The organism is Streptomyces griseus (assembly GCF_900460065.1).
GTDB classification, from domain to species: Bacteria; Actinomycetota; Actinomycetes; order Streptomycetales; family Streptomycetaceae; genus Streptomyces; species Streptomyces griseus.
The window spans coordinates 1-57,671 of the sequence record NZ_UAVD01000026.1; the positions used below are offsets into that span (position 1 = coordinate 1).

General features: G+C 71.6%; 49 protein-coding genes and 1 tRNA gene. 16 read left to right on the plus strand and 34 right to left on the minus strand.

From position 1 onward, the window contains the following. Positions 1-184: 184 nt before the first annotated feature. From DTB53_RS13950 to DTB53_RS13970, 5 genes are all read right to left on the minus strand, one after another. Positions 185-4,756, minus strand: a complete 4,572-nt coding sequence (locus DTB53_RS13950) for an nSTAND1 domain-containing NTPase (RefSeq protein WP_012379867.1) — start codon at positions 4,754-4,756, stop codon at positions 185-187. Between the two features lie 4 nt (positions 4,757-4,760). Continuing rightward, a complete protein-coding gene (locus DTB53_RS13955) occupies positions 4,761-5,120 on the minus strand; it encodes a CU044_2847 family protein (RefSeq protein ID WP_042496617.1) in 360 nt (119 codons plus the stop codon). Positions 5,121-5,458: 338 nt separating this feature from the next. Next, on the minus strand, positions 5,459-6,343 hold the full coding sequence (locus DTB53_RS13960) for a glycoside hydrolase family 19 protein (RefSeq protein WP_003967541.1): 885 nt from the start codon (positions 6,341-6,343) through the stop codon (positions 5,459-5,461). Between the two features lie 300 nt (positions 6,344-6,643). Further along, positions 6,644-7,528 carry a glycoside hydrolase family 19 protein gene (locus DTB53_RS13965; RefSeq protein WP_275655712.1) on the minus strand — a complete coding sequence of 295 codons (885 nt, stop codon included), beginning with the start codon at positions 7,526-7,528 and terminating at the stop codon, positions 6,644-6,646. Between the two features lie 205 nt (positions 7,529-7,733). Next, positions 7,734-8,504, minus strand: coding sequence for a TetR/AcrR family transcriptional regulator (locus tag DTB53_RS13970; RefSeq protein WP_012379869.1), 771 nt, complete (start codon positions 8,502-8,504; stop codon positions 7,734-7,736). 601 nt (positions 8,505-9,105) lie between these two features. On the opposite strand from DTB53_RS13970, the gene DTB53_RS13975 reads away from it, so the two are divergent. Beyond that, a complete protein-coding gene (locus DTB53_RS13975; protein WP_012379870.1) occupies positions 9,106-10,575 on the plus strand; it encodes an MFS transporter in 1,470 nt (489 codons plus the stop codon). Positions 10,576-10,670: 95 nt separating this feature from the next. Here the strand turns inward: DTB53_RS13975 and DTB53_RS13980 are convergent, their stop codons facing one another. Then, positions 10,671-11,954 (minus strand): adenylosuccinate synthase, encoded by a 1,284-nt coding sequence (locus DTB53_RS13980; RefSeq protein ID WP_003967545.1) that lies wholly within the window; start codon positions 11,952-11,954, stop codon positions 10,671-10,673. Between the two features lie 186 nt (positions 11,955-12,140). Here DTB53_RS13980 and DTB53_RS13985 point away from each other — a divergent pair, with 186 nt between their 5' ends. The 3 genes from DTB53_RS13985 (at position 12,141) to DTB53_RS13995 (ending at position 13,826) form a co-directional block, all read left to right on the plus strand. Then, entirely contained in the window at positions 12,141-13,022 is an 882-nt protein-coding gene (locus tag DTB53_RS13985; protein WP_003967546.1) for a diacylglycerol kinase family protein, read from the plus strand. Between the two features lie 33 nt (positions 13,023-13,055). Next, positions 13,056-13,328 carry a DUF1876 domain-containing protein gene (locus DTB53_RS13990; protein WP_003967547.1) on the plus strand — a complete coding sequence of 91 codons (273 nt, stop codon included), beginning with the start codon at positions 13,056-13,058 and terminating at the stop codon, positions 13,326-13,328. Positions 13,329-13,484: 156 nt separating this feature from the next. Then, positions 13,485-13,826 carry a hypothetical protein gene (locus DTB53_RS13995; protein WP_012379871.1) on the plus strand — a complete coding sequence of 114 codons (342 nt, stop codon included), beginning with the start codon at positions 13,485-13,487 and terminating at the stop codon, positions 13,824-13,826. 30 nt (positions 13,827-13,856) lie between these two features. On the opposite strand, the gene DTB53_RS14000 is transcribed toward DTB53_RS13995, so the two are convergent. The 17 genes from DTB53_RS14000 to DTB53_RS14080 all read right to left on the minus strand — a co-directional run bounded on the left by DTB53_RS14000 (position 13,857) and on the right by DTB53_RS14080 (position 31,447). Next, the gene (locus DTB53_RS14000) at positions 13,857-15,062 is read right to left on the minus strand and encodes a cytochrome P450 (protein ID WP_012379872.1); all 1,206 of its coding nucleotides are present in this window, start codon (positions 15,060-15,062) and stop codon (positions 13,857-13,859) included. Positions 15,063-15,215: 153 nt separating this feature from the next. Further along, entirely contained in the window at positions 15,216-15,884 is a 669-nt protein-coding gene (locus tag DTB53_RS14005; protein WP_003967550.1) for a response regulator, read from the minus strand. After that, entirely contained in the window at positions 15,881-17,221 is a 1,341-nt protein-coding gene (locus DTB53_RS14010) for a sensor histidine kinase (RefSeq protein WP_012379873.1), read from the minus strand. Before DTB53_RS14010 ends, DTB53_RS14005 begins: the two co-directional genes overlap by 4 nt. A 153-nt stretch (positions 17,222-17,374) precedes the next feature. Further along, a complete protein-coding gene (locus DTB53_RS14015) occupies positions 17,375-18,202 on the minus strand; it encodes an NmrA family NAD(P)-binding protein (protein ID WP_012379874.1) in 828 nt (275 codons plus the stop codon). Positions 18,203-18,307: 105 nt separating this feature from the next. Then, on the minus strand, positions 18,308-19,204 hold the full coding sequence (locus DTB53_RS14020; protein ID WP_012379875.1) for an alpha/beta hydrolase: 897 nt from the start codon (positions 19,202-19,204) through the stop codon (positions 18,308-18,310). A gap of 122 nt (positions 19,205-19,326) precedes the next feature. After that, positions 19,327-20,559 (minus strand): kynureninase, encoded by a 1,233-nt coding sequence (gene kynU, locus DTB53_RS14025; RefSeq protein ID WP_012379876.1) that lies wholly within the window; start codon positions 20,557-20,559, stop codon positions 19,327-19,329. After that, complete coding sequence (locus DTB53_RS14030; RefSeq protein WP_012379877.1) at positions 20,552-21,400, minus strand: tryptophan 2,3-dioxygenase family protein; 849 nt, start codon at positions 21,398-21,400, stop codon at positions 20,552-20,554. Before DTB53_RS14030 ends, kynU begins: the two co-directional genes overlap by 8 nt. Positions 21,401-21,544: 144 nt before the next feature. After that, positions 21,545-21,958: a DUF3151 domain-containing protein gene (locus tag DTB53_RS14035; RefSeq protein ID WP_003967556.1), complete on the minus strand. Its 414-nt coding sequence runs from the start codon at positions 21,956-21,958 to the stop codon at positions 21,545-21,547. Positions 21,959-22,114: 156 nt separating this feature from the next. Further along, complete coding sequence (locus DTB53_RS14040) at positions 22,115-23,623, minus strand: DHA2 family efflux MFS transporter permease subunit (RefSeq protein WP_012379878.1); 1,509 nt, start codon at positions 23,621-23,623, stop codon at positions 22,115-22,117. Between the two features lie 123 nt (positions 23,624-23,746). Beyond that, positions 23,747-24,928, minus strand: coding sequence for a MalY/PatB family protein (locus DTB53_RS14045; RefSeq protein WP_012379879.1), 1,182 nt, complete (start codon positions 24,926-24,928; stop codon positions 23,747-23,749). A gap of 91 nt (positions 24,929-25,019) precedes the next feature. Further along, positions 25,020-26,051 carry a class II fructose-bisphosphate aldolase gene (fbaA, locus tag DTB53_RS14050; protein WP_003967560.1) on the minus strand — a complete coding sequence of 344 codons (1,032 nt, stop codon included), beginning with the start codon at positions 26,049-26,051 and terminating at the stop codon, positions 25,020-25,022. 157 nt (positions 26,052-26,208) lie between these two features. Continuing rightward, positions 26,209-26,748, minus strand: a complete 540-nt coding sequence (gene pyrE / locus DTB53_RS14055; protein WP_012379880.1) for an orotate phosphoribosyltransferase — start codon at positions 26,746-26,748, stop codon at positions 26,209-26,211. Positions 26,749-26,796: 48 nt separating this feature from the next. Further along, positions 26,797-27,603, minus strand: a complete 807-nt coding sequence (locus DTB53_RS14060; protein WP_012379881.1) for an aldose epimerase family protein — start codon at positions 27,601-27,603, stop codon at positions 26,797-26,799. 71 nt (positions 27,604-27,674) lie between these two features. Then, positions 27,675-28,559, minus strand: coding sequence for an SRPBCC domain-containing protein (locus DTB53_RS14065; RefSeq protein WP_012379882.1), 885 nt, complete (start codon positions 28,557-28,559; stop codon positions 27,675-27,677). A gap of 113 nt (positions 28,560-28,672) precedes the next feature. Further along, entirely contained in the window at positions 28,673-30,271 is a 1,599-nt protein-coding gene (locus tag DTB53_RS14070; RefSeq protein WP_012379883.1) for a polyamine aminopropyltransferase, read from the minus strand. Positions 30,272-30,338: 67 nt separating this feature from the next. Beyond that, positions 30,339-30,860, minus strand: coding sequence for a DUF2617 family protein (locus DTB53_RS14075; RefSeq protein ID WP_003967565.1), 522 nt, complete (start codon positions 30,858-30,860; stop codon positions 30,339-30,341). Positions 30,861-31,180: 320 nt separating this feature from the next. Further along, a complete protein-coding gene (locus tag DTB53_RS14080) occupies positions 31,181-31,447 on the minus strand; it encodes a hypothetical protein (protein ID WP_003967566.1) in 267 nt (88 codons plus the stop codon). A 138-nt stretch (positions 31,448-31,585) separates the two neighbouring features. On the opposite strand from DTB53_RS14080, the gene DTB53_RS14085 reads away from it, so the two are divergent. Next, positions 31,586-32,782 carry a pyridoxal phosphate-dependent aminotransferase gene (locus tag DTB53_RS14085; protein ID WP_042496624.1) on the plus strand — a complete coding sequence of 399 codons (1,197 nt, stop codon included), beginning with the start codon at positions 31,586-31,588 and terminating at the stop codon, positions 32,780-32,782. A 65-nt stretch (positions 32,783-32,847) separates the two neighbouring features. On the opposite strand, the gene DTB53_RS14090 is transcribed toward DTB53_RS14085, so the two are convergent. Beyond that, entirely contained in the window at positions 32,848-33,393 is a 546-nt protein-coding gene (locus DTB53_RS14090) for a YbjN domain-containing protein (protein WP_003967568.1), read from the minus strand. A 169-nt stretch (positions 33,394-33,562) separates the two neighbouring features. Continuing rightward, on the minus strand, positions 33,563-36,148 hold the full coding sequence (gene clpB, locus DTB53_RS14095; RefSeq protein WP_003967569.1) for an ATP-dependent chaperone ClpB: 2,586 nt from the start codon (positions 36,146-36,148) through the stop codon (positions 33,563-33,565). 248 nt (positions 36,149-36,396) lie between these two features. Between clpB and DTB53_RS14100 the strand changes: the two genes are divergently transcribed. Then, positions 36,397-36,798, plus strand: a complete 402-nt coding sequence (locus DTB53_RS14100; RefSeq protein WP_003967570.1) for a pyridoxamine 5'-phosphate oxidase family protein — start codon at positions 36,397-36,399, stop codon at positions 36,796-36,798. Between the two features lie 127 nt (positions 36,799-36,925). On the opposite strand, the gene DTB53_RS14105 is transcribed toward DTB53_RS14100, so the two are convergent. Next, positions 36,926-37,246, minus strand: coding sequence for a Rieske (2Fe-2S) protein (locus tag DTB53_RS14105; protein ID WP_003967571.1), 321 nt, complete (start codon positions 37,244-37,246; stop codon positions 36,926-36,928). Between the two features lie 349 nt (positions 37,247-37,595). Between DTB53_RS14105 and DTB53_RS14115 the strand changes: the two genes are divergently transcribed. After that, positions 37,596-38,630 carry a helix-turn-helix transcriptional regulator gene (locus DTB53_RS14115; protein WP_172595257.1) on the plus strand — a complete coding sequence of 345 codons (1,035 nt, stop codon included), beginning with the start codon at positions 37,596-37,598 and terminating at the stop codon, positions 38,628-38,630. 183 nt (positions 38,631-38,813) lie between these two features. Further along, on the plus strand, positions 38,814-39,338 hold the full coding sequence (locus tag DTB53_RS14120; RefSeq protein WP_172595258.1) for a hypothetical protein: 525 nt from the start codon (positions 38,814-38,816) through the stop codon (positions 39,336-39,338). A gap of 93 nt (positions 39,339-39,431) precedes the next feature. Here the strand turns inward: DTB53_RS14120 and DTB53_RS14125 are convergent, their stop codons facing one another. The 4 genes from DTB53_RS14125 to dnaK all read right to left on the minus strand — a co-directional run bounded on the left by DTB53_RS14125 (position 39,432) and on the right by dnaK (position 43,673). Beyond that, entirely contained in the window at positions 39,432-39,884 is a 453-nt protein-coding gene (locus DTB53_RS14125) for a heat shock protein transcriptional repressor HspR (protein WP_003967575.1), read from the minus strand. A gap of 1 nt (position 39,885) precedes the next feature. Further along, the gene (dnaJ, locus tag DTB53_RS14130) at positions 39,886-41,076 is read right to left on the minus strand and encodes a molecular chaperone DnaJ (protein ID WP_003967576.1); all 1,191 of its coding nucleotides are present in this window, start codon (positions 41,074-41,076) and stop codon (positions 39,886-39,888) included. Positions 41,077-41,172: 96 nt separating this feature from the next. Further along, entirely contained in the window at positions 41,173-41,823 is a 651-nt protein-coding gene (gene grpE, locus DTB53_RS14135; protein WP_003967577.1) for a nucleotide exchange factor GrpE, read from the minus strand. Beyond that, on the minus strand, positions 41,820-43,673 hold the full coding sequence (gene dnaK / locus DTB53_RS14140) for a molecular chaperone DnaK (RefSeq protein WP_003967578.1): 1,854 nt from the start codon (positions 43,671-43,673) through the stop codon (positions 41,820-41,822). The genes grpE and dnaK overlap by 4 nt, the downstream gene beginning before the upstream one ends. 781 nt (positions 43,674-44,454) lie before the next feature. Here dnaK and DTB53_RS14150 point away from each other — a divergent pair. The 4 genes from DTB53_RS14150 to DTB53_RS14165 all read left to right on the plus strand — a co-directional run bounded on the left by DTB53_RS14150 (position 44,455) and on the right by DTB53_RS14165 (position 50,153). Continuing rightward, on the plus strand, positions 44,455-45,069 hold the full coding sequence (locus DTB53_RS14150) for a sugar transferase (protein WP_042496635.1): 615 nt from the start codon (positions 44,455-44,457) through the stop codon (positions 45,067-45,069). 95 nt (positions 45,070-45,164) lie between these two features. Further along, entirely contained in the window at positions 45,165-47,432 is a 2,268-nt protein-coding gene (locus tag DTB53_RS14155; protein ID WP_012379888.1) for a (Fe-S)-binding protein, read from the plus strand. 446 nt (positions 47,433-47,878) lie between these two features. After that, a complete protein-coding gene (locus DTB53_RS14160; RefSeq protein WP_012379889.1) occupies positions 47,879-49,057 on the plus strand; it encodes an FG-GAP repeat domain-containing protein in 1,179 nt (392 codons plus the stop codon). Between the two features lie 118 nt (positions 49,058-49,175). Beyond that, positions 49,176-50,153: a Yip1 family protein gene (locus tag DTB53_RS14165; protein ID WP_012379890.1), complete on the plus strand. Its 978-nt coding sequence runs from the start codon at positions 49,176-49,178 to the stop codon at positions 50,151-50,153. Between the two features lie 147 nt (positions 50,154-50,300). Here the strand turns inward: DTB53_RS14165 and DTB53_RS14170 are convergent, their stop codons facing one another. Together DTB53_RS14170 and dcd are read right to left on the minus strand one after the other, a co-directional pair. Further along, positions 50,301-50,801 carry a phosphoribosyltransferase gene (locus tag DTB53_RS14170; RefSeq protein ID WP_012379891.1) on the minus strand — a complete coding sequence of 167 codons (501 nt, stop codon included), beginning with the start codon at positions 50,799-50,801 and terminating at the stop codon, positions 50,301-50,303. A 6-nt stretch (positions 50,802-50,807) separates the two neighbouring features. Continuing rightward, on the minus strand, positions 50,808-51,383 hold the full coding sequence (gene dcd / locus DTB53_RS14175) for a dCTP deaminase (RefSeq protein ID WP_003967584.1): 576 nt from the start codon (positions 51,381-51,383) through the stop codon (positions 50,808-50,810). 614 nt (positions 51,384-51,997) lie between these two features. Here dcd and DTB53_RS14180 point away from each other — a divergent pair. Further along, positions 51,998-52,068, plus strand: a tRNA-Gly gene (locus DTB53_RS14180). 55 nt (positions 52,069-52,123) lie between these two features. On the opposite strand, the gene DTB53_RS14185 is transcribed toward DTB53_RS14180, so the two are convergent. Continuing rightward, positions 52,124-54,733, minus strand: a complete 2,610-nt coding sequence (locus tag DTB53_RS14185; RefSeq protein ID WP_141727041.1) for a tetratricopeptide repeat protein — start codon at positions 54,731-54,733, stop codon at positions 52,124-52,126. A 751-nt stretch (positions 54,734-55,484) separates the two neighbouring features. On the opposite strand from DTB53_RS14185, the gene DTB53_RS14190 reads away from it, so the two are divergent. The 3 genes from DTB53_RS14190 (at position 55,485) to DTB53_RS14200 (ending at position 56,978) form a co-directional block, all read left to right on the plus strand. Further along, positions 55,485-55,904, plus strand: a complete 420-nt coding sequence (locus tag DTB53_RS14190) for a hypothetical protein (RefSeq protein WP_042496640.1) — start codon at positions 55,485-55,487, stop codon at positions 55,902-55,904. 427 nt (positions 55,905-56,331) lie between these two features. Then, a complete protein-coding gene (locus DTB53_RS14195; RefSeq protein ID WP_042496643.1) occupies positions 56,332-56,580 on the plus strand; it encodes a type II toxin-antitoxin system CcdA family antitoxin in 249 nt (82 codons plus the stop codon). Further along, positions 56,577-56,978 carry a hypothetical protein gene (locus DTB53_RS14200; RefSeq protein ID WP_012379895.1) on the plus strand — a complete coding sequence of 134 codons (402 nt, stop codon included), beginning with the start codon at positions 56,577-56,579 and terminating at the stop codon, positions 56,976-56,978. Before DTB53_RS14195 ends, DTB53_RS14200 begins: the two co-directional genes overlap by 4 nt. Positions 56,979-57,148: 170 nt before the next feature. On the opposite strand, the gene DTB53_RS14205 is transcribed toward DTB53_RS14200, so the two are convergent. Further along, complete coding sequence (locus DTB53_RS14205; protein ID WP_012379896.1) at positions 57,149-57,448, minus strand: DUF1932 domain-containing protein; 300 nt, start codon at positions 57,446-57,448, stop codon at positions 57,149-57,151. Positions 57,449-57,671 lie beyond the last annotated feature (223 nt).

The window sequence follows — 57,671 nt, forward strand, 5'->3', positions numbered from 1 at the left end:
GGCTCGGTACTGGGTCCTGTCGTCACACTGCCGTCGTCGCCCGAAGGGCGGCCCTGCGGGGTCAGGTGCGTGCTCCCGGTGTGCCGGGGGCGGGTCCTCGTACGGGACGTACCCGGGCCGGTGCCCGGTCCGGCGAGAGCACGTGCACGGCCGCGCGGGGCAGGCGGCAGTTCGACGACAGGGCCTAGCGGATTTCGGGGTCTCCCGGGCAGGCGGTCAGATCGGGTGGGAGGCTTCCCTCCTCCTTGCGGGTGAGGTCGCGGGCGACGGTGCCGCAGAGGGCGCTGATCGCGGTGGCCGGGGCGATGTGGTGCCACAGCCGTACGTTGGCGCTGACGGTGGCGAGGGAGTCTCCGTCGGGACTGAACACCAGGGAATGCACGGCCCCGTCATGGCCGGTGATGGTAGCCGTGCTCCTGGCGGTTGCCACATCCCACAACCGGACGGTCCCTTCGGCGCCGGCGGTGGCGAGGGTCTCCCCGCTGGGGCTGAACGCCACCAGGTCCACGCTGGAGGTGTGACCGGTGAGGGTGGCGGTGTGCCCGCCCGTGCGTACGTCCCACAGCCGGACGGTCCTGTCGGTGAGGGCGGTGGTGGCGAGGGTGCCTCCGTCCGGGCTGAACACCACCGCGTCCACGGACGCGGGGGCCGGGCCGGAGTCTTCCCGGTCGCCCTCGTAGTGGCCGACGTGACCGGTGAGGGTGGCCGTGTTCCTGCCGGTGTCCGCGTCCCACAACCGGGCGGTGCCGTCCTCCCCGGCGCTGGCAAGCGTGTCACCTCCCGGACTGAACACCACCGAGGCCACGGGCGCGGTGTGCCCGGTGAGGGTGGCGGTGTTCCTGCCCGTGCCTACGTCCCACAGGCGAACGGTCCCGTGGTTCCCAGCGGTGGCGAGAGTCTCACCGTCGGGGCTGAACACCACCGCGTTCACGAACTGCGGGTCGCCGGTCAGGGAGGCGGTCTTCCTGCCGGTGTCCGCCTCCCACAGGTGAACACCGGACTCGGACTCGGCCGCAGTGGCGAGAACCTCTCCGTCCGGGCTGAACACCATCTCGTCCACGGGCCCGGTCAGGGAGGCAATCATCCTGCCGGTGTCCGCCTCCCACAGGTGAACACCGGACTCGGACTCGGACTCGGCCGCAGTGGCGAGAACCTCCCCGTCCGGGCTGAACACCATCTCGTCCACGGGCCCGGTCAGGGAGGCGATCATCCTGCCGGTGTCCGCCTCCCACAAGCGGGCGGTCCGGTCTTTCCCCCTGGTGGCGAGAGTCTCCCCGTCCGGGCTGAACACCACCGCGTCCACCGCCCCGTCATGGCCGGTGAGGGTAGCGGTGTTCGTGCTGGTGTCCGCCTCCCACAGCCGTGCGGTCCCGTCCTCGCTGCCGGTAGCGACAGCGGCTCCGTCAGGGCTGAACGCCACCGAGCCCACCGATCCCAGGTGAGCGGCGAAGGCGGCGGCGCTCACGTCCCAGACCTGGACGGTCGCGTCGTTGCCGGCGGTGGCGAGAGTCTCCCCGTCAGGACTGAACACCACCGCGTTCACCCACGCGCTGTGCCCGGTGAGGGTGGCGGTGACTTCACGGGTGCTCACGTCCCACAACCGGGCGGTGCTGTCGCTGCCGGCGGTGGCGAGAGTCTCCCCGTCAGGACTGAACACGACCGATGTCAGCCGGTCGCTGTGGCCGGCGAAGGTGGCCGTGATCCTACCGGTGTCCGCGTCCCACAACCGGGCGGTCCTGTCGCTGCCGGCGGTGGCGAGAGTCTCCCCGTCAGGACTGAACACCACCGCGTCGCCGTCGCCGCCGGAGAGGGTGGCCTTGTTCCTGCCGGTGTCCGTGTCCCACAACCGTACGAGCCCGGCGGTAGCGGTGGCGAGGGTGTCCCCGTCGGGACTGAACACCGGCGCACGGCTGGGGACGGGGAGAGTGGCGGCGCTCTCGCCGGTGGCCACATCCCACAGGCGGACGCTCCCGACGGAATTCCCGGGGCCGCCTCCCGTCTCGGGCACGGAGGCGGAGCCGGCGGTCGCGAGAGCGTCTCCGTCGGGACTGAACACCACCGCGTCCACGCCCTCGGTATGGCCGGTGAGCGTAGCGGTGTCCCTGCCGGTGGCCACATCCCACAACCGGACGGTCCCGTCCTCCCCACCGGTGGCGAGGGTGTCTCCGTCAGGGCTGAACGCCACCGCGTTCACGGGCTTCGTGTGGCCGGCAAAAGTGGCGACGTCCCGGCCGACGGTCACGTCCCACAGCCGGACGGTCCCATGGCCGCCCCCCATGGCCAGGACGGCGCTGTCGGGACTGAACGCCACCGACGTCACGGGCGCGGCGAAAGTCGCGGTCTTCCTGCCCGTGGCCATGTCCCACAACCCGACGCCGTCGAAAGCGCCTGCGGCGAGGGTGCGGCCGTCGGGGCTGAACACCACCGACTTCACGGGCCTTGAGTCGTTGATGCTGCGCCGCAGGGGAACGGCGGCAGCGGCTCTGAGGGCGTCGGCGGCCTCAGAGGTCGGGCTGGTGCGGTAGGCCGCGATCGCGAGGCGCGAGGCGAGGTTCGGTTCGGTGCCGAGCAAGGATGTGGATTCAGCGCTGAACTGCCTTGACCGGGACATCAGTTGCTGTTCCTGAACGGCCTGCTTGGCCTCGACGGCGGCCCGCCACTGGAAGATCGCCACGCCCGACGCGATCAGGGCGAGAGCGAGCATGGTCGCCAGCACGGTGTTGAGCCGCCTGCTCCGCCGCATGGCGGCCTGCTCGCGGTGCCGGCCCGCGTCGAGGAATCGCGCCAGCTCGGTCGGCAGACGGCGGTGTCGCTCCCAGTCCGTACCCTCGGCGAGGAGTGTTCCGGCGGGCAGGTCCTCCAGTTCCCGGTGCTTCTGCCAGCGGGCGTGCGACGTGCGGGCGCGGTGCAGCCAGCCGTGGAACCGGGCGTCCTGCTCGGCCCAGCGGCGCAGCTCGGGCCAGTCACGGATCAGCGTGTCGTGGATCAGTTCGGCCATCGGTGTCCCGACCGATCCGTCGGCGGCCCTCGGCTCGTGCACCCGGTCGGTGGTGATGATGCGATGCCGGGAGAGAACCTCCAGCACCGCGTCGACGGCTTCCAGTGCCTCGGGCGTACCGTCGGCGGCTGAGAGTTCCCGCAGTTCGAGAAGCGGAAACCGCTGGCGTGCCGCGGGGATGTTCAGAGCCTCGTCAGCGGGGCGCACCAGCGCTGTGAGGGCGCGTTGGGCGATGAGCCGCTGTGGGTCGTCCAGTTCGCGCAGAGCGGCCCCGCACCAGTCGGCGAGGGCCCCGGTCACGGCGCCGATACGGCGGTAGGCGTCGTGGGTGAGCATGCCGTCGTGGTCCAGGCGGCGATCCCACAGCTGGCTGAGCGCGACTTCGAGCATCGGCAGCACGGTGACCGGCGCCTCGCGGGCCCCCGCGGTGCGCGGGTTGAGTGCCAGGACGTCGGAAACGATCTGCGGTGCCAGACCCGCCTCGAAGGCGACCTTCAAGTCGGCGGCCGGTCCGGTGACGATCGCGTTGAGGTCCGCGCTGGTGAGCGTGGCGGGCACATTGAGCACACCGCGTGTTTTCAGCGCCGCCCGCAGCAGTTCGGGAGCCAGGGCGGACAGCCGCGGATAGAAGTCGTCGCGCATGACGATGACGAGCACCACATCGGCGGCCTCAAGGGACCGGATCGCGCCGGTGATCGTGGCGAGGGCCGCCGTCAGGGGTTCGGTGGAGGGTGCGAGGATCTCTTCGAACTGGTCGATGACCAGCACCGTGCGCACGGGGTCCGGGCCGTCCCCCGGTGAACCGGTCGCTGCCGGCCGGACTCCCGAGGGGGCGGTCGCGGGCAGACCCGCTTGTTCGAGGACGGCCGGCAGGTCCGGGCCGGGCCGCGCGACCACCTGACGCCAGCGGTCGCTGCCCGGCACTTCCCCGCGCGCCAGCGCGGGCAGGAGACCGGCCTGAACCAGCGAGGACTTTCCCGCTCCGGAGGGTCCGAGCAACAGCACGGTCCGCTCCCCGCCCGCGAGTGCGTCCACGAGCCGGCGCACCGCGTCCTCGCGGCCGTGGAACCAGCGGGCCTGCTCGCTCGTGAACGGCGCCAACGCCTGGTAGGGCGAGACGTCGAGCACCCGGAGCGCGGGCCAGGCATCGCGCAGAACCTCGGCCGGCGTGGCGTAGGCGATGCCGTGTCCCCGGTCGTGACCGTCGGGGGCCGTGATGGCGCTGACCATGCCGACCACCCGGCCGGCCACCTCGTCGAGCACGGGTCCGCCGCTGAACCCGGTGGTCAGATCGTTGGCGCCGGTCAGCTGCAGCATGTCGTCGGCGCTGTCCGGGGCCGGTAGCAGTCCGAGAACCTCGGCGGAACCGAAGTGCCCGTCCGGCGGTGCCTGGACGGGGAAGCCGAGCGAGCGCACCTGGCGTCCGGCGCAGCCCGCCGACGATCCCAGCGACAGCGGGACCACGCCCGCCGGCACCTCGTCCAGCAGGACCAGCGCGATGTCCTGCTCGTCCGGGGCGCGCCATCCTTCCTCCAGCACCCGTCCCCGGGGCGACGGGACGCCGGACACGCGCGGGAAGACCAACTGCACCGCGTCCCCGGGCCCGTAACCGCCGTCGGCCAGGACGTGTGCGCAACTGATCAGCAGGTTCTCGCCGATCAGGAAGCCCGTCCCCAGCACGGATCCGTCCCCGTCGCGGACCTGGGCGACCGCGGCAGTCAGCACATCGGCCGTGCGCGCGTCCCGGGTGGTTCCCACGAGGTCACTCCGCCGCGGCGTCCGGCGCTTGCGCGGTACCGGAGCCGGCGTCTTCCCTGTTCCAGGTCATCTTCACGGTCAGATGGCAGTTGACAGCCGTCTTGGTGATCACCACACCGGCCTCGGTACCGAGGTCGACCCCGAACTCGACCTCCAGCTCCGTCGGCCCCGCGTCGCGCAACCGGGTCAGCACGCTGCGGGCCATGTCCGTGACCGGCTCCAAGGCCGCGCTCAGTCCCGTCGGCAGCTCCCGGATCGCCTCACCGACCCGGCCCGCCTTCACCGGCCCGGCCGCACCGTCCGCGGCCTCGACCAGGATCGAGCCTCCGCCGTCCAGTTGCACCCGTGCCAACTGCTGGCCCATCAGATTCCCCTCGCTCCCGCCCGAACGCGACCACACGACAAGCTACGCGCGCCCGGGCGGCGGGGAGGAGAAACAGGACAACTCGGAGAGGGGGTTCTGTGCTGGACTCAGCGGGACCATCCGGCCGCGGAGGGGGACGTACGGTTCCTGGGCCCGCCGTAGAGGCGCCCCCGACGCCCGCGCGGAACCCGGTCCACGTCGGACGGTCGTGCCGCGCCGCCCGGGCCTCGACGCCGAAACGGGGGTGCGCCCGGCGTGAGCCGGACACACCCCCGTTTCGGGTGGGGTCCTCGGGGATCCTCAGCGGCCCTCGCGGGCCGGTGAGGGGCGGTACGACATCAGCAGCTCAGGTTCGGACCCGTGGTGGTGCCGAGGATCTGGGTGAACTGCGTGAACTTGTTGATGCGGCTCTGGACCTGCGCCGGGTTGCCGCCGTTGCACTCCAGAGCGCCGTTGATCGAGCGGATCGTCTCGCCGAAGCCGGCGTTGTTGACGATGGCGTTGTGCGGGGTCATGGTGCCGGGGCCGTTCTGGGAGTTCCAGTACCAGAGGCCGGTCTTCCACGCCACGGCCGGGTCCTGCTCCACCAGGTAGGGGTTGGCGAGCAGGTTGATGCCCAGGGCGTCACCGGCCGCCTTGTAGTTGAAGTTCCAGCTCAGCTGGATCGGGCCGCGGCCGTAGTAGGCGGCCTGGCCGGCCGGGCAGCCGTACGACTGCGTGGTGTCGCAGTAGTGCGGGTAGTTCGCCTCGTTGACTTCCTTGATGTAGAACAGTCCGCCGGTCTCGTGGCTGACGTTGGCGAGGAAGGCCGCGGCCTCGCGCTTCTTCACCTCGTCGCTGCCGGTCTTGGCGAAGGCCGGGTAGGCGCTCAGGGCGTCGGTGAGGCCCTTGTAGGTGTAGAAGGCGTTCCGGTTCGGGAACATCTGGTTGAACTGGGCCTCGCTGACGACGAAGCCGTTGTTGCCGCCCGGGCCCTCACCGCCGGTGCCACACGCACCCTTGTCGGCCCAGACGTCCGACGTGCCGGGACGCTCGTTCTGGGTCCACCACTTGGCGGTGTAGTTACGGCCGTTGTACGAGACCGTGCCGCCGTTCGTGTAGACGGAGGAGGAGCTCCAGGCCGTGGCGCAGGTGGCCGCCTGCGCGGTGGTGGCGGGAAGAACGATGAGCGCCGCGACGATCGCGCCGAGCGCGACCAGCAGACTCATGACACGTCGATACACGTGATCACACTCCTTGGACGCGGCGCGACGTCCGGCCTGCGCCGCCGGTGGGGGTGCCGATACTCAAGCGAGGATGGTCTGGACCTGTCAAGGTCTAGACCATCCTCGAAGAAGGTGCCGGTGCCACCAGTTTCGGCCATCGCGGCCCGGGAGGATCACGTCAAGAGGGCCCTCAACAGCGCCTATTCCGGAGGGAGTCCATCCGGATCGCCCGCGAACGGAGGGGGAACCGAAGGTAAAATCTTCCGGCCCGCCCAGCATGCGGACGACCCCGGCGACCCGGCGACCCGGGGGCGCCGCTCAGCAGGTGAGCCCGGCTCCCGGGGCCACCCCGACGATGCCGGTGATGCGCTCGTACCGCTCCACCCGCGCGGTCACCGAGCCCGGGTTGCCGCCGTCGCACTCCAGGGCCCCGTTGAGCGAACGGATCGTCTCGCCGAAGCCGGCGCCGCCCACCATCGCGTCGTGGGACGTCATGGTGCCGGGGCCGTTCTGGGTGTTCCAGTACCAGAGGGCCGTGGCCCAGGCGACGGACGGATCCCGCTCGACCAGCCAGGGATCGTTGAGCAGGTCGAGCCCGAGGGCGTCCCCGGCCGCCTTGTAGTTGAAGTTCCAGCTGAACATGATCGGGCCGCGCCCGTAGTACGCCTCGCGCCCCGCCGGGCAGCCGAAGGGCTGGGTGTCGTCGCACTTGCGCCAGTAGTTGGCCTCGTTGATCTCCTTGACGTACTTCAGCCCCACCGACTCGAAGTCCGCGTGCGTCAGGAACGCCGCCGCCTCGCGGGCCCGCGTCTGCGGCGTACCGACGTTGGCGAAGCGCGGGTAGGCGTGCAGCGCGTCGATCAGGCCCTGGTACGTGTAGAAGGGGTCGCGGTCCGGGAAGATCGCGTCGAACTCCTCCTCGCCGATGACGAAGTCGGAGACCCCTCCCGTACAGGCGCCCCGGTCCGACCACGCGGAGCCGGCGCCCGGATTCTCGCCCCGCGTCCACCACTTGGCGCTCCAGTTGCGCCCGTGGTGGGAGACCGTGTCCCCGGCCCGGTAGTCGGCCGAGGCGCTGTGGAGCGGCGCGCAGGGCCCGGCGGCGGGGGCGGCGGCCGTCGCGGCCGGGGCCGCCGTCACGAGGGCGGCGGCGAGGACGGCGAGGGCCGCCGGGACGGTCAGGAACCTCTTGGCACGAGCGATGCGATCGATGCGGTTCAGGGCTGCTCACTCCTTCGGCACGGCACACCGAGCACCCCGGCAGGCCGACATGACGGGCCACCAGCCAAGCCCGCATGGTCTGAACCTGTCAAGGTCTAGACCAGACGACCAGACGACCAGACGGCCGGGCTGCCGGGCGGTCCGGGCGGTCCGGGCCGACGCCGCGCGGTGGCGACCGGGGGCCGGCTCAGCGACGGCGGCCGGCGACCCCGTCCAGGAAGAGGCCGAGCTTGCGCTCGAACCAGGCCGCGGGCGAGCCCGCGACGGCGTCGGCCAGCACCCCGCGCAGCCGCGGGTCGAAGGTGTGCATCCACGGGCCGATCAGCTCACGACGGCGCCTGCGGGCCGCCTCGATCGCCGCGCCGGCCCCGCCGTCGGAGCCGTCGTCCGGCCCGGACTCACCGCCCGGCCCGGAGCCGCCGCTCGAACCGGGGTCGCCACCGGGCTCACCGTCGTCGCTCCCCTGCGGAAGGACGGCGAGGAACGCCTGGGTGACCAACTCCGCCAGCATGTCCATGATGAGCACCGAGTCCTCGGCGGAGAACCCGTAGCCGAGGAGCGCGACCCCCGTCCGGTTCTCCCGCCCCACCAGCCCGGGGCCGGTGAGCCGGAGCGCGGTGACCTCCTGCGCCAGCCCGGGGTGGGCGGCGAACAACCGCCAGTGCGCCCACGCGGTCGCCGTGAGGAAGGCGCGCCAGTCGTCGTCGGGTTCCGGCCACTCGATGGCGTCCACGGCACGGTCGGCCGCGGCGGCGGCGAGCGCGTCACGGCTGGGGAAGTACCGGTAGAGCGTCGAGTGGGAGATGCCCAGCCGTTCGGCGACGGCCGGCATCGTCAGCCGGGCGAACCCGATGCCGAGCGCCGCGGCGATGATCGCCTCCCGGTCGGCCATGGGCGGCCGGCCCATGCGCCGCGGACGTGAGCTCCTGGTGCTTGCCCCGGTGTCCCGCGCGCTCATGGCCGGAGATCCCTTCTGTCGAGTCCGCACCCATAGTAGGAACACCCCCGCGGGGGGCCCTCGCGCCGACGGGCTTCCCCGCACCGCCGCGAGGGCGCGGAGGCCGGGCCCGCCGGGCACCGACTGGCCGAAAACGATGGCCGGCGGCGGTCGGCCACCCGGCCCGGCCGGCCCGTCGACCGCGCCGCCCCCTCCGCACCAACGTGTGGCCGCGCGCGGCCACACCTCCGCGACGCCCTCCGCAGCCGCTCCCTCCCCTCGGGGCCGGATACCCACCCCCGGTATATTGGCCGGGGAGCGTATTGCGGCCGATGACAGCCCCTCCCTAGCGTCAACGGGTGATGACCACTCAGCTCCACCGCAGGCGCCCCGACCGCACGAGAACCCCCACCACCACGAGCAGCGACCAGGACCACGGCCCCCGGGCCTCCGGTCTTCGACCCCCCGGCCACCGGCCCCCCGGCCGCCGGAGCCCAGGCCGCCGGACCCCGGGCCGCCAGGCGTCCGATCGCCAGGTGTCCGTTCGTCAGGTGTCCGGTCGTCAGGTATGCGGTCGTCAGGTATCCAGTCGTCAGATACGCGGCCGGCGGGGCCATACCGCATGACGGCCGCCCCCACCCCCGCGGGCCCCGCGCTCCCCGGCCGCCGACAGGCCACCCTCGTCGTCCTGTGCTTCGTCCAGTTCATGCTGGTTCTGGACGACACGGTGGTCAACGTCGCTCTCTCCAGCATCAGGAGCGACCTCGGCTTCAGTACCACGGACCTGACCTGGGTCGCCAACGCCTACTTCCTCGCCTTCGGCGGACTGCTGCTCCTCTTCGGCCGCCTCGGCGACCTGATCGGCCGCCGCCGGGTCTTCCTCTGGGGCGTGAGCCTGTTCGGCGCCGCGAGCCTGCTCTGCGGGCTCGCCCAGGAGCCCTGGCAGCTCGTGGCCGGACGGTTTGCCCAGGGGGCGGGCGCGGCCATGGCCAGCCCGGCGGCCCTGGCACTGATCACCCTGATCTTCCCCGGCCGCGCGGAACGCGCCAAGGCGCTCGGCATCTGGGGCGCCATCGCCGGTCTGGGCGGCACCACCGGGGTGGTGATCTCCGGTGCGCTCACCGGGCTGGCGTCCTGGCGCTGGATCTTCCTGATCAATCTGCCGGTCGCCGTCCTCGCCCTGGTGCTCCTGCCGCGCCTGGTCGGCGAGAGCCGCACCGACCGCCCCGCCCGGCCGGACGTCCCGGGCGCGCTGCTGGGCACCGGCGCCGTCGTCTCCCTGGTCTACGCCCTGCTCCGGACGGAGAAGGCGGACTGGGGCGAGGTGTCGGTCCTGGCGCCCCTGCTGCTCGGCGTCGCCCTGGGGGCCCTCTTCCTCCTGGTCGAGGCGCGCACGGCGGATCCGCTCATCCCGCCGGCCTTCCTCTCCGTCAGGATCCGCCTGGTCTCCAACGCCGCGGGCCTGATCTTCGCCGCCGTCTTCTTCGCCCTGTCCTTCCTGCTGATGCTGCATCTGCAGGCGGTGCTGGGATACGGCCCGCTCAAGGCCGGCCTCGCCTTTCTGCCGTACGGCGCGGGCATCCTCACCGGTGTCTGGTGCTCCTCCCGCCTGGCCGTCGGGCTAGGGCTGCGGTGGGCCCTGGTGCTGGCGTTCCTGATCAGCGCGGTCGGACTCCTGCTGCTCTCCGGGGTGTCGCCGAGCGACGGCTACGCGACCGGCGTGCTGCCCGGCATGCTGGTGGTGGGCTTCGGCTCCGGCCTCGGCTTTCCCGCCCTCGCCATGGCCGGAGTCTCCGGCACCGACGAGGAGAACGCCGGCCTCGGCTCGGCGATCCTCAACTCGGTGCAGCAGATCGGCGGCGCCGTGGGACTGGCCGTCCTGGTCTCCGTGGCGACCCGGCGCACCGAGGAGCTGACCGGCTCCGTCGGCCCGTCGCGGGCGGCGACGCAGGGGTTCTCCCTGACGCTCACCGTCGCCGCCGGGCTGCTCGTCCTCGGCGCCGCGCTCATCGCCGTACTGCTCGCCCGGGACAGCGCGGCGCGGCCCGAGCCCACCGCGCGGGAGCCCGCGCCGAAACCGGTGCGGCGGTGAGGGCGGCGGCGCGGGTGCGGGCGTGAACGCGCGCGGCGGCGGGCGCCGGGTCTCCCCGCCGTCCGCCGCCGTCGCGGTGTTCGCCCGCCCGTCCCCTACAGGAACGAGTTGATCTCGATCGTCTCGGTCCGGCCGGGGCCGACGCCGATCGCGGAGATCGGAGCGCCCGACATCTCCTCCAGGGCCTTCACGTACGCCTGCGCGTTCTTCGGCAGGTCGGAGAAGGTCTTGGCCTTGGTGATGTCCTCGGACCAGCCCGGCAGGTTCTCGTAGATCGGCTTCGCGTGGTGGAAGTCGGTCTGGTTGTACGGGAGTTCCTCGACGCGCTTGCCGTCGATCTCGTACGCCACGCACACCGGGATCCGCTCCCAGCCGGTGAGGACGTCGAGCTTGGTGAGGAAGAAGTCGGTCAGGCCGTTGACCCGGGTCGCGTACCGCGCGATCGGGGCGTCGAACCAGCCGCAGCGGCGGTCACGGCCGGTGGTGACACCGCGCTCGCCGCCGATGCGCCGCAGCGCCTCGCCGTCCTCGTCGTGCAGTTCCGTCGGGAACGGACCGGCGCCGACACGCGTCGTATAGGCCTTGAGGATGCCGATGACCCGGCTGATCTTCGTCGGGCCCACGCCGGCACCGGTGCAGGCGCCGCCCGCGGTCGGGTTCGACGAGGTGACGAAGGGATACGTGCCGTGGTCGACGTCGAGCAGGGTGCCCTGGCCGCCCTCGAAGAGGACGACCTTGCCCTCGTCGATGGCATCGTTCAGGATCAGGGTCGTGTCGGCGACGAACGGCTTGATCTGCTCCGCGTACTGGAGCATGTCCTCGACGACCTTGCCGGCCTCGATGGCCCGGCGGTTGAAGACCTTGGCCAGGAGCTGGTTCTTCTGCTCCAGGGCCGCCTCCACCTTCTGCTCCAGGATCGACTCGTCGTAGAGGTCCTGGACCCGGATCCCCACCCGGTTGATCTTGTCGGCGTACGTCGGACCGATGCCCCGGCCCGTCGTGCCGATCTTGCGCTTCCCCAGGAAGCGCTCGGTCACCTTGTCGAGCGTGACGTTGTACGGAGTGATCAAATGAGCGTTGCCGCTGATCAGAAGCTTGGACGTGTCGACGCCTCGCTCGTTCAGACCGCTCAGCTCGGAGAGCAGGACCGCCGGGTCGACCACGACACCGTTCCCGATGACCGGGGTACATCCCGGCGACAGGATTCCGGAGGGGAGGAGATGCAGTGCGTACTTCTGGTCGCCCACGACGACCGTGTGACCGGCGTTGTTCCCGCCTTGGTATCGCACGACATAGTCCACGGATCCACCGAGGAGGTCGGTGGCCTTCCCCTTGCCCTCGTCACCCCACTGAGCACCGAGCAGCACAAGTGCGGGCACAGGCGTACACCCCTTCCGGGCGGGGCATGTCCAAGGTCAGGGGGCGTACGTAAAGGTCGTACCTGCCGCACGACGATGTACGGCAAAGCCTGAGCCGTCGAACCGGGTGCCCCGGAATAGACGAAGCCCCTGGCGCAATAGCGCAAGGGGCTCTTGCACCAAGATGCTACCCGAGGAAGGACCGAGGTGTCGGCTGCAGAGCCCCCCGGCGACGGCGACGACCAGCTCCTGGTGGTCATCGACCCGGCCGCCCGCCGGACCGACGGCGAGTCCGTCCGTATCGCGAAGGACGTGCTGAGCGCCGGATCGCACGCCAAGATCTGCCTTCCGGACACCCCCGAGGAGTTCGCCCGGGCGCTGTCCCGGCGGGGTGCGCGCCGGCCCGTGGTGGTCGGCGACGATCACGCGCTGCTGCGGGCGGTCGCCCACCTCCACCGCGAACGGGAGCTGGCCGCCGGCGTCCTCGCCCTGATCCCCGTCGGCGCGGCGCACGCCCTGGAGGTGGCCCACGCCCTCGGCGTCCCCCGGGGCGCGGTGGCGGCCGCCCGCACCGCGCTGGACGGCGCGGTCCGCCGCCTGGACCTCCTGGTCGACGACAGCGACGGCGTGGTCCTCGGCCGCCTGCGCATCCCCGCTCCGGCCCCGCCGTCCGGCTCGGGGAGCCCGCACACGGGCGTCACGGCCGTCTGGGACACCTGCCGTTCGCTGGTGACGTCCCTGGTCCGCCCGGCCCCGGTCGCCGCCGCCGCGCACCCGGGCACGCACCGGCTGCGCATCGAGGCGGACGGGGTGCTGCTGAGCGACCTGGACACGCCGGTACGGGGCATCTCGGTGACCTCCCAGGGCGGCGGGGGCCTGGCCGACGTCGTCGTGCGCACCGCGTCGGGCGACGACGTCACGGCGGAGGCCAAGGCCGTCACGGTCTCCGGCGCCGACTTCCGCTACCGGGCGGACATACAGACCGGGGGGCCGGTGCGCACCCGGACCTGGACGGTCCGGGCGGGCGCGTGGGGGCTGATGCTGCCCGGTCCGGCGAGCGCGGACCCGGCAGGGGGCGCACGCTGGTAGAAGACGGCCCGAGACGTCCCGGAGGTGACCGTCATGACCAGGATCGCTGTCGGATGGCACATCGACCTCGCATTCGAGGAGGACACCCACCGCACCCGCGCGGCGGCGCTCGTCCGCCTCTCCGACGGAACAGAGGTACGCGCCCACGGCTACGCCAGCCGCCACCCCTCGGACTCCGACCAGCAGCGGGTCGGCGAGGAGATCGCGGGGGCCAGGGCGCTCAACGAACTGGCGATGAAACTGCTGACCAAGGCGCACGACGAGATCGACGAGGCGTCCGGGCGGACCTCGTACCCGCTGACCTGAGACCAAAGCCCGCCCCGACCTCGTACCCGCCGGCCCGAGACCGGAGCCCGACCCGACCTGAGACCGGGGCCGCCCCAGACCGGGGCCGTCCCGACCCGACCGGGGCCCGCCTCCGGAAGCGGAACCGTTTCCGCGCCCCGCCGCGTCCCCCTGACCATGGAGATCCAGAACTCGCGGCGGGAAGCCGTCGTCGGAACGGCCGGCTGCGCGACCGCCTTCGCCGGAGCGCTCGCGGGCATCGTGCTCTGGGCCCCGCACGGCAAGGGCGGCCTCCTCGACGGCTTCGAGGGCGCCTCCAACTGGAACGTGCTCTGGGTCGGCCTGCCCCTCATGATCCTCGGCGGCGCGGCGGCGGCCCTGGCCGTGTTCTTCCTGGTCCGGGGCGACTGGAAGCGGGCACTTGGCCTTGTCGCGTCCATCGCCGTCCTCTTCGCGATCGGCGTCGGCGTGGACGCGCTGGCCGGGGCCCCGAGGCCGGAGTGCTACGACCCCTGCTGAGACCGGGCCCGCCGTCGCCGCGGGGACGCGCTACACCTCGGCCCGCAGCTCCTTCAGCCCCCGGATCACGTACCCCGGGTGCCACTCCGGCTCGGCCGTCATCCGCAGGGCCGGCGCCTTGCGCAGCAGTTCCCCGAAGGAGGCGGCCAGCTCCAGCCGGGCCAGCGGGGCGCCCAGGCAGAAGTGGATGCCCGCGCCGAAGGTGAGGTGCGGGTTGTCCTGCCGGGACAGGTCCAGCGTGTCCGGGCGGGCGAACCGCTCCGGGTCCCGGTTGGCCGAGCCGAACAGCAGCGCCACCTCCGCGCCCCGCTCGATCACCTGGCCGTCGAGCTCGATGTCGTCGAGCACCCAGCGCTCGAACATCTGCAACGGGGTGTCGTAGCGCAGCAGCTCCTCGACCGCGCTCGGCAGCAGCGCGGGGTCGGCGCGGAGCGCGGCCAGCTGCTCCGGGTGGTGGAAGAGGGTCCGCCACCCGTTGACGGTGGTGTTCACCGTCGCCTCGTGGCCCGCGTTCAGCAGGAGCACACAGGTGGAGATCATCTCCTGCTCGGTCAGCCGCTCGCCCTCGTCGTGGGCGGCGATGAGCGCCGAGACCAGGTCCTCGCCGGGGTCCGCGCGCCGCTCGGCGATGAGGCCGCGCAGATACGCGGAGAAGTCGACGGAGGCGCGGACGGCGGCCTCGGCCGTCTCCTCGGAGGGGTTCAGCTCGAACATCCCGCAGATCGCCGCCGACCAGGGCCGCAGCAGCCCCCGGTCCGCCTCCGGGACGCCCAGCATCTCCGCGATCACGGCGACCGGCAGCGGCTCCGCGACCTCCGCCAGCAGGTCCCCGCCACCCTTCGCCACGAACGCGTCGACCAGCTCGGCCGCCAGCCGCCGCACGGTCGGGGCGAGGTTCTCGACCGTACGCGGGGTGAACGCCCTGGAGATCAGCCGCCGGATCCGGGGATGGTCCGGGGCCTCCAGATCGAGGATGCCCTGCCCGTTGAGCGTGGTGAACGGCTCGTGCGCGGCGGGCGGCGGGGTCCGGCCGAACTCCTCGTGGCTGAAGCGGTGCAGATACGTCCGGCCGAGGCGGCGGTCGCGCAGCAGGGCCGACACGTCGGAGTGGTGCGGGATCAGCCACTGCCCCGTCGGCTCGAACCAGTGCGCCCGGCCGGCGGCGCGCAGCGCGGTGTAGGCGGGATAGGGATCGGCGACGAACGCGGGCGACCAGGGATCGAAGGACACGTGCATGACCCGACGCTACCCGCGCCCGCCGCCGGCGCAAGGGGTGTCCCCGCCCGCCTCCGTCCCCGGACCGCCCGCCTCCGTCCCCGGACCGCCCGCCTCCGTCCCCGGACCGCCCGCGTCCGTCCCCGGACCGCCCGCCCCGGCCGTACGGGGGTGCTACCCCGGCGTGACCAGCCGCGCCTCGTACGCGAACACCGCCGCCTGCGTGCGGTCGCGCAGCCCCAGCTTCACCAGGATGCGGCTGACGTGCGTCTTGATCGTGGACTCGGCGACGATCAGGTGCGAGGCGATCTCCGCGTTCGAGAGCCCCTGCGCGATCAGGACGAGCACCTCCGTCTCCCGTTCGGTGAGATCGCCGATCCGGGCCAGGGCGGGCGGGCGCGGGGCCTCCGCGAGCTTGGAGAACTCGGTGATCAGCCGCCGGGTCACCGTCGGGGCGAGCAGCGCCTCGCCCGAGGCCACCACCCGTACCCCGTCGGCGAGCTGCCGGGCGGAGGCGTCCTTGAGGAGGAAGCCCGAGGCCCCGGCCCGCAGCGCCTGGTAGACGTACTCGTCGAGGTCGAAGGTCGTCAGCACCAGCACCTTCGCCTCGGCGTCCCGCGCGACGATCTCGCGGGTCGCCTCGATGCCGTTCATCTCCGGCATGCGGATGTCCATCAGGACCACGTCCGGGCGGAGGGCGGTGACCTGGGCGAGGGCCTGGCGCCCGTCGACCGCCTCGCCCACGACGCTGATCCCCGGCATCGCGTTGAGCAGGACCGAGAAGCCCTCGCGGACCATCATCTGGTCGTCGACGATCAGCACCCGGATGTCGGTGTCGCTCATGCGCCGCCGCCCCGCTCGACGACCACCGTGTCCGCGTCGTCCACCGCGCCGCCGGCCGTCTCCCGCGGCTCCGGCCCGGCCGACAGCGGTACGGGGAGGAACACGGCGACCTCGTACCCGCCGTCGGCCGTCGTCCCGGCCGTCATCTCGCCGTTCAGCATCGCGACCCGCTCCCGCATCCCGGTGATGCCGTGCCCGGCCCCCGGCGACGGCTTGACCAGCCCGCGCGGGGGTCCGTTGACCACGCGCAGACCGAGCCCGCCGAGGACATAGCCGAGCTCGACCCGGGCGGAGGCGCCCGGCGCGTGCCGCAGGCTGTTGCTCAGGGCCTCCTGGACGATCCGGTACGCCGACAGCTCGACGCCCTGCGGGAGTTCGCGGACGGCCCCGGTGATCACCTTCTCGGTCTCCAGGCCCGTCTCGCGGACGTTGTCCAGGAGCCCGTCGAGCGCGGCGAGGGTCGGCTGCGGGGCGTCCGGGGCCTCGTAGTCCTCCGCCCGGACCACCCCGAGGACGCGGCGCAGCTCGGTGAGGGCGGCCACGGCGTTCTCGCGGATGGTGACGAAGGCCTGCTCCAGCTCCGGGGGCGGGTTCTCGACCCGATAGGGGGCGGCCTCGGCCTGGATCGCGACGACGGACATGTGGTGGGCCACCACGTCGTGCAGCTCCCGGGCGATGGTGGTGCGCTCCTCCAGCAGGGTGCGCCGGTCCCGCTCGACGGCGGTGACGGTGCGCTGCACGGTGACCTCGCGCTCGGCGTCGCGCCGGATCTGGACCACGGCGACGATGAGCAGCGCGAAGGCGGAGAGCGTCGCCAGGGGCGCGGTGATCGACGGGTCACCGCCCTCCAGCGCCACCCCGAACAGGAGGGTCAGCAGCCACATCCAGGCGGCCGTGCGGGGCCGGGTCCGGGCGGCCACGACCACCATCACCACCACCTGGGCCCCGAAGGCGCTCGGCCCCCACAGTCCCTCGCTGCCCAGGACCGCGCAGAAGACGGCCGCCAGCATCGACGTCCAGAACGCGGCGACCGGCCTGACGAGGGTCATCGCCACCGCGATCGCCGGGACCAGGCCCACCAGGAGGCGGAACCGCCACTCGGAGAACCCGGCCATCATCACGAGGAAGGCGGCGAACAGCACCAGGGCGTGCGGGGCCCAGACGACGATCCCGCGCATCCCCTCGGGCAGTCGTCGGACCAGCCGTCCGTCGGGGTTCAGCGGCGGCAGAGGCCGGTAGGCGAACACATTGCGCAGGAGGTCCTCCCGCAGGCCGTCTATCGCCCCTGCGGCGGCCCGGAATTCCGGGCTACTGGTCTTTGTCTGGGTTTCGGTCACGCTTCCACGGTAGGCGGCGGCGGACGGCGGGTCGTCAGCATCGCTACGGATTCCGGGGCGTCCCTCTCAAGGACTACCCGCCTCCGCCGTACCGCGCCGGGCGCCGGAAACCTCCAGGTGGCAGCCCTGGCGGCGGCCCCGGCGCCCGGTTCCTCAGGCTCCCGCGCGGAAGTGGTCCGCGTGCTCCCCGGCCCACTGGGCGAAGGTGCGGGCCGGCCGCCCGGTGACCTTCTCCACGGTGTCGGTCACGGTCCGGCCCTCGGGCGGGGTGTCCCGGTAGACGCTGATGAGGAAGGCCATCACGTCCTCCGCCATGCCCTGGGCCCGCCAGTTCTCCAGCGCCTGCTCCTCGGTCAGCTCGACCAGCTCCACGTCCGCGCCCCGCGCCGCGGCGAGGGCCGTCACCTTGTCGCCGACGGTCAGCGCCTCGGGACCGGTGACCAGGTACTCCCGGCCGCCGTGACCGTCCTCCGTGAGCGCCACCGCCGCCACCGCCCCGATGTCCGCCTCGTGGACCATCGCGCTCAGCCGGCCGACGAAGGGCTCGCGCACCACGCCCTCGCTCCTGATGCCGGGCGCCCACTCCAGGGCGTTCGCCATGAACTCCACCGGCATCACGACGGTCCACGCGAGCTCGCCGGCGCGCACCGCCGACTCCATCGGGGTCGGGCCGCCGCCGTGCAGCACGGTCACCCGGCGTACGCCCGCCTTCGCGGCCAGGGCGAGGATCTCCTCACCGGTCCCCAGCGGGGCGAAGAATTCGCCGCCGAAGGTGATGAGGTGCAGCCCGACCGCCCCCTCCAGGGCGGGGCCCAGGGACGCCGGGTCGGTGAGGTCGCCGGCGACGACGTCGACCCCGTCCGGGAACTCCGCCCGCGCCGGGTCGCGGGTCAGGGCCCGGACGTGCTCGCCGCGCTCCAGCAGTTGCTCGACCACGCGGCGGCCGACCGTTCCCGTGGCTCCGGTCACCAGGATCGTCATGGGGTTCCCCTTCGTCGGTGCCGACTCCGTCCGAGCGGCGACAGGACCAACGTAGAGACCCTTGCGGACACCTTCCGTCCGCAATCGGACGGGCCCCGGGGGCGGTCACCAGGCGAGCTGGGTGATCTCCTCGGCCACGACGGCGCAGGCGTCGGCGGCCGGGTCGATCAGCGGGAAGTGTCCGACGCCGCCGAGCAGCGTCAGCCCCACCATCTCGCCGGACCTGGCAGCCGCGTCGACGTACGCCTCGGAGACGGCCTGCGGGACGACGATGTCCTCGACGCCCTGCACGATCGCGGTGGCGATCCCGGTCGGCAGCAGCACCCCGGGGTCGGCCTGCGCCGCCCGCACCTCGAAGTCGGCTTGTCCGCCCAGGAGTTGACCGACCGCTCCGCCGCACACCTCCAGCTCGGCAGCCACCGTGAAGTCCGCGATCGGGGCCAGGGCGACGACCCCGCGCAGTGGCGGCGGGGCGGGCAGCCGCCACGGCGACCCCTCGGGCAGGACGTGCCGCGCCGCCGCCCACAGGGCGAGGTGGCCGCCCGCCGAATGCCCGGTGACCACGATCCGCCGCACGTCGGCCCCGGGCAGCTCGCGGCCGGCCAGGGCCGGCATCGCGTCCATCGCCGCGGCCACGTCGTCGAAGGTCTCCGGCCAGCGCCCCGCCACCGGGTCGGCGCCGCCCGGCCGGGTGTTCCCGCCGCGCTGCTGCGGGATGTCGCCGCCGCGCCGGTATTCCACGCTCGCCACGGCGAAACCCCGGCGGGCCAGGAAGTCGGCGAACGGTGAGACATGGGCCCGGTCGTACGGGGCCCGCCAGGCGCCGCCGTGCAGGAGGACGACGAGCGGGGCGCCGGTGCGGCCGTCGCGCGGCGCGTAGAAGTCGACGACCTGGTCGGGGTGGTCCCCGTAGGCGGCGGACCGGTCGGGCGCGACCTCCGGATGCGCGAGCGCCGACTCCATCTCGGCGACGTCCTGATCACGCGCGGCAGAATCCGACATGCTGCTCAACCGTCCTATGCCTGTGTCCCGTGCCTGTGTCCCCGCCCAACTGGGCTGACCTGCGGGGACGGTACCAGCACTCGGCACCGTCCCCGCCCGGTCGAACAGACCGTGACGGCCCGTCAGCCGACGGTGTCCCCGGCGGACACCTCGGCGAGCACCTCGGCGAGGATCCGTGCCGCCCGTTCCGCGTCGGCGAACCCCACGTACAGCGGGGTGAAGCCGAACCGCAGCACGTCGGGACGCCGCAGATCGCCCACGACGCCCCGCTCGATCAGCCGGCGCATCACGGGCTCCGCCTCCGCGCAGCGCAGGGCGACCTGGCTGCCGCGTTCGGCGTGCGCGGCCGGGGTGACGGAGGTGACCCGGCCCGCCGGGACGTACGCCTCGACGCACTCCAGGAAGAAGTCCGTCAGGGCCAGCGACTTGGCCCGCACCGCGTCCACCGGCACCCCGTCCCACACGTCCAGCGCCGCCTCCAGCGTCAGCATGGAGACGATGTCGGGGGTCCCGACCCGGCCCCGTACGGACCCGTCCGCGGGCGCGTAGCCGGAGGTCATGCCGAACGGGTCGGCGTGCGAGTTCCAGCCCGGCAGCGGCGAGTCGAAGGCGGCCTGGTGACGCTCGGCGACATACAGGTACGCGGGCGAACCGGGGCCGCCGTTCAGGTACTTGTAGGTGCAGCCGACCGCGAGGTCCACGCGGTGCTCGTCCAGTCCGACGGGCAGCGCGCCGGCACTGTGGCAGAGGTCCCACACCACGACCGCCCCCGCCGCGTGGACGGCGGCGGTCAGTCCGGGCAGGTCGTGCAGCCGCCCGGAGCGGTAGTCGACGTGGTTGAGCAGCACGGCGGCGGTACGCGGCCCGAGCGCGGCCGGGACGTCGGCGGGCGCGACGGGCACGATCCGGTGACCGGTGAGCCGGGCGGCGGCGGACGCGATGTACCCGTCCGTGGGAAAGGTCGTCGCGTCAACCAGGATCTCGTCGCGTCCCTCCCCCGCGAGCCGGCCCGCCGCGACGACGGCCTTGAAGACGTTCACGCTGGTCGAGTCGCCCACGACGATCTGCCCCGCGGCGGCCCCCACCAGCGGGGCGATCCGGTCGCCGATCCGCTCGGGCGCGGTCCACCAGCCGCTCTCGTCCCAGGACCGGATGCGCAGTTGGCCCCACTGGCGGGTGAGGACGTCCTGCACCCGGGCGGGGACGTGGACGGGGAGCGCGCCCAGCGAGTTGCCGTCCAGGTAGACGCCGTCGTCGAGCGCGAAGAGTTCGCGGCGGGCGGCGAGCGGATCGGCGGCGTCGAGGACGGCGGCGCGCTCGCGGAGGTCCCGCGCCGTGGTCGTGGTCTCAGACATGGCTGCGCGCCGTCCACAGCTCGGGGAACACGTTCTTCGTGGCGCGCTTCTCCAGCCAGGCCACCCCGGCGGAACCGCCGGTGCCGGTCTTGGAGCCCATCGCGCGCCGGGTGGCGACGAGGTGGTCGTTGCGCCAGCGCCACACCAGCTCGCCGACGTCGGTGAGCAGCTCGCCGAGGCGCACCAGCTCGTCGTTCTGGTCGTCGGAGGCGTAGATCTCCGCCCACACCGCCTCGACCTCGGGCGACGGCTCGTACCGCTGGGTCAGGTCCCGGCCGGTGACCGACTCGGGAACGGCGTATCCGCGCCGGGCCAGCAGGGCGAGGGTCTCGTCGTACAGGCTGGGCTCCCCGAGCGCCTTCTCCAGCTCGGCGTGCACCCGGGGCGCGCCCCGGTGCGGCACCAGCATGGAGGCGGACTTGTCGCCGAGCAGGAACTCCATCCGCCGGTACATCGCGGACTGGAACCCGGACCCCTCGCCGAGGGAGCCCCGGTAGGAGTTGAACTGGGCGGGGGTGAGTCCGGCCAGCGGGCGCCAGGACTCGTTGAGCGCCTCCAGCTCGCGCAGCGAACGCTTCAGGGCGTCGCGCGCGACGGGTATGCGGTCCTCGCGCAGGGCGCGGGTGGCGGTCTCCCACTCATGGACGATGACCGTGAACCACAGCTCCATGACCTGGGTGGTGACCAGGAAGACCATCTCGCCGGGATCGTCCGAGCGCAGGTGCTGGAGGTGGGTCAGGACGTCCGCCTGGACGTAGTCCTCGTACGGAGTCGTTCCCGCGAAGTCGAGGTACGGGGTGTCCGCACCGGTGGCTTCGGGGTCGGGGTGGTTGGTCGACATCGCTGTCTCCTCGACACGAGCTTCCGGGTAGCGGTCCGCCCCTTCCGTGAGGTGGTGGAGCTCCGGTCCCCTGCTCGCATACTAGAGCCTCCCCCCGGACCGGGCCCCGCGAGCCCGGCCCGGTCCGAGGGGAGGCCCCGGGAGTCAGCTGAGGATGTCGGCGGCGGTCGGCGAGGAGTCCCGCAGGAACGTCGAGCAGCGCTCGTGCTCCTCGGTCTCCCCGATCGCCCCGGCGGCCCGCGCCAGGGCGTGCAGGGCGCGCAGGAAGCCGCGGTTCGGCTCGTGCTCGAACGGGACGGGGCCGTGGCCCTTCCAGCCGGCCCGGCGCAGGGAGTCGAGGCCGCGGTGGTAGCCGGTACGGGCGTACGCGTACGACTCGACGACCCGGCCGCCCTCGAACGCCTCGTCGGCGAGCTGCGCCCAGGCGAGCGAGGAGGTGGGGTACTTCGCGGCGACCTCGGCGGGCGGGGTGCCCGCGGCGAGCAGCTCGCGCGGCTCCGGGTCGTCGGGGAGGTGGGTCGGGGCGGGGCCCCCGAGCAGGTTCTCGTGGATGGACATGGCTCAAGTGTGCCTGCCGCGGAGCCCCGGCGGCACCGTGCCCCGGACTCGCGGCACAGCCCGTTCGCCCGGGCGTCGGGCCCCTCGTCCGGATCGTGCCGGGGTGCGGGGCGCGGCTCGGCGTGCGGTGCGCGCTCCGGTCCCCCGGGGCGCGGGTCACGGCTCGGCGCGGGCGGCGCGTTCCGGCTCCAGCGGCGGGGCGACGACCCCGCAGTGCACCGCGCACTCGGGGCGCTCAGCGCGTACGGCGGCGGCCGGGGTGCGCACCGTCCACCAGGCGAGGACCGCGCCCGCCACCAGCAGCCCGGCGCACATCGGCATCGCCCGCCGGAAGGTCGCCGCGAACTCGCCCGCGTCCCGGTAGGCCTCGGGCCCCATTCCGGCGAGCAGCGGCAGGGCGGCCACCGCGATGAGTCCGGCGGCCCGCGCGGCGGCGTTGTTGATGCCGCTGGCCAGCCCCGCCCGCCCGGCGTCCACGGCGGCCAGGACGGTCGCGGTGAGCGGTGCGACGACCACGACGAGCCCGGCGCCGAGCACGAGGACGGCCGGCAGCACCTCGGTGACGTAGGAACCGGCGGACGGGGTGCCGGGCCCCACCCGCAGCATCAGGAGCATCCCGGCGGCGGCCAGCAGCGGCCCCGCGGTGAGCGGGATACGCGGCCCGATCCGCCGCCCGAGCTCGCCCGACCGGGCGGAGAACAGCAGCATGAGGACCGTGGTCGGCAGCAGCGCGGTCCCGGCCCCCAGCGCCGAGTAGCCGGCCACCACCTGGAGCTGGATGGCGGAGAGGAAGAAGAAGCCGCCGAGGGCCGCGTAGACGCAGAAGGTCACCAGGTTCACGGAGGTGAACAGGCGGGAGCGGAAGATCGACGGCGGCAGCATGGGATCCGCCCGTCGGCGCTCCACCAGGACGAACGCCACTCCGAGGGCCACCCCGCCGAGCGCCGACCCGATCACCAGGGGCGACGCGCCCCGCCCCGGGGCCTCGATCAGCGCGTACGTCACCCCGGCGAGCGCCAGCGCCCCGAGGGCCGCCCCAAGCACGTCGAACCGGCCGTGCGCCGCCGGATCCCGCGACTCCGGTACGTGCCGCAGCGCGATGGGCACGCAGATGGCCGCGAGCGGCAGATTCAGCAGGAACACCCACCGCCATCCGGGCCCGTCGACGAGCCACCCGCCCAGGAAGGGCCCCACGGCCGCCCCGACCCCGCCGAACCCGGACCAGAGCCCCACGGCCCGGGCCCGGTCGTCGGGATGGAAACTCGCCTGGATGATCGCCAGCGATCCCGGTGTGAGCAGCGCCCCGCCGATGCCCTGGAGGGCCCGCGCGGCGATGAGGACCCCGGCGTTCGGCGCGATCCCGCAGAGCAGCGAGGCCAGCGCGAACCACACCACCCCCACCACGAACACCCGCCGCCGCCCGTACCGGTCCCCGAGCGCCCCGCCGAGGAGGATCAGCCCGGCGAGCGTGAGCATGTACGCGTTGACGGTCCACTGGAGCGCGGCCAGGTCGGTGCCGAGGTCCTCGCCGATGCGGGGCAGGGCCACGTTGATGACCGTGGAGTCCAGCATCGCCATGCTGGAGCCGAGCACGGTGGTCAGCACGACCCACCGCCCGACGGGCGAGACGACCCGGATCTCCCCGGGTGCGGGGGCAGCAGCCATGGAGCCAGCGTCCCCCGGGGCGTTCCTCCCCGCACCCCCGGGCAGTGCGGCGGGGCGTTGCCCCGGACGCGGTCGCCCGGCCGACGGGAACGGCCGGACAGCGCCCTGAGGGCTGTCCCGCCCTCAGTCGCCGGCGGGGCTCGCCGCCAGGCTCTCCACCGCCCGGATCAACGCCGCCACACCCAGCTCGACCTTCCCCCGGGGGCACCCCACGTTCAGCCGGACGAACCCGGGCGCCCCGTAGACGGCACCTCCCATGATCGCCACCCCCTCCCGTTCCACCAGCACCCGCTGCAGCGCGGCATCGTCCACCCCCAGCGGCCGCAGGTCGATCCAGGCGAGGTACCCGGCCTGCGGCGGCGCCCATCCCAGCTCGGGGAAGGCCTCGCCCAGCCGCTCCGCGACGTATCCCAGGTTCCCCGCCACGTACGCCCGGACCGCGTCCAGCCACCCCGCCCCCTCCCGGTACGCGGCGATGTGCGCGGTCAACGACAGAACGGCCGGCGACGCCAGCCCCTCCCCCGTCTCCATGCGCCGCACGTACGCGGCCCGGTCCGCCGGATCGCCGATCAGCCCGTACGAGCCGGTCAGGGCCGGGAAGTTGAACGCCTTCGACCCGGACGAGATCAGCGCCCAGCGCCCGGCGCCCGCCACCCGCGTCCACGGCACGTGGCCGCGCCCCGCGTACTCCTCGTGCACGAAGTCCGCGTGGATCTCGTCGCTGATGACCGCCACCCCGTGCCGCTCGGCCAGTGCGGCCGTCCGGGCCAGCTCGTCGGCCGTCCACACCCGGCCCGTCGGGTTGTGCGGCGAGCACAGCACCAGCACCTTCGCGTCCGCCCGCGCCAGCTCGCGCTCCAGCGCCTCCTCGTCCCCCACCGGCACCCCCCGCAGCTCGCGCCCGAGCCCGGTGATCGCCTTGCGGAAGCCGTCGTAGGTGGGGGTGTGGACGACGACGCCGTCCCCCTCCCCCGACCACATCCGGAGCAGCTGGGAGAGCTGGTTGAGCACGGACGGGCCGTAGACCAGCTGCCCGGTGTCGATCGTGGTGCCGTACCGGGTCGCGTACCAGTGGGCTATCGCCGAGCGGAAGTCGTCCTGCTGCCAGGTGGTGTAGCCGAACACCCCGTGCTCCAGACGGTCCCGGAGCGCCGCCAGGACCTCGGGGGCGGTGGCGAAGTCCATGTCGGAGATGGTGAACGGCAGCAGCCCGTCGACCCCGAACCGGTCCGCGACCCCGTCCCACTGGACGCACCAGGTGCCCCGGCGGTCGACGACGGTGTCGAAATCGTAAGTCGCACCCACAGCGGGGCCTCTTTCTCTCCCGGTACGGCAACGGGCCCGGCCCCCTGAAAGGAGGACCGGGCCCGTTGCCGTACGTCCGTGCGGACGGTGACTACTTCAGCTTCGTACCCGTGGAGCGCAGGTGGCCGCACGCCTCGGTGACGCGCTTGGCCATGCCCGCCTCGGCGGCCTTGCCCCAGGTGCGCGGGTCGTAGGTCTTCTTGTTGCCGACCTCGCCGTCCACCTTCAGGACACCGTCGTAGTTGCGGAACATGTGGTCCACGACCGGGCGGGTGAAGGCGTACTGGGTGTCGGTGTCGAGGTTCATCTTCACGACGCCGTTCTCCAGCGCGGTGGCGATCTCCTCGGCGGTGGAGCCGGAGCCGCCGTGGAAGACGAAGTCGAACGGCTGGCTGCCGGCCGGCTTGCCGTACTTCTCCGAGACGCCGGACTGGAGGTCCTTCAGCAGCTCGGGGCGGAGCACGACGTTGCCCGGCTTGTAGACGCCGTGGACGTTGCCGAAGGAGGCGGCCAGCAGGTAGCGGCCCTTCTCGCCCAGGCCGAGCGCCTCGGCGGTGCGCAGCGCGTCGTCGACGGTCGTGTACAGCTCGTCGTTGATCTCGTGCGTGACGCCGTCCTCCTCACCGCCGGTCGGGGTGATCTCGACCTCAAGGATGATCTTGGCGGCGGCGGCCTTGGCCAGCAGCTCCTGGCCGATGGCCAGGTTGTCGGCGAGGGTCTCGGCCGAGCCGTCCCACATGTGGGACTGGAACAGCGGGTTCAGCCCCTTGGCGACGCGCTCCGCGGAGACGTCGAGCAGCGGGCGTACGTAGCCGTCCAGCTTGTCCTTGGGGCAGTGGTCGGTGTGCAGCGCGATGGTGACGTCGTACTTCGCGGCGACGATGTGCGCGAACTCGGCCAGGGCGACCGCACCCGTGACCATGTCCTTGCTGTACTGGCCGCCCAGGAACTCCGCACCGCCGGTGGAGATCTGGACGATGCCGTCGCTCTCGGCCTCCGCGAAGCCGCGCAGGGCGGCGTGCAGGGTCTGGGACGAGGTGACGTTGATGGCCGGGTAGGCGAACTTGCCCGCCTTTGCCCGGTCGAGCATCTCGGCGTACGCCTCGGGGGTTGCGATGGGCATCTGACCGCTCCTTGGGATGTGCGGGTGTGCAGGCTGTGAGTCCCTGACCTGGGGGCGACGTCATCGTCGCCCCCATCTTCCCAGACTCCTCATCCGGCTCCACCCGGCGGACCCGGTTTCACGTGAAACCGCCCGGCCCGGGGCGCCCGGCGGCTGCTCAGCCGAGGTCGAGGTCGGCCACCGAGTAGACGTGTACGTACGGCAGGCCGGCCTCGGCGATGGCCGGGGCGGCGCCGCGCTCGACGATCACGGCGACGGCGACGACCTCGCCGCCCGCCTCGCGCACCGCCTCGACGGCGGTCAGCGGCGAGCCGCCCGTCGTCGAGGTGTCCTCGACGACCAGGCAGCGACGGCCCTTCACGTCGGTGCCCTCGATACGGCGCTGCATCCCGTGCGCCTTCTGCGCCTTGCGGACGACGAACGCGTCGAGGCTCTCACCGCGGGCGGCGGAGGCGTGCAGCATCGAGGTGGCGACCGGGTCGGCGCCGAGCGTCAGCCCGCCGACGCAGTCGTAGTCCAGCTCGGCGGTCGCGTCGAGCATGACCTGGCCGACCAGCGGCGCGGCCGTGCCGTCCAGCGTGATCCGGCGCAGGTCGATGTACCAGTCGGCTTCCAGACCCGAGGAGAGGGTCACCTTGCCGTGCACCACGGCCTTGTCCTTGATCTGCTGGAGCAGGTCAGCGCGTACGTCAGTCATGACCACGAGGGTAAGCGGTGCGGGCCGGGCCCACGGCCGGGGACCGGCTCAGGGCCGCGTCCAGCTCCAGGTCGTCGTCATCTCCAGCGGGTCGATCGGGGTCACCAGCCGGGGCGCGGTGTTCAGCCCGTTCGGCGGCCCGGACTGCGGCTCGACGCAGACGGCCTCGTCCTGCTCGTCGTAGACCACCACCCACTCGCTGCGGCTTCTCACCGTCAGCTCCAGCCGCCCCGGCCAGGTGAGCTTCACGTCCACGCCGTCGGGCATGCCGAAGCAGTCGTCCCACGGACCGGGCAGCGGGTCGACGCGGCGGCCCGTGGGCAGGTGGTCCGCGCCGCGCTCCTCCTGCCAGGCGGCGTCGAAGGAGAGCTCGGCCGCCGCACCGTCGAGGGTGCGGCGGAACCAGGGGTGCCAGCCGGCCTGGGCCGGGAAGGAGTCGCCGTACGTCTCGACGGCGAGGCCCAACGTCAGCGCCTCCCCGGTCAGCTCGAAGGTCTGCGTCACCCGGCCCCGGTACGGCCAGGGGTCGGCGAGGTCGTAGTAGAACGCGACCCGCCCCTCCGCCAGCTCGGCGGCCGTGGACGCCGGCTGCCAGGAGGTGTCGCGGCCGGTGCCGTGGATGGCGTGCGGCGGGGAGTTCAGCGGCAGCCGGTGGAGCACGTCGCCGTTGCGGAACTCCCCGTTCCCGGTCCGCCCGCACCAGGGAACCATCGGGAAGCAGCCGTAGCGCTCGCCCTGGCGGAGCAGCTCGGCGCCCCCGATCCGCAGACTGCTGATCCGGCAGCCGTGCCCGGGATCGACGGTCAACTCGGCTTCGCCGACGGACAGCCTGACGTTCTCTTCGCTCCTGCTCACCCGACGACCCTACTGGCCCGACGCCGCCCCCGCCGCCCGCCGCCCACGACGCCCGGGACCTTCGGCGCCCGTCACCTCCGGCGTCGCAGCGCCCGGCCCAGCACCACGGCGGAGGCGAGCGCGAGGGCGGCGGCGGGGGCGACCCACCGCAGGGTGGTGCTCGCGCCGCCCGCCTCCGGGGAGGGCACGGGGGCGTAGCGGCCCCGCGGCGGCGCGTGGTCGACCTCCTCGGCGCTGCGCCCGATCATGGTGCGGCGGGCGTGCGCGGCCTCGGCGGGCGGCTCGTCCGGAACGCTGAACTCCACACCGGCGACGGGGTCGAGCGAGGGCGGCGGCACCGGCGAGTCGAACACGGACCCGTTCCCCCGTCCGCCGGTCTCGCCCGCCTCCGCGCCCCCGACACCGCCGGCGGTGTCCTCGTCGCCCGCGAGCCCCTCGGCGCCCACCGCACCGTCGCCGTCGCCGTCGCCGCTCCCGCCGTCGCCGTCCGCGCCCTCACCGGCCTGAGCGTCCTCGCCCCGCGCCGCCAGCGACTCCGTCACCAACTGCTGGGTGAAGCGGTCCAGGAGCCGGCGGGCGGCCGCGAGCGCCGCGCCCTCCTCCAGCTCGGCCAACCGCCCGTCCCCGTCGGCCGTACCGCTGTAGGCGATCGTGGTCCCGCCGTCCGCCGCCGTGAGGCCGATGGTCAGGGCCACCTCGACCGCACCGGTGCCCCGGGCCTCCGCCCCCTTCCCGGTGACGGAGAAGCCGTCTCCCTCCGGGCCGGTGAGCAGCAGCTCGCCCCGGTAGGTGATGGTGTGCCCGCCGGCCCGCAGCTTCAGCCGGCCCGCCAGGGGCGACGCCGAGGCGTCGGCGTCCTGCTGGAGGCCGGGGACGCAGCGGGCGACCCGGGCGGGATCGCCCAGCGTGCGCAGCAGGGTCGGGACGGGAACCGGAACGAACACCTCATGCTCCATGGAAACCGAGCCTAATCGGCTCCGGCCCCGACGTCAGCGCTTCCGCCCGCCGAAGGCCGGACCGCGCGCCGGGAAGGCGCCCGACCGCGCCCCCGCACGGGCCCCGGGCCCGCTCACACGTCCTCCCGGTACCGCGGATGGACCAGCGTCGACGGGATCAGCCCGGGGAGCCGGGCCTCGTCCGCCGCCCGCGCCCCCTCGCGCAGCTCCCGGTCGCCCAGCGACCGCGGTACGGGCCCGCCCGCGGCCGGCGCGAGCCGCGGCGCCGCACCCGGGCCCGCGAGGAGGAACCCCCAGTCCTCCCGCTCCCGGTCCTCGCCGCCGCCCCGGTCCGGACTCGCCGCGAGACCCGTGTAGCGGCCGGTGACGCGGTACGGGCGGGTCCCGAGGCCGACCGCTCGCATCGAGGCCTCCACCGTCCAGAAGGTCTGCGGCCGGGCGCCCAGCGGCCCGGCGTGCACCACGAGCCGCCCGCCCGGGGCCAGGGCCTCCGCGACCAGACCGTAGAACTCGGCGGAGTACAGCTTCGTGCTGGCGGTGATGCCCGGGTCCGGAAGGTCGGAGACCACCACGTCGTAGCGCCCCCGGTCGGCCCGGAGCCAGGTGAACGCGTCCGCCTCGACCACGGAGACCCGGGGGTCGCGGTAGGCGTGGCCGTTCAGCCCGGAGAGGGCGGGGTCCGTGCGGGCCAGTCGGGTGACGGCGGGGTCCAGCTCGACGACGGTGACCGAGCGGACGTCCGCGTAGCGCAGCATCTCCCGGGCGGCCAGCCCGTCGCCGCCGCCCAGGATGAGCACCCGGGCGCGGGGCCCGTTCATCGCGGGGTGCACCAGCGCCTCGTGGTAGCGGTACTCGTCACGGGCGCTGACCCGCAGCCGGCCGTCCAGATAGAGGCCGAGGGAATCGCGGTCGGCGCCCGTCAGGACGATCTCCTGCACCCCGGTCCGCACGGCGACCCGCACCCGGTCCCCGTACACCGCCCGCCGCGCGGCCCGCTCGAAGTCGTCGACCAGCACCGTGGCCGTGGCCAGCACCGCGATCACCGAGCCGTTGGCCAGGACCAGGAGCCACCGGGAACGCGGGGTGAGATCTCGCCGGAACACCCACAGGACCAGCGCGCCGCCCGCCGCCGCGTTGACCGCGCCGGTGAACAGCGCACCGGTCAACTGCCCCAGCAACGGCAGCAGCAGGAACGGGAACGCGAGCCCGCCGACCAGGGCGCCCACGTAGTCGGCGGCGAAGAGGTCGGCGACGGCCCCGCCCGCGTCCTGCCGGTCGACGCGCTGGATCAGCGTCATCAGCAGCGGGATCTCCGCGCCGATCAGCACCCCGATCGCCAGCGAGAACCCGACCAGCGCGTACTGCGAATCGCCGAGCCAGGCGAACGAGGCGTAGAGCACCAGCGCCGAGGAGCCGCCGATCAGCGCGAGGGCCGCCTCGACCATCCCGAAACCGACGGCGGCGCGGCAGCGCAAACGTTTCGCGAGAAGGGAGCCGATCCCCATGGCGAACACCATCACGGAGAGCACCACGGACGCCTGGGTGACCGAATCGCCGATCAAGTAGGAGGCGAGCGCGACCAGTTCGAGCTCGTAGACGAGACCGCAGGCGGCGCAGACGAAGACCGCGGCCAGCACGAGGAACCGGCCGGTCCTCGGCCGGACGGGAAGCCGCGCCGCGCCCCCTCGCAGCGACGTCTGCTGGTCGATCATGACGCGAACGCTACGTCACTGCACGATCGCGACCTGTCACCCACACGGGTGCAAGTCCCCCTGCCGGTCAGGCCGCGGGCGCGGGAATCCGCACCCCCACCCTGGTCCGGGTCACCACCAACTGCCCCTCCTGCGGGTACGCGTGCCAGGTGCGCCACCGCACCTGGCCCTCGGTGCGCTGGGCGAGCATCGCGGTGAAGGCGTACGGGCTGCCGGGGAAGGTGCCCGCCAGCCCGTGCGGGTGGTCGCTCACCAGGGCGAGCAACTCCTGCGCCCGACCCGCGAACTGCCCCTGCGTCAGGGTCTCGACGCGCGCCGCGAACTCGTACTCCCAGTCGCCGAGCCGCTTCGAGACGCCGAGGGGCAGAGGGGTGCTGCTGCCGGGCATACAGGCCACGGTCTCGGAGCAGACTCCGCGGTCCTCCTGGAGGAGGACCTGATGGGAGGCGCCGAGCAGCCTCAACTGGAGTTCGGCGCCGTCGAGCTGGAGATCGAGGACCGCCAGGGCGGGCAGCGGCTCCCGCCCCAGCATCCAGGCCAGGTCGGCGGCGCGGGTATCGGAATAGGCCGTCTGGAGGGTGGTGAGCATGGGTGGGCTCCGCAAACACGCATGGACACATGGACAGCAGGACGCCCCCGAGTTGCCGCACGTGGGAGGTGGGGAGCGCCCGATCTGGTCCGACTGGGGTCCGAGGGCTGATTGTTCTCTTCAACGAGGGAATCACGAAGTACGCCTACTCACAGCGTTTTCGCCCAACTTGCCGTGGTTTCCATCCCCCCGGGGGCCCACCGGTTCACTTGTTCAACCAGAAACGTCCGCGTCGCTCAACGAAAGAGCGTCCGGAGGGAGTTCACCCTCCGGACGCCCGGTCTCACGTCACCTGCGGTGACCGTGCGGCGGCGGCCCGGTCAGCTGCCGCCACCGCCGCAGCCGCCCCCGCCGCCCCCGCACGACGAGCCGCCGCCGCAGGAGTGCCCGCCGGAGCCGTCGCCGCCGGAATCGCCCCCCGACCACCAGCCGCCGGAGCTGCCGCCGCCGTCGGCGGAGGCCCCGCTCGCCGAACGCCGGCGTCCGGCGCGCGGCTTCGACGGCCCGCGCCCGCCGGTGACCCGCAGACCGGCCAGCAGCGCTCCGACGACGATCACGGAAACCAGCACAGCGATGAAGACGCTCATGCCCCCACCCGCCCTTCTCTCCCCCGAAGCGAGGTCCCCCGTCGCTTCCCCGTTGTTGTGTGACAGGGGGATTCCCAGACCCTCGGCGCGCCAAAGCGGACTTGAGCAACTCCAGAGCTTCGGCCCAGGATGACGCCCATGACACAGGGACGAGCCACACAGGGAACCCCGGCGCGGGAACGGCCGCTGCTCAACCGCCGCCTCGCCGCGTTCGGCACGACGATCTTCGCGGAGATGTCCGCGCTGGCCGTGCGGACCGGCTCCATCAACCTCGGCCAGGGCTTCCCCGACACCGACGGCCCCGAGGAGATCCGCGAGGCGGCCGTGCGCGCCCTGCGGGAGGGCAAGGGCAACCAGTACCCGCCGGGCCCCGGCGTCCCGGAGCTGCGCGCCGCCGTCGCCGCCCACCAGGAGCGCTTCTACGGGCTGACCTGGTCCCCGGAGACCGAGGTCCTGGTGACGACCGGCGCCACCGAGGCGATCGCCGCCTCGCTGCTCGCCCTCCTCGAACCGGGCGACGAGGTCATCGCGTTCGAGCCGTACTACGACTCGTACGCCGCCTGCATCGCCCTGGCCGGCGCCCAGCGCGTACCGCTGACCCTGCGCGCCCCGGCATTCCGCCCGGACCTCGACGAACTGCGCGCCCTGATCACCCCGCGCACCCGCCTCCTGCTGCTGAACACCCCGCACAACCCGACCGGCGCGGTCCTCACCCCCGAAGAACTGTCCGGGATCGCGGCCCTCGCGGTGGAGCACGATCTGCTGGTCGTCACCGACGAGGTGTACGAGCACCTCGTCTTCACCGGGGCGCACCACCCGATCGCCGCGCTCCCCGGGATGCGCGGGCGCACGGTGTCGATCTCGTCCTCGGGCAAGACGTTCTCGTACACCGGGTGGAAGATCGGCTGGGTCACCGGGGACGCGCCGCTGGTGGCCGCCGTGCGGGCGGCGAAGCAGTATCTGACCTTCGTCAGCGGGGGCCCGTTCCAGTACGCGATCGCCGAGGCCCTCACCCTGCCCGACGCCTTCTTCACCGACTTCCGGGAGGGCATGCGCCGCAAGCGGGACCTGCTGGCGAAGGGGCTGCGCGCGGCGGGCTTCCAGGTGTACGAGCCGGAGGGCACGTACTTCATCACCACCGACATCTCCCCGTTCGGCGACGAGGACGCGGGCGCCTTCTGCCGCGCGCTCCCGGAACGCTGCGGCGTGGCGGCCGTGCCGAACTCGGTCTTCTACGACGACCCGGAGGCGGGCCGCAGCCAGGTCCGCTTCACCTTCTGCAAGAAGGACGAGGTCCTGGAGGAGGCGGTGGAGCGCCTGGCACGGCTGGGCTGAGCACGGGAACGGCCCGGGACACGGTCGCGATGACCGCCTCCCGGGCCGTGCCCGTCAGGGTGCCGCTAGGCGCCCGCGGGCTCCTCGCCCTCCGTCTTGTCCTCGGCGGGCTCGAGGCCGAGACGCTCGACGAGCCACTTGTCGAACTCGATCGAGGCGCGGACCCAGCTCACCGTCGAGGAGACGAAGTGCTCCAGGCTGACGCCGGTGCCGATGAGCATCTGCGCCTCACCGATCAGCCGGACGGAGCCCGCCTCGCCCTCCTCGCCCTCGTGGGCGTGGGTGTAGACCTTGGGCCACAGGGTGCGGCGGTTCCAGTCGTCGATGGCGTCCAGCAGGACGGGACGCTGGTCGAGGTCGTGGGGGCGGTCGTAGAACGTGCGGACCGAGAAGACCTGCTGCTCGGCCTCGCCCCGGAACATGAAGTACGTCCGGAACTCTTCCCACGGCGCCGCGAGGTCGCCCTCGTCGTCGACGACGTACTTCAGCTCCATCTGGTCGAGGAGCTGCTTGACGAGGTCCTGGTCAGGGACGACGGGGCCCTCCGGTCCTGCCGCCTGCGGTTCGGGCTGGCCCCCGAAATTAGGAATCGAGGACGGATCGATGCTCACCGTTATTTCCCTTCGTGCGGTTGCGGCCATCCTCCCCCATGGCGGGCGGGGCATGGCAAGCCCGGACGGTCCCGATCCGCCACAAGCTGACAGACAGTGCGTGGGGACGGGACCGGCCGGGCGTCGGGCGGGCGCGCGGCGACGGAACGCGAACCTCCGTGACCGGCGGTTACGAGGCGGGGCCGACGATCAGCCCGTCCTCGGTCCGCTCCACCCGTACGGTGTCACCGTCGCGGACCTCGCCGGACAGGATCTCCTTGGCGAGCCGGTCGCCGATCGCGCTCTGGATGAGCCGGCGCAGCGGTCGCGCCCCGTACGCCGGATCGTTGCCCTCCTGGGCGAGCCAGGCCAGCGCCTCGGGGGTGACGTCGAGGGTGAGCCGCCGGTCGGCCAGCCGGGCCGCGAGACGGTCGATCTGGAGCCCGGCGATGTGCGCCAGCTCGTCCCCGGACAGCGCGGAGAAGACCACCAGGTCGTCGAGCCGGTTGATGAACTCCGGCTTGAAGGAGGCCCGCACCACGTCCAGCACCTGCTCCTTCTTGACCTCGGGCTTGACCAGCGGGTCCATCAGGAACTGGGAGCCGAGGTTGGAGGTGAGGACGAGGATGGTGTTGCGGAAGTCGACCGTGCGGCCCTGGCCGTCGGTGAGCCGGCCGTCGTCGAGGACCTGGAGCAGGACGTCGAAGACCTCGGGGTGGGCCTTCTCCACCTCGTCCAGCAGCACGACGCTGTACGGGCGGCGGCGGACGGCCTCGGTGAGCTGGCCGCCCTCCTCGTATCCGACGTAGCCGGGCGGGGCGCCGACCAGGCGGGCGACGCTGTGCTTCTCCCCGTACTCGCTCATGTCGATGCGGATCATGGCCCGCTCGTCGTCGAACAGGAAGTCCGCGAGCGCCTTGGCCAGCTCGGTCTTGCCGACGCCGGTGGGCCCCAGGAAGAGGAACGAACCGGTGGGCCGGTCCGGGTCGGCGATCCCGGCCCTGGTGCGGCGTACGGCGTCGGAGACGGCCTGCACGGCCTCGCTCTGCCCGATCAGCCGCTTGCCCAGCTCGGACTCCATCCGCAGCAGCTTCTGCGTCTCGCCCTCCAGCAGCCGCCCGGCCGGGATGCCGGTCCAGGCGCCGACGACGTCCGCGATGTCGTCCGGGCCGACCTCCTCCTTGACCATGGTGTCCTTGGAGGCTTCCTGTTCCGCCTCGGCGGCCTCCTCCAACTCCCGCTCCAGTCCCGGGATCTCCCCGTACAGCAGCTTGGAGGCGGCGTCGAAGTCGCCGTCGCGCTGGGCGCGTTCGGCCTGTCCGCGCAGCTCGTCGAGGCGCTCCTTGAGCTCACCGACCCGGTTGAGGCCCTGCTTCTCCTTCTCCCAGCGGGCGTTGAGACCGCGCAGCTCCTCCTCCTTGTCGGCGAGGTCGCGGCGCAGCTTCTCCAGCCGCTGCTTGGAGGCGGGGTCGGACTCGTTCTTGAGGGCCAGCTCCTCCATGCGCAGCCGGTCGACGGAGCGCTGGAGTTCGTCGATCTCCAGCGGCGAGGAGTCGATCTCCATACGGAGCCGGGAAGCGGCCTCGTCGACCAGGTCGATGGCCTTGTCGGGGAGGAAGCGGGAGGTGATGTAACGGTCGGAGAGGGTGGCGGCGGCCACCAGCGCCGAGTCCGCGATCTGCACCTTGTGGTGGGCCTCGTAGCGGCCCTTGAGCCCGCGCAGGATCGCGATGGTGTCCTCGACGGAGGGCTCGGCGACCAGCACCTGCTGGAAGCGCCGCTCCAGGGCGGGGTCCTTCTCGATGCGCTCGCGGTACTCGTCGAGCGTCGTCGCGCCGACCATGCGCAGCTCGCCGCGGGCCAGCATCGGCTTGAGCATGTTGCCCGCGTCCATGGCGGAGTCGCCGCCCGCGCCCGCGCCGACGACGGTGTGCAGCTCGTCGATGAACGTGATGATCCGGCCGTCGCTCTCCTTGATCTCGGAGAGGACGGTCTTGAGGCGCTCCTCGAACTCGCCGCGGTACTTCGCGCCCGCGACCATCGCGCCGAGGTCGAGCGAGACGAGCCGCTTGTCCTTGAGGCTCTCCGGCACGTCACCCTTGACGATGCGCTGGGCGAGGCCCTCGACGACGGCGGTCTTGCCGACGCCGGGCTCGCCGATGAGGACGGGGTTGTTCTTCGTCCGGCGGGACAGCACCTGCACGACGCGGCGGATCTCCTGGTCGCGGCCGATGACCGGGTCCAGCTTGCCCTCGCGCGCGGCGGCCGTGAAGTCGGTGCCGAACTTCTCCAGGGCCTTGTACTGGCCCTCCGGGTCGGGTGTGGTCACCCGGCGCCCTCCCCTGCTCGTCTCGAACGCGGCCAGCAGCTTCTTCGCACTGGCGCCCTGCCCGTCGAGGATCTCACCGGCACGGCCGCCCTTGGCCGCGATGCCGATGAGCAGGTGCTCGGTGGAGATGTAGTCGTCGCCCAGCTCCTTCGCCCGCTGGGCGGCGTCCTGGATGACGGCCAGCAGCTCACGGTTGGGCGCCGGCGGGGCGACGGTGGAGCCGGTGACGCTGGGCAGGCCCCCGAGCAGCCGCTCGGTCCCGCCCCGCACCGCTGCCTGGTCGGCCTCGACGGCGGCGAGCAGGTCGATGACGTTCTCGTTGTCCTGGCCCTCCAGGAGCGCGAGGAGCAGGTGCCCCGGGGTGAGATCGGCGTGCCCGTCCTTCACGGCCCTGCTGGTGGCCGCGTTGATGGCGTCCCGGCTCTTGTTGGTCAGTTCGGCGTCCACGTCTGGTTGCTCCTCCTCGCGCCCGATTCCTGCTGTTGACCGTTGACTCGATCAACGTACACAAAGTTGAGTCTATTCCACTCAAGGCAGGAAGCGCACGCGGTGGGGCCCTTCGGTTGGGCCACGGAACGCGGACCCGGGCGCCCGCGGGTGGCGGATCGACCCCGGGCGCCTGCGCGCCGCGGACCGGCCCGGGGTGCTGCGCACGCGCCGCGGCCTCCCGGCGGCGCCCCTCGTACGCTGCCCCCATGGCAGACGTACACGACCCCGCTCCCGCCTACGTCGCGTTCTGGCGCGAGAGCCACCTGTCCACCCTGACGACCCCCCGCCCGGACGGCACACCGCACGTGGTGCCGGTGTGCGTGACCTACGACCCGGAGGCCGGGGTGGCGCGGGTGATCACCGACGGCGGCAGCCGCAAGGTCGCCAACATCCGGGCGGCCGGCCCCGGCGGGGCACGCGTGGCCGTCTGCCAGATCGACAGGGCCCGCTGGGCGACCCTGGAGGGCCTCGCGGTGATCCGCACGGAGCCGGAGGCCGTCGCGGACGCGGAAGCCCGTCACGAGGCGCGCTACGGCCGCGCCCCGCGGATCAATCCGACCCGGGTCGTCATCGAGATCACCCTCGACCGGGCGCTCGGCAAGGTCTGACCCCCAGCCCCTCGGCCCCACCCGCGTCCCGCGCGGGAACAGCACAACGGCGCCACCGTGTTCAGGTCACGGTGGCGCCGCTGTGTGGGGGAAGCGCCGGAGCGATAGGTGACGACGGGGGAATCGCTCAGGCACTGCGGGGGGTGGCGGAAAGTGGTTCTGCGTCGAACAGCTCGTGGTCCCGCTGATCGAGATTGACGAAGATCATGCCGTACCGGACGGCACAGCGGACCGGCTGCGGCGCACCGCGCGGCCGGCGGAGACAGCGATAGGCGCGGACGTCCTCGTCCTCTTCCATCACCACGACGATCGGCTCTCCGAACAGGGTGACCATCAACGAGTCGCCACGGCGGGGGAGTGCCGTGAGCAGATCGATGAAATGCCACCCTGAGCGATAGGCGGTCGCCATCTCGCGCCGGAAGGTGCGGTCGTCCGGCGGGGTACTCATACCCGGCCCCGTGCGGCAGGGCCGTTCTCCGACAGCGACACCGGGGCCGCGTCGGCCCCCGTCGCCCGTGCGGGCACCGAGTCCCAGGCCAGGTCCGGAGGCGGAGCGGCCTGCACCTGCGCGCCGGCCGAACCGTGGGTCACGCCGCCCTCAACGAGGTCAAGAACACTCAGCGCCCCGGTCGTCAGCCCAACGGAGAAGGCAACAGCAAGCACCGAGCGAAGCGTTTTGTTACTCATGATGGGCTTCGTCCTCACTTCCAAGGTTTCCTCTCCCCCGCAGAACAAGACGATGGCCCATCCAGGCACGTCAACGCCACAGAAGCGATGCATCATGTTCCTGCTGATTCATGTTCCTGGGGGGTGGAGAATTGACCACAGACAGCACCAAAGCGGTACATCCCCACTCGGTTAGTGCCTTGTGTGACGAGGGAGCACGGCTCTACGCCAGTGCGCTGAGTGTGGGAAAAATAGCTCGCGTCGAGGCCGAAGACGCGCCGTGTCTGCTGGAATTCGCCCTGCTCCATCCCGATCCCGACGACCCCACCTGGCTGCGCCCGGTGCCGCCGTCCGCGGCGCTCACGCAGCGCCTCCACCCGATCGAGCGGGAGATCCAGGAGCGGAGGCGGCTCTCGGTGGAGCTCACCGAGGTCTTCGAGCCCTTCATGGCGATCAGTGCCCAGGCTCCGCCGACCACACACGCGATCACGGTGCTCGAAGGCATCGGCCGCATCAACGCCTCGATCGAACTCGCCCTCGCCGAGTGCCGTTCGGAAGTCCTCACCATTCAGCCGGGCGGCGGGCGCAGCGAGAACGCGCTCACCACCGCCATGGAACGCGGCCAGATGCTCACGGAACGCGGCGTCGGCATGCGCACCCTGTATCAGCACACCGTCCGCCACAGCCATGGAACCCTCAATTACGCGGCCCGAATGGCCGAGAGCAAGGTGGAGATCCGCACCCTCGAGGAGCTGATAGAGCGGCTCATGATTTTCGACCGCACCGTCGCCTTCATACCGGCCACCGACGACCGCACCGTAGCCCTTGAGCTGCGGCACCCCGGCATCGTGGAGTACCTCGCCAAGGTCTTCGAGCAGTTCTGGCACCGTGCGGTGCCCCTTCAGGAACAGATTCCGTACGACTCCACGACGGACGGGATTTCCGGGGTGCGGCATTCGATCGCCAAACTGCTCGTCGAGGGCCATGTCGACGAGGCGATCGCCCGTCGCCTCGGCATGAACGTACGCACCTGCCGGTCGCACATCGCCAAACTCAGCGTCGCGCTGGGCAGCAACAGCAGGGCCCAGCTCGGCTATTTGATCGCGCGGTCCGGAATCCTGGAATCGGGCCCCGATCACGCGCTCAACACCGAGCCCCGGGCGTGACCGAGCCCGGCGGCGGACGACCGTGACCCGGCGGCCGGCCGACGGGCCCCTCAACTCCCCGGCCGCCCGCCGGAATTCCGTTCCGGGGCCGCCTGCGAGAATTCCGTACGTCGGGCCTGACCGACCCGACGGGTTCCCGCCACGCGACAGAAGGACCACGAAGACCGGATGCACGAAGACCGGATGCACGACACCACCGCCGTACCCGCCGCCGTCGAGGACGACCACCACGGGGAGATCCTGGTCGAACTCACGGGCGAGCAGGGTGAGACGCTCGTGGTGAGCGGCGAGCGGATCCCCCGCGTCGTCCTCACCCGCGCCCCCGGCGCGGAGATCGACGACCACATCGCCATCGGCACCCGCGACCCCCGCCACCTCACGCTCACCGTGGACGGCCGGGAAGCGACGATCAAACCGGGCAGGGGGAGGCTCAGCCGCCGCTCCTACCGGGTCGACGTCCGCTGCGCGGGCACGTCCTACCGGCTCGTGCCCGACTCGATCCCGAGCAGCCGGCTGACCCGGAACGGCAAGCGCCTCGGCGACTTCTCCTCGGGCGGCGACCGGCGGGTGCTCGCCGAGTGGCGGGCGGAGGCCGCCGTGGAGCCGCGCGACGCGGCGATCGGCTACGCCCTGGCCGCCGCGTTCGGCACCGGCGGCCAGCCCATGTGGATGATGGCGGTCGAAACGGTCAGCGAGTTCCTGCCGTAGATGCGCGCCCCGCACACGCCGAGGGGCCGGGAGAGCGTTCCTCCGCTCTCCCGGCCCCTCGGGCGTACTGAAGGGTCCCGCCGGGACGTGTTGCTAGTCCGTCGGCCGCTTCGGCTTCGGCCGCCAGACCACCAGCGCACCGGTCTGCTGCACGTCCTGGTACGGCACGAGGTCCCGACGGTACGAGGCGTGCACCTGGGCCTCGCGCTGCCGCATGGCGACCGCCGCGCCGTCCACCGCCGCCGAGAGTTCGGCGACGCGCTGCTGGAGGGCCGCGACCTGGTTCTCCAGCTCGATGATCCGCTTGATGCCCGCGAGGTTGATGCCCTCGTCCTGCGACAGCTGCTGCACGGTGCGCAGCAGCTCGATGTCACGGGCGGAGTAGCGCCGGCCGCGCCCGGCCGTACGGTCCGGGGAGACCAGGCCGAGACGGTCGTACTGGCGCAGTGTCTGCGGGTGCAGGCCCGAGAGCTGGGCCGCGATCGAGATCACGTACACCGGGGTCTCGTCGGTCAGCTGGTACGGATTGCGTCGACGGCCGTCCATCTCAAGCTCCCTTCGCAGCCTGGAACAGTTCCGCCCGCGGGTCCTCGTCCGCGGTCGCCTTCCGGTAGGCCTCCAGGGCGTCCCGGGCCTCCTGGCCCAGGTCCCTGGGGACCGCGACCTCCACGGTGACCAGCAGGTCGCCGCGGGTGCCGTCCTTGCGCACCGCGCCCTTGCCCCGGGCGCGCATCGTACGCCCGTTGGGGGTGCCGGCGGGGAGCTTCAGGGTGACCGGGGGGCCGCCGAGCGTGGGGACCTTGACCTCGCCGCCGAGCGTCGCCTCCGGATAGGTGACGGGCACGGTGACCGTGAGGTTGTCGCCCTTGCGGCCGAAGACCGGGTGGGCGTCGACGTGGACGACGACGTACAGATCGCCGGCCGGACCGCCGCGCTCGCCCGCGCCGCCCTTGCCGCGCAGCCGGATCCGCTGGCCGTCGGAGACGCCCGCCGGAATCCTCACCTGCATGGTGTGGGCCGACTTCGCCCGGCCGCTGCCCTTGCAGACGTCGCAGGGGTCCTGGGCGATGAGGCCCCGGCCCTTGCAGTCCACACAGGGGTCGGTGAGCGAGAAGCCGCCGCCGCTGCCGCGCGAGACCTGACCGGTGCCGACGCAGGTCGGGCAGACCCTGGGGGTGCCGTTCTTGTCGCCGGTGCCGGAACACGCCTTGCAGGGCGCCTGGCTGGACATCCGCAGCGGGACCGTGGCCCCGTCGACCGCCTCGGTGAAGCTGAGCGTCACCTCGGACTCGATGTCCTGGCCGCGCTTCGGCTGGACACGGGTGCCCGTGCCGCCGCGGTTGAACAGCCCGCCGAAGACGTCGCCGAGACCGCCCCCGCCGCCGAAGCCGCCGCCCGCGCCGCCCTGTCCGCCGCCCGGGGCGCCGCCCCCGAAGAGGTCGCCCAGGTCGAAGTTGAAGTTGCCGCCGGCACCACCGGGGCCGGGGCGGAAGCCGCCGTTGCCGAAGAGGGCGCGCGCCTCGTCGTACTCCTTGCGCTTCTTGGGGTCACCGAGGACGTCGTTCGCCTCGGAGATCTCCTTGAAGCGCTCCTCCGCCTTGGCGTCGCCCTTGTTGGCGTCCGGGTGGAACTCGCGGGCGAGCTTCCGGTACGCCTTCTTGACCTCGGCGTCGGTGGCGTCCTTGGGGACGCCGAGGACCTTGTAGTAGTCCTTCTCGACGAAGTCCTTCGTGCTCATCGACGTCCCTCCTTCCGGACGATCGACCGAGCGGCCGGCCCGTGGGCCGGCCGCCGGGCCGGTCGGTGGACACCGTGGTGGTCGGACGCGTCGCCGTCAGACCTCCTCGGTGCCACCGCTCTCCTCGTCGTCTGTCTTCTCTTCCTTGGCCGCGGCGGGCGTGGCGCCCGGCTGCGGCTCGGCGACGGCCACCCGCGCGGGGCGGATGGTGCGCTCGCCGATGCGATACCCCGGCTGCAGGATCGCCACGCAGGTCGTCTCGGTGACGTCCGGCGCGTAGCTGTGCATCAGGGCCTCGTGGATCGTCGGGTCGAAGGGCTCGCCCTCCTTGCCGAACTGCTGGAGGCCCAGCTTCGCGACGGTGGTCTCCAGCGATTCGGCGACCGACTTGAAGCCGCCGACCAGCTCGCCGTGGTCCCGCGCGCGGCCGACGTCGTCGAGGACGGGCAGGAGCTCGGACAGGAGGTTCGCGACAGCGATCTCCTTGACCGTGACCCGGTCCCGCTCGACGCGGCGGCGGTAGTTCTGGTACTCGGCCTGGAGCCGCTGGAGGTCCGCGGTGCGCTCACCGAGCGCGGTGCGTGCCTGGTCCAGCTGCGCGGTCAGACCGACGGTCGGGTCGAGGTCCCCGGCCGGGGCCGCCGTCTCCTCCTCGGAGGAGTCGGCCGCCTTCGGCTCGGCGTCATCAGGGGTGGCGCCGGAGGGGACGTCGGGCTTCTCCTCGAAGCCCGGAGTCTCCTCGGTCACGCCGCACCGCCCTTGGTGTCCTTCTCGTCGTCCACGATCTCGGCGTCGACGACGTCGTCATCGGCCTTCGCCTGGGCGTCGCCCGGGGCGTCGGCGCCGGGGGCCGCGCCCTCGGCCTGGGCGTTGGCGTACATCGCCTGGCCCAGCTTCTGGGAGACGGCCGCGACCTTCTCGGTGGCCGTGCGGATCTCGGCGGAGTCCTCGCCCTTGAGCTTCTCCTTCAGCTCGCCGACAGCGGTCTCCACCTCCGTCTTCACGTCCGCCGGGACCTTGTCCTCGTTGTCCTTGAGGAACTTCTCCGTCTGGTAGACGAGCTGCTCGCCCTGGTTGCGCGACTCGGCGGCCTCGCGGCGGGCGTGGTCCTCCTCCGCGTACTTCTCGGCCTCTTCACGCATCCGGTTGACCTCGTCCTTCGGCAGCGAGGAGCCGCCGGTGACGGTCATCTTCTGCTCCTTGCCGGTGCCGAGGTCCTTGGCGGCGACGTGCATGATGCCGTTGGCGTCGATGTCGAAGGCGACCTCGATCTGCGGCACACCGCGCGGGGCCGGCGGCAGACCGGTCAGCTCGAACATCCCGAGCTTCTTGTTGTACGCCGCGATCTCGCGCTCGCCCTGGTAGACCTGGATCTGCACGGACGGCTGGTTGTCCTCGGCCGTCGTGAAGATCTCGGAACGCTTGGTCGGGATCGTGGTGTTGCGCTCGATGAGCTTGGTCATGATCCCTCCCTTGGTCTCGATGCCGAGGGACAGCGGGGTGACGTCGAGGAGCAGGACGTCCTTGACCTCGCCCTTGAGGACACCGGCCTGGAGCGAGGCGCCGATGGCGACGACCTCGTCCGGGTTCACACCCTTGTTGGCCTCCTGGCCGCCGGTCAGCTCCTTGACGAGCTCGGCGACGGCGGGCATACGGGTGGAGCCACCGACGAGAACGACGTGGTCGATCTCGGAGAGCTGGATGCCCGCGTCCTTGATGACGTTGTGGAACGGGGTCTTGCAGCGGTCCAGGAGGTCCGCGGTCAGCTGCTGGAACTGCGAGCGCGTGAGCTTCTCGTCCAGGTGCAGCGGGCCCTCGGCGGACGCCGTGATGTAGGGCAGGTTGATCGTGGTCTCGGTCGAGGACGAGAGCTCGATCTTCGCCTTCTCCGCGGCCTCGCGGAGACGCTGGAGAGCCATCTTGTCCTTGGACAGGTCCACGCCGTGCCCGTTGGCGAACTGCTTCACCAGGTAGTCGACGACGCGCTGGTCCCAGTCGTCACCACCGAGGTGGTTGTCACCGTTGGTGGCCTTCACCTCGACGACGCCGTCGCCGATCTCCAGGAGGGACACGTCGAAGGTGCCGCCACCGAGGTCGAAGACGAGGATCGTCTGGTCGTCCTTGTCGAGGCCGTACGCCAGCGCGGCGGCGGTCGGCTCGTTGACGATGCGCAGGACGTTCAGGCCCGCGATCTCGCCGGCCTCCTTCGTCGCCTGACGCTCGGAGTCGTTGAAGTACGCCGGGACGGTGATGACCGCGTCGGTCACCTTCTCGCCCAGGTAGGACTCGGCGTCGCGCTTCAGCTTCTGCAGGATGAAGGCGCTCATCTGCTGCGGGTTGAAGCTCTTGCCGTCCAGGTCGATCTTCCAGTCAGTGCCCATGTGGCGCTTGACCGAGCGGATGGTCCTGTCGACGTTGGTGACCGCCTGGCGCTTCGCGACCTCGCCGACGAGCACCTCGCCGTTCTTGGCGAAGGCGACGACGGACGGCGTGGTCCTGGCGCCCTCTGCGTTGGTGATGACGGTGGGCTCGCCGCCTTCGAGAACGCTGACGACGGAGTTAGTCGTGCCCAGGTCGATGCCGACCGCACGTGCCATTTCAATTCCTCCAACTGACTACTTGAGTGGATCTGACTCAAGAATGCATGACGCCGACGCCGGAGTCAACAGACCTGAGTCCCTTACGCTCAACTTAAGTGCTTACGCGGAGCACACCCGGGGCCCACGCACCCCCCATCCGCCCCCTCCGGCCGCCCCGGGACCGCACCCACGCACGCCACGCCCCTCACGCACCCCCCACCCCACCGTCTCACCGTGGGATCGTTCTGTCACAAAATGCCGTGAGACGGTCGCAACCGTCACCGACCGGCAGGTTTCACCGTGGATCGTCACACCATCGGACCTCGAACCCCGGGCGGGCGCGATGCAGAACGCGAGGAAGCCGCGTGCACGGCGGAAGAACCAGAAGAACCGCCGTCCGAAGACGCAGAGAAGCGAACAGGACCGGCAGGACGAACAGAGTCGCCAGGACGAGCGGGGCCGCCAGGACGAGCAGAGCCGGCGGAACGGGCCGGACGAGCGGAACGAGCGGGACGAGCGGGGCGAGCGGGGCCTGAAGCACCCGCAGCCGCGACAGACGCCACCGCTCCCCCTCCAGCCCCACCCCGCGCCGTCACCGCCACCGGCACCGCCACCGGCACCGGCACCGGGCGGGACGGAGCCGCGCCCGGAGTCGCACGCGACCCCGCACCCTCGCCGCCCCCCGCCCTCGCACCCGTACCCGGATCAGCAGCCGCCCCCGTACCCGTCCTCGCACAGGACAGCGACAGGCGCGGGCACGGGCACGGGGACGGTCCGGGGCCAGTTCCCCTCGCGTCCCATGGCGCGGCTGGCCGGCCTCAGCGACCGGGCCGGGCGGCTCGCGGACCGCCTCCTCCCGCGCACGCCCGCCGAACGCGTCCTCGACCTGGCCCTCGGCACCGCCCTGCTGGTCCTGACCGCCCCCGCCGTCGCCGTGGCGGCCCTCGCCCTGCGCGTGCGGCACACCCCGGGCGGCGTCTGGGACCGTCGCCCCCGGGCCGGCCTGGGCGGCCGGGTCTTCGAGCTGCGGACCCTGCGGACCCGCCGGTTCCGGCTGGACGTGTTCTCCCGCCTGCCCCACGTCGTACGCGGCGACCTCTCCCTGGTCGGCCCCGCCCCACTGGCCCCGGGCCACCCGCGGGCCACGGGGCCCGGCGGCCGGCGGTGGCGGCGGGAGCTGCGGCCGGGACTGACCGGTCTCGCACAGGTGCGCGCCCGCTCCGGCATGCCGTGGGACGACCCCGCTCTGCTCGACCAGCACTACGCAGAGCACCATGGAGTGGTGCTCGACCTGGCGATCCTCGCCGAAGCCGCCCGCGACCCCCTGCGGAAGCGGCTCCGGAAGGCGCGTCGAACCAAGGCACACCTGAGCGACGCAGATCACCGACGACCCGGCTACAGCACGGTGGAATAAGTGGATAGTGTCAGCACAGACTAATTAAGTTACTGCTTAGTAGTAGCGGGTAGTAGTAACCGGATCCCGCTCTCGCAGGCCCGAGGAGCCCAGAAATGCAACTCGCCGCGATCATCGTGTCGCTGGTGCTGACGGTCGTCGGCGTTGCGCTCATCACCCGAGCCGTCGCGCAGATCTACCGCTTCGTCCGTCTCGGACAGTCGGTACCAGCAGGCAGCCGCACCGACGACCCCAAGCAGCGGACGATCACCCTGATCAAGGAGTTCGTCGGCCATACCCGCATGAACCGCTGGGGAATCGTGGGCGTCGCCCACTGGTTCGTCGCGGTCGGCTTTCTGACCCTCGGCCTGACGATCGTCACGGCGTACGGCCAGCTGTTCAAGGCCGACTGGGTGCTGCCCTACATCGGCACCTTCCTGCCGTACGAGGTCTACATCGAGTTCATCGCGCTCGGCACGACCCTCGGCATCCTCGTCCTGATCGCGATCCGCCAGCTGAACCTGCCCTCCCGGGCCGGCCGCAAGTCGCGCTTCACCGGTTCGAAGATGGGCCAGGCGTACTTCGTCGAGGCGATCATCCTGATCATCGGCGCCGCGATCATGCTGCTCCGCGGCCTTGAGGGCGCGCTGCACCACGTCGACAGCTACGGGCCCGCCTACTTCGCCTCGTACCCCCTGGTCCTGGCCTTCAGGGGACTGAGCACCGAGACACTGCAGAACCTGGTCTACCTGTTCGCGATGATCAAGCTCGGTACGACGATGATCTGGGCGATCACGGTCGGGCTGAACACCAACATGGGCGTCGCCTGGCACCGCTTCCTCGGCTTCCCGAACATCTGGTTCAAGCGGAACGCCGACGGCGACGTCGCACTCGGCGCGCTCCAGCCGATGACCTCGGGCGGCAAGGAGATCGACTGGGAGGACCCGGCCGACGACGCGGTCTTTGGCGTCTCCCAGGTCGAGCAGTTCTCCTGGAAGGGCATCCTCGACTTCTCCACCTGCACCGAGTGCGGCCGCTGCCAGTCGCAGTGCCCCGCCTGGAACACCGGCAAGCCCCTCTCCCCCAAGCTCCTGATCATGTCGCTGCGCGACCACGCGCACGCCAAGGCCCCCTACCTCCTGGCCGGCGGCGGCAAGGACATGGAAGGCAACGAGAAGGCCACCGAGGAGAAGCTCAAGGACGTCCCCGCGGCCGCCCTCGCCGAGGCCGAGCGCCCTCTCATCGGCACCGCCGAGGAGAACGGCGTCATCGACCCGGACGTCCTGTGGTCCTGCACCACCTGCGGCGCCTGCGTTGAGCAGTGCCCGGTCGACATCGAGCACATCGACCACATCGTCGACATGCGCCGCTACCAGGTGATGATCGAGTCCGCGTTCCCGTCCGAGGCGGGCACGATGCTCAAGAACCTGGAGAAGAAGGGCAACCCCTGGGGGCTGGCCAAGAAGGCCCGCGTCGAGTGGACCAAGGAGGTCGACTTCGAGGTCCCGATCGTCGGCAAGGACGTCGAGGACCTCACCGAGGTCGACTACCTGTACTGGGTCGGCTGCGCGGGCGCCCTGGAGGACCGGGCCAAGAAGACCACCAAGGCCTTCGCGGAGCTGCTGCACATGGCGGGCGTCAAGTTCGCGATCATGGGCGGCGACGAGAAGTGCACCGGTGACTCCGCCCGCCGCCTGGGCAACGAGCCGCTGTTCCAGCAGCTCGGCCAGGAGAACGTGGCCATGCTGAACATGGCGTACGGCGAGGACGACGAAGACGAGACGACGAAGAAGCCCAAGTCGTCCAAGAAGATCGTCGCGACCTGCCCGCACTGCTTCAACACGATCGCGAACGAGTACCCGCAGCTCGGCGGCGAGTACGAGGTCATCCACCACACGCAGCTGCTCCAGCACCTCATCGACGAGGGCAAGCTGATCCCGGTGACCCCGGTCGAGGGTCTGATCACGTACCACGACCCCTGCTACCTGGGCCGTCACAACAAGATCTACACCCCGCCGCGCGAGATCATCGCGAAGGTCCCGGGGCTGCGGAACGAGGAGATGCACCGCCACAAGGAGCGCGGCTTCTGCTGCGGCGCCGGTGGAGCCCGGATGTGGATGGAGGAGCGGATCGGCAAGCGCGTCAACAACGAGCGCGTCGACGAGGCCCTCGCCCTCAACCCGGACATCGTCTCCACCGCCTGCCCGTTCTGCCTCGTCATGCTGACCGACTCGGTCAACGGCAAGAAGAACGACGGCCAGGCCAAGGAGTCCATCCAGGTCGTGGACGTCTCCCAGCTCCTCCTGGAGTCCGTGAAGACGCCCATGGACCCGACCGGCGAGCCGGAGCGGGTGGACGCGCCGGAGCCCGAACCGGCAAAGTGACGTAACGCGTCAAAGCGATGAGCGGCCGGACCTGCCTCGGGGGCAGGACCGGCCGCTTCTTCGTGGGGTGCGGGGCTCCGCCCGCCGGACCGGCGGGGCCCCGTCCTCCGCCCGTGACGACCGCCGCCCGTGACGACCGCCGGACGTGACGAACGCCGCGGGCGGACCGTGAACCCGGGCATGTACGCGACGACGTATCTGGAGCATCATGTGCCCCTGAGCCGCCCGCCACGGCTCCCGCCCCCTCCCGGGGGAAACCGGGAGACACCGGAGGGACTGGAGGCTTCGGGAGATTTCGGGAGACCCGGAAGCCTTCGGGACGACCGGGGGCCAGGGGGCCCGGGGACCTCCGGAGACCCGGGACGCCCGGGGACCTCGGGAGACCCGGAAGACCCGGGAGACCTCCGCGTCCGCCGGCGGACGCCCAGGACGACGACCGACGAACGATGACTGACGAACGACGACCGACGAACGAGGCCCCCGTGCGCCCACGCACCCGCACCGAGCACCCGAAGGCAGCGGTCACCAGCAGGAGGACGCCCGCCCTCGCCGCCGCCGGCTGTACGGCCCTGCTGCTGGCGCTCACGGCCTGCACGGGCCCCTCCTCCGCGTCCGGCGGCAAGAACGGCGACACCCCGCCCCCGGCTCGGGCGCGCACCCAGGCGGGGACCGCGGGCACCCCCGTCCCCCGCGGCACCGGCAGCCGCGTCCCGTACGACTTCAACGGCGACGGCCACCGTGACCTGGTCGTCAACGAACTGGTGAAGGCCCCCCAGGACAGCCACGGAGACGACGCGGGCATCGGCGTCGTCTACGGCACCGACGACCGTGCCCGCCCTCTGGACCCGGCCACCCGGCAACTGCTGAGCGCGCGGGCGAACGCGGCGAAGTCCGGCGACACCCTGCCCGCCGCGTTCGAGGCCGAGTCGGCCTGCGACCTGGACCGGGACGGTTTCACCGACCTGATCGTCTCCACCGACCCCCCGTACAACGGCATCGGCGCCCCGCCCGTCCCCCTCCAGATCCTCTTCGGCTCCCCGCGGGGCCTGACGGGCAGAGCGGTCACCGTGCGCATCCCGCAACAGGCCCGATTCGGCAACGAGTGGCCCGAGCAGCCGGTCTGCGGCGACTTCGACGGCGACGGCAGGGCCGACCTCGCGGTCACCGCCAGCGCCGGCCGGGTCACCTTCCTGCACGGCCCCTTCACCCGCACCGGGGCCCCGCGCAGCGCTGACCTGCTGCCCGACGGCGGCCCGTACCTCTACGCCCCCGAGCCCGGACGGGACACCGACGGGGACGGCTACGACGACCTCGTCGCCGCCACCAGCCCGCACGCCCCCGGCCGGCCCGGCAGGGGCACCCTCCTCCTCGGCTCCCCGAAGGGCCCGGCCCGGCCGGGCGGCGCGTACGCGTTCGCCGCCGAGAAGCTCCCCAGCGCGCCGCTGAAGGCGACGGGCGCCACCCGCACCGCCCTCCTGGACCACGGCGACTACGACGCCGACAAGAAGCCGGACACCGTGGTCCGCACGTACCGGGGCGAGCGCCAGGACCTGATCGCCCTCTACCCGGCGGGTAACACGGACCGGCCGCTCCTCACCTTCTCCACGGCGCTGTTCCTCCCCTGAACTCCCCCGCCCGAGGCCCGGGGTACGGCCCCTAGGGGATGTCACAGCTCGGCCGCAAAGGCGGACGGGTTCCCCCGGCCCCCACCGCCCGCCCCCGGGGACCAGGTACGTTCAACAGGTGGCTGGATTCAGGATCGGACGCGGCCGGGACAACCGCACCCCGCAACAACCGCAGCAGCAGCGGCAGCAGCCGTACGGAGGGCAGGCACCACAGCCGCCGTACGGCGCTCAGCCGTGGCCCTCGGCAGGAGGCCCCGGCAACGGCGGAGCGCCACCGCCGTACGGGCCGCCGCAGGGCGCCCCGTACAACACGGGCGGCGGCTACGGGGGCCCCGGACCGGGCGGACACGGCGGACAGGCCGGACACGGCCAGGGCCATCACGGCCACGGCGGCCACGGCGAGCCGGAGTACTACGGCGACCCGTACGCCGAGCCCGCGCCCCACGACCCGTACGCCAACAACCCGGGTCACACGCAGGCGTTCCGCGTCGACGAGGACCCGTACAACGGCGGCAACACCTACCAGGCCGGTTCCGCCCCCGCCCAGCCGACGGGCCCGCGCCTGCGCTGGAAGGAACTGCTGACCGGCATCGTGGCGCGCCCGGGACCGACGTTCTGGCAGATGCGCGACTACCCGGTCTGGGGCCCGGCACTGGTCGTCACGTTCGTCTACGGCCTGCTCGCGCTGTTCGGCTTCGACCAGGCCCGCGACGAGGCGATCAACGCGACGATCTCGACGGCCATCCCGTACGTCCTGTTCACCGGCGTCGGATTCGTCATCGGCGGCCTGGTCCTCGGGGCGGTGACCCACACCCTGGCCCGCCAGCTCGGCGGCACGGGCTCGTGGCAGCCGACCGTGGGCCTGTCGATGCTGATCATGTCGATGACCGACGCCCCGCGCCTCCTCTTCGCCCTGTTCCTGGGCGGCGAGAACTCCCTCGTCCAGATCGTGGGCTGGCTGACCTGGCTGGCGGCCGGGGCGCTGTTCACGTCGATGGTCAGCAAGTCGCACGACCTACCGTGGCCGAAGGCGCTGGGAGCGTCGGCGATCCAGCTGATCGCGCTGCTGTCGATCATCAAGCTGGGCACCATCTGACAGCCCCGCAGGAACACGAAAGGGCCCCCGGAGCGCGGAACACGCACTCCGGGGCCCTTTCGCGCACACGGGCCCAGGCCCAGGCACGGGCACAGGCCTGGACCTGTGCCCGTGCCTGGGCCTGGGCACATCACCCGTGAGAGGGGATCAGGAGTCGAGGACCTGCCCGTCCCGCCGTACGACGGGCTTCTCCACGCTCCACGGGAAGTTGATCCACTGATCGGTCTTCTTCCACACGTACTCGCACTTCACGAGGGAGTGCGACTTCTCGTAGATGACGGCGCTGCGCACCTCGGCGACATGGTCGACGCAGAAGTCGTGGACGAGCTTGAGCGTCTTGCCCGTGTCGGCGACGTCGTCGGCGATCAGGACCTTCTTGTCCGAGAAGTCGATCGCGTTGGGCACGGGCGCCAGCATGACGGGCATCTCCAGGGTCGTTCCGACCCCGGTGTAGAACTCCACGTTGACGAGATGGATGTTCTTGCAGTCGAGCGCGTAGGCGAGCCCACCGGCGACGAACACCCCGCCCCGGGCGATACTCAGCACCACGTCGGGCTCGTACCCGTCGTCGGCCACGGCCTGCGCCAACTCGCGCACCGCCCGCCCGAAGCCCTCGTAGGACAGGTTTTCCCGCACGTCACTGGTCATGGTTGATCACACCTGGGTCCGATGGAAGTTCTGGAACGACCGCGAGGCCGTCGGCCCCCGCTGCCCCTGGTACCGCGACTCGTACCGCTCGGAGCCGTACGGGAACTCGGCGGACGAGGTCAGCTTGAACAGGCAGAGCTGCCCGATCTTCATGCCCGGCCAGAGCTTTATCGGCAGCGTCGCGAGATTCGACAGCTCCAGGGTCACGTGCCCGGAGAACCCGGGGTCGATGAACCCCGCCGTCGAGTGCGTCACCAGCCCGAGCCGCCCGAGCGAACTCTTGCCCTCCAGCCGCGAGGCCAGGTCGTCGGGGAGCGAGATCACCTCGTACGTGGACGCCAGCACGAACTCCCCCGGGTGGAGGATGAAGGCCTCGTCCCCCTCGGGCTCGACGGTCCGCGTCAGGTCGGGCTGCTCGACGGCCGGGTCGATGTGCGGGTACCGGTGGTTCTCGAACACCCGGAAGTAGCGGTCCAGCCGCACGTCGATGCTCGACGGCTGCACCATCGAAGGGTCGTACGGATCAATACGGACTCGGCCGGCGTCGATCTCGGCCCGGATGTCCTTGTCTGAGAGAAGCACGTCCCGAGGATACGCAGAACGCGCGAGCCCGCCCCAACCGGACCACCCGCGCGCCTGCAGAACACCTCCGCCCCGCTATCCACGCCCCCGCTCACACCCGCGGCCACGGCTGCCGCCCCTGACACACGGGCCGACAGCCACCCCGACATCCACCCTCACCGCGACGTCCCGAGCCGACTGCCCCACGTGTCCGCCGAAGCCGTCCTACCGCTTCTCGAACGCCACGGGCACGGCCTGCCGCAACCGCGCACACCGGGGACACCGGATCAACCGCCCGGGCCCGATCCGGTCGGCCCCGAGCTGCTGCATCGGGAACGACGAGGTAGCGAAAACGTGCCCTTCGGCACAGCGGACAACGGTGCGCTCCATCGGATCCATCAAGTCCCTTCCCCAACCACATATGGACGAGAAAGCCACATTAGGGGATGAACAGGACGCCACCGCACGCGGCACTCCGACCACCCACGCTACGCCCCCAACTCCCGCCCATCACACCCCCGTCCACACCCCACCCCTCCCCGCACGCACGACACGAAGGCCCCACGGCGCATCCGCCGGGGGCCTGGCATGGGGTAGAGTGTGGACCGATGCATTGCCGGTGATCGGCACGCTTCGCGGGTGTAGTTTAATGGTAGAACATGAGCTTCCCAAGCTCAGAGCGCGAGTTCGATTCTCGTCACCCGCTCTTCAAATGAGGCCCCGTGTAAGCCACCTGGGGCCTCATTATGTTGGCCGGACCGCTAAGGAGCCGCGCTCCACGGTGTCGAGATCTCTCCGTCCGGCTCCCAGCCGTGCCGTCGCATCTGCTGCGCTTCCGCCGTACGGCCCGCGGACTCCAGCACCTTCGCGTACTGGCTCCAAGCGTACGGGTCGCCGGTTCGCGAAGCATGGCGGAGCCAGTCCAGGGCCTCGTCGGTACGCCCTGCGTCTTGGAGCAGCTCGGCGACGACGGACCTCTGATCCGGATAGCCGTCCTCTGCATGGCGGTCTGCGCACGACCTCAGCCAGGCGAAGGACTCATCCGGCCCCATGAGCTCCGTCATCAGTCGCGCGGTCTGCCCCAGGGCACCCAGGTCCCCTTCCTCAGCAGCCCGCTGGTACCAGATGACAGCCTCCGAGGCCTTGCCGAGTTGCTCGTGCACAGCGGCGGCGTTCGCCGCCGCACCCCTCGGTCCGCCGGCTGCCTCCTGTTCGTAGAGCGCGAGCGCTTCTTCCAGACGGCCTTTCTTCCTCAGCGCCTCGGGAGCACTCGCGCTCTTCCTGAGGTGGGCACCGCTGGCGATCTCCTCCGACCAATCCAGCACAGCGGCTAGCCAGCGCTGTGCCTCATCGGCTTTTCCGCCCGGGTCGAGAAGGCTCCGCAAGTTGGATCGAAGTGCCGCGTCCTGGGCCAAGTGCTCGAGCAACGCATCCGACGCCCAGGAAATCCACACACCCCCTTCCCTGTTCCTGCTTTCCTCTTCCCATACCCGCGGCAACAGCCAGGACAGTACGGTGGCCCCGCTGTCGCCTCGCTCCCGCATCCGGTAGACCGTCTGCACCACGGCGTACCCGCCGTGGCTCTCGGCCTCCTGCTGGTAGCAAGCCAGAGCTTCTTCCGTACGGCTCGTCGACTTCAGCAGGTCGGCCAGGGCTCCGTACGCACCGTAGACGCCCGCATCGGCCGCTCGCCTGAAGCAGGTCTCCGCTTCCGGGAGGTCGCCGGCCTGCCGCAGAATCATGCCTGCGGAGAACCAGCTGCTGGAATGCCCTGCTTCGGCAGCTCTCCTGTGCCAAGCGACGGCCATGACCGGCTGGTGAGTCATCTCCATGATCCCAGCGACCTGGTTCATGGCAGCGGGATCTCCCCTTTCGGCGAGGGGCAGACACCACAGCAGTGCCTCGTCGTATCTGCCCTCTTCCTCCAGCATCTGGGACGCCGCGGCGACGGCGCCCGGCACCCCCGCCGCGGCTGCGGCCCTGAGGAGACGCACAGCGATCCGGAGGTGCCCTCTTTCCCGTGCCGATCCGGCCAGGGCGATCAGGGACTCTCGTGCCGCATAGTCGTTCAGGGTGTCCCAAAGACGCGCCGGTGGAACCTTGCCGTGCTGCTCCTCCCTGCCGTGCTGATCCAAGTAGTCCGCGAGTCTGACCTTGTCCGTGACGACGAGGGGAGCGGCAGGTTCGCGGATGGTCACGGGCGTGAGGGGGCCGCGGGCACCACGCAACCGTTTCCTCAGTTCCGCAAGAGCCTGCTCGATGTCACCGTCCTCCACCGCCTCGTACTGATGGGCGGTGAGGTAGGAGGGGATCGACGCTTCCAGCAGCAGTTTCGGGAGAGCCACGCCATGCCCGAGACGACGGGCGTCCATGGCCGACTCGACCAGAGCCCTCTCCAAGGCCGTGGCGGTCTCGTACCGGTCGACCAGCGCCCGGCCACCGGCAAGATACTGGGTGACCTGCCCCTCCTCACCACGGTCCAGGGCCTCTTGGAGCCGGGGGTCCGTCACGGCAAGGCGTCTCAACTCCAGCATGTCCGGCCCCTCGAAGGAGTCCGGCACTCGGAGGTACTTGCCGGTGAGCAGAGCACGGGCTCGCGCATGCGGATCCTTGCGGTCGCCCTGCCTACGCGGGCTGACGAGATCAGACCACTGTTCGGGCCAGGTCGTGCCGAGGACGAGCAGGGGGCCGCGTCGCGGGTCGTTGAGCACCTCGTGCAGCCGGGCGGCTGCCTGCTCACCCCGATCGTCGCCCAGGAAGCGGTGGATCTCGTCGAGCCACAGGACGGTACGGGGAGCGGCGTCGTCCAACACTGCGATCAGCGCCTCGGTGGGGGTCGGTGCGAGGGGATGCACAAGCCGCCAGTCCGGAGGAAGAAGACTGAGCGCCTCCCAGCACGACCTGGTCTTCCCCGTAAAGGAGTTGCCGACGAGGACCGCGAGGGCGCTGGTCAGCCCTTCTGCGCACGGCCGAGCGGCACTTTCCACCACGTCGGCGAGCTGCCGGTCGTGCTCCCGTTCGACATACGGAGGCAGAAGCTGCAGCTCGGAGTCGGCGCACCCCCCGTCGATGGCCTCGTGCACCTCCAGGGCGAACGGATCCGCGAACTCACTGATAAGCCTCCCGGGGTGAGCCGTTGACGCACGTGATGCCCGTATCGGCTGCGCCCTCTCCAGCAGGTTTCGCCAGTCGCGTTCATCAACCTTCTCTCCGGCCCAGGCGCTCCACAGCCGTACGAGTGCCAGAACGTCGTCGCTGCTCCTGTCACTCGGGACCTGGGGAACTCCTTCACCGCGGATGGGCACCCAGGCGCTGATCCGCTGGCTCTCGATCCCTCTGTTGTACGGGGGCTTGCCGAGTTCCTGGCTCACCTTCCTCCGTGAGTACCGGTCGCCGGCCCGGCTGAGCACGCCCTCCGCTCTTCGCTCCAGGGCGCGCAAGCGCTCATAGAGTTCCCGGGACTCCTGGGACCGCAACAGGCCTCCCTCTCTCTGCCCGCAGCAGGCACAACGGGCAACGCACCGACCTGCAGCGTAGAACCAATCCGCCCGGTGCTCCCGCTATTCCGGGTCTCTCTCCCCAGACGGCAGAAGACTCGGGGACGACGACTCGGGGCAGCTCCGGGCGCAATCGACAAAGGGACCGTGATGGGGAAGACGACTCGGCGGCGGCGACAGCACACCACCCGCCGATGGGGACGCACCGTCCTCTTCGGTCTCGTACGAGGGGGTGCGACAGCGACGGGCTCGGCCATCGTCGCGTGTGGCCTGATGTGGTGGCAGAACCGATGAACGGATTGCGGCCCTCGAACACCGCGCCACCGCTGCCTCCTGTTCCCGCAGATCAGACAGCCGATGGTCCCGACGAGCGGCGTTGATTCCCCAGCTCAGAGCACGAGTTCGATTCTCTTCACCGGCTCCACATGAAAGCCCCGGGCCAGCGGCCCGGGGCTCTCTGTTGTCCGGACCAGTTCAGGGGTCCGGCATCAGAGAGCTGTCTCCGCCCGACCTCGCCCGGCCGTCGGACGCGCTCGGTGCGCACCAACCGAGGCAAGACGGTCGGCATGCGGCTGAGTGGTCCGGCTCCGCGCCCCCCACCAACCTCGGCTGTACCGTGTCCGCCATGGCGGAGGAGAACGAATGGGGGCTGCGGCCACTCGGGCCGAGCGAGGTCAGCCGCCTCCGGGGACTCGCCGCAGCAGTTGCGGCGGACCTGGCCCGATCCGGGCTCGTCATATCCGGCCAGCAGAATCAGTACCGGGAGACTTCGGCCGGCTGCCTGAGAGTCGAAGTGGATGAATTCGACGACGCCGCAGGCGGCATCTGGCTCCACTGGGAGGTACACCCTTCCCTCCGGAAAGCGACGAGCGAGGCTCCACGGGGACAGCGGTTCGATGACCCGGTGATCGCGTCCGCGGGCCGCATTCACGAGCGGATGGCATCGACGATCCTCTCCATGCTGGGGGCACTTGGATACGTCGCGGAGCCAAGCGATGACGACTATCGGCCCTTTGCGATCAAGGTGCTCTCGGCCTCCACCTGAGCACCTGCCGTACCTCTGCGCAACGCAGGCCCCCTGCCAACTCTCCCCATGCCACCGCGCAGGAAGCCGTGCTAGAACGTACCAGGAGGAACGGTAAACAGCGGTCACCAAAGGAACCGAAACCAGTCAGGACCTCACCATCGGAGCACATTTCAGCAGGTCGGAGCCCATGCGAATGGTCGAAGGCCGGGTGATTCCCAAGCTGAGAGCACCATTTCGATTCTCGTCACCCGCTCCACGACGAAGGCCCTGGTCAATGACTCAGGCCTTTTGCTTGCCGTCCAACGGCACCGGCTCGGAGCGTCACTCGCCAGAGACAACGTGTGAGTGATCGCGCCCATGTCCCCCGGAACCTGCGACCACAGGCGTCAGAGCTGGGGACCAGAAACCCGAGCCAGCGTGTGCATACTCAAGTATGCTTGGACTTATGTCCTCAACGACTCGCATCACCGTCACGCTCCCCAGCGACCAGGTGGCGGAGCTCCGCAAGCTCACGGACAACGTCTCCGGGTACGTGGCGGAGGCCGTAGCCCGTCAGATCCGGCACCAGCTCTTGGGCGCGGACCTTCGCCGTTACGAGGAGGAGCACGGGCCGTTTAGCGATGAGGAGCTCACCGAAGCCCGCGCGAAGATCTTCGGCTCCGCCGGCTCCTCCACGGGCGCGGACGCCGCGTGAGTGAGCGTGTCGAGACCGTCGTCCTGGACTCGGAAGGGCTCTCCGCCTGGGTCGCGCAGGACCGCAAGCTTCTCGCGATGCTTCAGGTCTTCCACGACATGGGAGCCGATCTGGTCATCGGGGCCAACACCATCGTGGAAGTCAGCCACTCCCGCACCAACATGCCTCGTCTGAACTGGGCCCTGTCCCGCGTCAAGGTGGAGCCAGTCACTGAACAGGCGGCGAAGGCGGCGGCTGAGCTTCTCAAAGGGGCCGGACTTCACGGGCACAAGTACGCCATCGACGCCACAGTCGCCGAGGTCGCCCTCCGCCAGCCGAAACCCGTCGCCCTCCTCACCTCCGACAGCGACGACATGACCAAACTCTGCGGAAACCAAGTCCGCATCATCCCTCTCTGACGCGCCGGCCCACGCCGAGCACGCCCCCATGGCAGGGTCCGCCGCACCGCCGCCCTCGTGCCCCATCCGTGCCCAGCAGAGCGGACAACAGCGGTCAGGTAAAGCCTCCAGAGACCATGGCGCCCCCTGTTTCCTCGCAGGAAAGCGCAGGTCAGGGCCCTCCCTGAAGCTCAAACACCGCTGATTCCCAAGCTCAGAGCGCGAGTTCGATTCTCGTCATCCGCTCCACGACTGAGGCCCAGGTCATCGACCCGGGCCTTGTTTGTTGTCCGGACTCGTCCACATGCTCTGCCCTGACCGGAACTGGGCAAGGACATCTTTGACCGGGAAGTCGCACTGGCTCTTACCTGCTCCCAGAAAGCGAGCACCTGGGCCTTAGCCTCGGCAGTCTCCGGAGGCAGGTCCGCGGCGCGGAGCGTATCGGCGACTTCTGCCGTCTCGGGCGCCCAGCGCCGGGCCCGGCTTGGCACCCTCGGTACGCACTCCGGACCGGAGAGGATCGCGCAGATCAGGATCTCGGCTTCGGCTGTGAGTTGATTCCCGGCTCAGGGGGCGTCGGCGAGGGCGTGCCCCGGCTGTCCAGTGATTATCGATCATGAAGGTCCGCCCGTCTGGGGCCGGGGCGTGTCGGGGTGGCGGGCCCGTGTAACTCACCCGGAACGAATACTGTCGGCCACCCGGCGGAGCTGCACG

Coding starts and splice junctions, on each gene's coding strand:
- DTB53_RS14150 (WP_042496635.1), top strand. CDS start 44,455: ATGGCGCGGCTGGCCGGCCTCAGCGACCGGGCCGGGCGGCTCGCGGAC.
- DTB53_RS13995 (WP_012379871.1), top strand. CDS start 13,485: ATGGAGATCCAGAACTCGCGGCGGGAAGCCGTCGTCGGAACGGCCGGC.
- DTB53_RS14195 (WP_042496643.1), top strand. CDS start 56,332: ATGTCCTCAACGACTCGCATCACCGTCACGCTCCCCAGCGACCAGGTG.
- DTB53_RS14100 (WP_003967570.1), top strand. CDS start 36,397: ATGGCAGACGTACACGACCCCGCTCCCGCCTACGTCGCGTTCTGGCGC.
- DTB53_RS14155 (WP_012379888.1), top strand. CDS start 45,165: ATGCAACTCGCCGCGATCATCGTGTCGCTGGTGCTGACGGTCGTCGGC.
- DTB53_RS14085 (WP_042496624.1), top strand. CDS start 31,586: ATGACACAGGGACGAGCCACACAGGGAACCCCGGCGCGGGAACGGCCG.
- DTB53_RS14015 (WP_012379874.1), bottom strand. CDS start 18,202: ATGACGATCCTGGTGACCGGAGCCACGGGAACGGTCGGCCGCCGCGTG.
- DTB53_RS14120 (WP_172595258.1), top strand. CDS start 38,814: ATGCACGACACCACCGCCGTACCCGCCGCCGTCGAGGACGACCACCAC.
- DTB53_RS14075 (WP_003967565.1), bottom strand. CDS start 30,860: ATGCTCACCACCCTCCAGACGGCCTATTCCGATACCCGCGCCGCCGAC.
- DTB53_RS14080 (WP_003967566.1), bottom strand. CDS start 31,447: ATGAGCGTCTTCATCGCTGTGCTGGTTTCCGTGATCGTCGTCGGAGCG.
- DTB53_RS14170 (WP_012379891.1), bottom strand. CDS start 50,801: ATGACCAGTGACGTGCGGGAAAACCTGTCCTACGAGGGCTTCGGGCGG.
- DTB53_RS14105 (WP_003967571.1), bottom strand. CDS start 37,246: ATGAGTACCCCGCCGGACGACCGCACCTTCCGGCGCGAGATGGCGACC.
- DTB53_RS14020 (WP_012379875.1), bottom strand. CDS start 19,204: ATGTCGGATTCTGCCGCGCGTGATCAGGACGTCGCCGAGATGGAGTCG.
- DTB53_RS14000 (WP_012379872.1), bottom strand. CDS start 15,062: ATGCACGTGTCCTTCGATCCCTGGTCGCCCGCGTTCGTCGCCGATCCC.
- DTB53_RS14040 (WP_012379878.1), bottom strand. CDS start 23,623: ATGGCTGCTGCCCCCGCACCCGGGGAGATCCGGGTCGTCTCGCCCGTC.
- fbaA (WP_003967560.1), bottom strand. CDS start 26,051: ATGCCCATCGCAACCCCCGAGGCGTACGCCGAGATGCTCGACCGGGCA.
- dnaK (WP_003967578.1), bottom strand. CDS start 43,673: ATGGCACGTGCGGTCGGCATCGACCTGGGCACGACTAACTCCGTCGTC.
- DTB53_RS13970 (WP_012379869.1), bottom strand. CDS start 8,504: ATGAGCGCGCGGGACACCGGGGCAAGCACCAGGAGCTCACGTCCGCGG.
- DTB53_RS14065 (WP_012379882.1), bottom strand. CDS start 28,559: ATGGAGCATGAGGTGTTCGTTCCGGTTCCCGTCCCGACCCTGCTGCGC.
- DTB53_RS14160 (WP_012379889.1), top strand. CDS start 47,879: ATGACTGACGAACGACGACCGACGAACGAGGCCCCCGTGCGCCCACGC.
- DTB53_RS13990 (WP_003967547.1), top strand. CDS start 13,056: ATGACCAGGATCGCTGTCGGATGGCACATCGACCTCGCATTCGAGGAG.
- pyrE (WP_012379880.1), bottom strand. CDS start 26,748: ATGACTGACGTACGCGCTGACCTGCTCCAGCAGATCAAGGACAAGGCC.
- DTB53_RS14190 (WP_042496640.1), top strand. CDS start 55,485: ATGGCGGAGGAGAACGAATGGGGGCTGCGGCCACTCGGGCCGAGCGAG.
- DTB53_RS14125 (WP_003967575.1), bottom strand. CDS start 39,884: ATGGACGGCCGTCGACGCAATCCGTACCAGCTGACCGACGAGACCCCG.
- DTB53_RS14070 (WP_012379883.1), bottom strand. CDS start 30,271: ATGATCGACCAGCAGACGTCGCTGCGAGGGGGCGCGGCGCGGCTTCCC.
- kynU (WP_012379876.1), bottom strand. CDS start 20,559: ATGTCTGAGACCACGACCACGGCGCGGGACCTCCGCGAGCGCGCCGCC.
- DTB53_RS14030 (WP_012379877.1), bottom strand. CDS start 21,400: ATGTCGACCAACCACCCCGACCCCGAAGCCACCGGTGCGGACACCCCG.
- DTB53_RS14005 (WP_003967550.1), bottom strand. CDS start 15,884: ATGAGCGACACCGACATCCGGGTGCTGATCGTCGACGACCAGATGATG.
- DTB53_RS14115 (WP_172595257.1), top strand. CDS start 37,596: ATGTTCCTGGGGGGTGGAGAATTGACCACAGACAGCACCAAAGCGGTA.
- DTB53_RS13975 (WP_012379870.1), top strand. CDS start 9,106: ATGACGGCCGCCCCCACCCCCGCGGGCCCCGCGCTCCCCGGCCGCCGA.
- DTB53_RS13955 (WP_042496617.1), bottom strand. CDS start 5,120: ATGGGCCAGCAGTTGGCACGGGTGCAACTGGACGGCGGAGGCTCGATC.
- DTB53_RS14035 (WP_003967556.1), bottom strand. CDS start 21,958: ATGTCCATCCACGAGAACCTGCTCGGGGGCCCCGCCCCGACCCACCTC.
- dnaJ (WP_003967576.1), bottom strand. CDS start 41,076: ATGAGCACGAAGGACTTCGTCGAGAAGGACTACTACAAGGTCCTCGGC.